The sequence below is a fragment of the Pseudomonas sp. USHLN015 genome, from assembly GCF_037153275.1.
GTDB lineage: Bacteria > Pseudomonadota > Gammaproteobacteria > Pseudomonadales > Pseudomonadaceae > Metapseudomonas > Metapseudomonas tohonis.
Map to the genome: position 1 here is coordinate 279,843 of NZ_JBBCKP010000004.1, position 56,204 is coordinate 336,046.

Sequence of the window (56,204 nt, forward strand, 5' to 3'; positions counted from 1 at the left end):
CATCGCTACTACTGGGACGCGAATTGCCGCGATGACTTCGTTGTAGCCGCCGACGGTACGTCCATCCAATTCACGGCTTGGCACAGTAGCTACCCACCTTCCTCCATCGCTGCCTTATACATCGAGGACTAACTTTGATTTCCATTGACTTCAACAACGGGGTGATCCAAGTGGCCCCCGTTGCTGGGGCGGCCGCTACTGACGCAGTAGGTCGCCTCGTGTTCGGCCTGACGTTTAACGAATGGTTCTACGTCACCGCAATCATCTACTCCCTCGTAATGACCGGCCTCGCGATCCATAAGGCCGTCAAGGGGGACAAACCCAAGGAGTAACCGTGACCCAGACCGTCCTTGAGCGCTTGCTTGAGGCCATCGACACCGAGACCGGTCGGAACATGTTGTCTGACCTCCGAGACCCGGAGCGTCGATCCCCTCAGCTCTACAACGCAATCAGCAAATACCTCGAACGACACAAGTTCGCCATCGCCAAGTTGAAGCCGGATGCCGGCCTCCTGGGCGAACTCGCCGCAGCCCTGGCAGAAGTGCCGGACCTGACGGACGAAGAAGAAACCCGCCACTAAACACCCACAAGGAATCTGAATGAAGGCCCTCATAGCGAAAGCTGTGGGGGCTTTTTTCGTTGTGGCTCTGGTCATCGGATTGACCTTCGCATGGGGCTACTCCGTGCGCGACAACGAGGCCCAACAAGAAGCCCTCACCGCTCAGAACACCTACCTGAAACAACTGGAAGAGCAGCGCAAGGCCGCTCAGGGAGAACTCGATGGAATCACCAAGGAATGGCAAGCCGCGCTGGCGGCGAACGAAAGGACTGCTGCTGGGACTGTGGCTCAGCTTCGTGCTGATGGTGTCCGGCTGCGGGTCGAACTCGCAGATGCCCGCGTGTGCGCAGTCACGGGTAACTGTGGACTCGACCCTGATGGCCGAGCCGAGCTATCAGACCGAGCTGCTGAATTTCTTGTCGGACAAGCCAAGCGCGCCGACGACCAAGTAAAGGCTCTCCAGAGCGTCATCCGGGTCCTCCAGAAGGAGGGCGCCAATGAGTGACGAGAAGAACCTCGCCCTGATGCGGGCCAATTTCGTCGCCTTCCTGTTCGTCCTCTGGATGGCCTTGGGGCTCCCGAAGCCCACCCGTTGCCAGATCGACATGGCCCGAAAGCTCAGCGCCGGGGATAACCGACGGTTCATCCTCCAGGCGTTCCGAGGGATCGGGAAGAGCTTCATCACCTGCGCCTTCGTGGTGTGGATGTTGTGGAACAACCCACAGCTCAAATTCATGATCGTGTCCGCCTCCAAGGAGCGCGCGGATGCGAACTCCGTGTTCATCAAGCGGATCATTGACCTGCTTCCGTTCCTCCATGAGCTGAAGCCACGGCCCGGCCAGCGGGACTCCACGATCAGCTTCGACGTGGGGCCTGCCAGCCCTGACCACTCGCCCTCGGTGAAGTCCGTCGGTATCACAGGCCAGCTCACCGGCAGCCGGGCGGATATCCTCATTGCGGACGACGTGGAGGTCCCGAACAACTCAGCCACACAGGCAGCCCGAGAGCGCCTGGGCGAGCTGGTGAAGGAATTCGACGCGATCCTGAAGCCGGGCGGGACGATCATCTACCTGGGCACGCCTCAGACCGAGATGACCCTTTACCGCGAGCTGGAGAACCGTGGCTACACGACCACCATCTGGCCGGCGCGCTACCCGCGTGACCAAAAGGACCTTGAGAACTATGGGCACCGCTTGGCGCCAATGCTGCTCAAGGAGCTGATGGAGGACGAAGGTCTCTTCTGGCAACCGACTGACCCAGTTCGATTCGACGACGAGGACCTGCGAGAGCGGGAGCTGTCCTACGGCAAGGGCGGTTTTGCCCTCCAGTTCATGCTCAACCCGAACCTCAGCGATGCCGAGCGCTACCCACTGAAGCTCCGCGATCTTATCGTGGCGGCCCTGGATGGCGAGAAGGCACCTCTGTCGTATCAGTGGCTCCCGAACAACGGGAACGCCCTGGAGGACCTGCCAAACGTCGGCCTGAAGGGCGACCGATACCACCGATACCAAGAAGCAGACTCAAGCTTCATGGCCTACCAGTCGCGCATCCTCGTGATCGACCCAAGTGGTCGGGGCAAGGACGAGACCGGTTATGCCGTCCTGTTCCAGCTCAACGGTTACATCTACCTGATGGAGTGGGGCGGGTTCCGGGGTGGCTACGAGGACAAGACCCTTGAGGCCCTGGCGAAGATCGGCAAGAAGTGGAAGGTCAACGAGGTGGTCATTGAGGGCAACTTCGGCGACGGTATGTACCTCAAGCTCTTCAGCCCTGTGATGACCAAGGTGCACCACTGCGCCATCACTGAGGTGAAGTCCAAGGGGCAGAAGGAACTCCGCATGGCGGACGTTCTGGAGCCTGTCCTTGGCAGCCACAAGCTGGTGGTTCAGGAAGCTGTGATCGAAGAGGAGTACCGGAAGGCTTGCAACAGTGACGGGAACTTCGACATCCGCTACTGCGGCTTCTACCAGCTGACCCGCCTGACCCGAGATCGGGGCTCCCTGGCACACGATGACCGCCTTGACGCCCTGGCGATTGGCGTTCAGTTCTTCGTGGAGAGCATGGAGAAGAACAGCGAGGAGGGCGCCTCTGAGCTGCTTCAGGAGTTCCTTGAGCACCACATGGAGAGTGAGATGACCGGCTTCGAGGATGCCCAGCGCATCGCCATGGACGGCTCTGATGTGACAATCCAGTGGGAGGACGATTGGTCCTTCCGATCAAACTACCTCGGCTGAAGCCCAGGAACCACGAGGGCTCCAAAAGCCCTCACTTTAAGGGAGGGGGCCTAAAGGTTATCTATGAGATAGCCCTTAGGTTCCCCTTTTAAAACCCTCACTTATGGCGGCTCAGACCCCGAAGCTCTCCTTCAGGGCCTCTTCGAGCTTGGACAGGGCAAGACGAGAATCACCACCGTATAGATCGAAGGTGATCGTCTGAGAGCTGTGCCCCAGGATGTCCTGCGCGATGCTCACCTGAACCCCACGGTGCTTCATTAGGGAGGCCAGGGAGTGACGGAGGGAGTGGAAGGTCAGTCCTTCGCCTGAGTCGTGGTGGCAGATGTCCCTAAGGGTCTCGTTCAGGACGCGAGTGAAGTTGTGGCTGACCCGATCAAACAGCTTGTCCTCGCACCCTTCGACGTACTCAAGGAATGCCTTCAGGTCGAAACCGTAGGCCCCATCCACCAGTGGCACAAGGCGCCGGGAATTGGAGTTCTTGAGGGTCTTGTCCCCGTCATCGTTGAAATCAATGACAGTGATCCCACCAATAGTGGAAACATCGGTCTTGGTCAGCTGAAATATCTCACCGATCCGAGCGCCCGTGATGACCCCAATGGACATCGCCCAGCGCTTCCAGTTGTCCTTCGGCAGCCGAGCCATCTCGCTCATGATCAGCCGGACCTGCTCATCGCTGAAGGCCTTCCGGCCACTCTCGGCACCCTTGGTGATCTTGAGGCCCTTGTTGAAGGCGTTGTCGAGGTAGCGGTTGTTCTGAGCCCAGGTGGTGAGAGTCGATAGCCGAGTGAGCAGCTTGTTGACCGTAAGAGGCTTCCGGCCACTGGCAAGGAGCTTCTTCTTCAGGTTCACCATGTCCTCACGGGTATGGGTCTTCATGTTCAGCTCTACGCCGTTCTCATCGGTCAAGGCTTCAGCCAGGACCTTGAACGAGCTGTTCATGTCCTTCACGGACTTCTCCGCGTAGTTCCCTTCCTGTTCGTCCATATAAAGAGCAGCGAGACGGCTGAGGGGCATGTAGTCAGCGCTGGTAGCCTCTGGAGCCACTGGCGAGACTGTCGGTTTGGGGACACCAAGCTGCGCCTCGGCCTCCCGCAGCTCCTCCACAACCTCCCTCAAGGGGTCTGGATTGCCCTTCAGTAAGCGCTCCAGGCCGCCCTGGACTATCTTGATGCTCATCCCCAGAGCCTTCACATGGTCGGCTGTCATGGGCTCAGTGGCCCTTATGAACCCAAGGTCCTCCAGCAGCTCCGAATACGCGACTGCCTGCGCCTCCCGTTCCTCCCATCGGATAGAGTCCAGCAACGTCTGCTCAGCCTTCTCTCGAAGCGGAACCACGAGGTCTTCCCAGTGGTCATCTGGACGGTCGAGATGAAACGCAGTTAAGGCCGCCTGGATTCGACGAGTGTGACGCATAGCTTTTTCCCGATGACGAGTACGGAGGGAGAGGGTGAACGCTTGTTTTGAGACCCCAGAAGGGCGAATCCTGAGGTAGTAGATAGCCTTCCTGCGATAGACCCAGGGGGCTGCGAGTGGGCATGCCACCAAGTGACATTGTTCTAACAGTATTTTAACATCGGCGCCTGATTGCTGCCGCTGATCAACAGATTCCATGCTGGCCACCTTAGTGAAATCAAGGGTTTGGACGTGTGGATGACCAACGACTGGAGATTTCACCTTGGTAGAGTACGTAGTTTCCCTCGATAAGCTCGGCGTCCACGATGTTGAGCATGTGGGGGGCAAGAACGCATCCCTGGGCGAGATGATCAGCAATCTGGCTGGCGCCGGGGTATCCGTTCCCGGTGGTTTCGCCACTACTGCGCAGGCCTATCGCGACTTCCTCGAACAGAGCGGCCTCAATGATCAGATCCACGCCGCGCTGGACGCCCTCGATGTCGATGATGTCGCTGCCCTGGCCAAGACCGGTGCACAAATCCGCCAGTGGGTGATGGACGCCGAGTTCCCCCCGCGCCTGGATGCCGAGATCCGTTCCGCCTTCGCCGCCATGGCCGGTGGCAACGACAACATGGCCGTGGCCGTGCGCTCCTCCGCCACCGCCGAGGACCTGCCTGATGCGTCCTTCGCCGGCCAGCAGGAAACCTTCCTCAACATTCGTGGCGTGGACAACGTGATCCGCGCCGCCAAGGAAGTCTTCGCCTCCCTCTTCAACGACCGTGCCATCGCCTACCGCGTGCACCAGGGCTTCGACCACAAGCTGGTCGCCCTGTCTGCCGGTGTGCAGCGCATGGTGCGTTCGGAAACCGGCACCGCCGGCGTGATGTTCACCCTGGACACCGAGTCCGGCTTCCGTGACGTGGTGTTCATCACCGGCGCCTACGGCCTCGGCGAGACCGTGGTGCAGGGCGCGGTGAACCCCGACGAGTTCTATGTGCACAAACACACCCTGGAAGCCGGCCGCCCCGCGATCCTGCGTCGCAACCTGGGCAGCAAGGCGATCAAGATGGTCTACGGCGACGAAGCCAAGGCCGGCAAGTCGGTGAAGACCGTCGACGTCGACCGCGCCGAGCGCGCCCGCTTCTGCATCACCGATGCCGAGGTCACCGAGCTGGCCAAGCAGGCCATGATCATCGAGAAGCACTACGGTCGCCCGATGGACATCGAATGGGCCAAGGACGGTGACGACGGCAAGCTGTACATCGTGCAGGCCCGTCCCGAGACCGTTAAGAGCCGCGCCAGCGCCACCGTGATGGAGCGCTACCTGCTGAAGGAAAAGGGCACCGTCCTGGTGGAAGGTCGCGCCATCGGCCAGCGCATCGGCGCCGGTCCGGTGAAGGTGATCCACGACGTTTCCGAGATGGACAAGGTCCAGCCGGGCGACGTCCTGGTCTCCGACATGACCGACCCGGACTGGGAGCCGGTGATGAAGCGCGCCAGCGCCATCGTCACCAACCGTGGCGGCCGTACCTGTCACGCCGCGATCATCGCCCGTGAACTGGGCATCCCGGCCGTCGTCGGCTGCGGCAACGCGACCCAGGTGCTGAAGGATGGCCAGGGCGTGACCGTGTCCTGCGCCGAAGGCGACACCGGCTTCATCTTCGAGGGCGAACTGGGCTTCGACATCCGCAAGAACTCCGTCGACGCCATGCCCGAGCTGCCGTTCAAGATCATGATGAACGTCGGCAACCCCGACCGCGCCTTCGACTTCGCCCAGCTGCCCAACGAGGGCGTGGGCCTGGCGCGCCTGGAATTCATCATCAACCGCATGATCGGCGTGCACCCCAAGGCGCTGCTGAACTTCGCCGGCCTGCCCAGCGAGATCAAGGACAGCGTCGAGAAGCGCATCGCCGGCTATGACGACCCGGTCGGCTTCTACGTCGAGAAACTGGTCGAGGGCATCAGCACCCTGGCCGCAGCCTTCTGGCCGAAGAAGGTCATCGTGCGCCTCTCGGACTTCAAGTCCAACGAATACGCCAACCTGATCGGCGGCAAGCTCTACGAGCCGGAAGAAGAGAACCCGATGCTCGGCTTCCGTGGCGCCTCGCGCTACATCAGCGAATCCTTCCGTGACTGCTTCGAGCTGGAATGCCGCGCGCTGAAGAAAGTGCGCAACGACATGGGCCTGACCAACGTCGAGATCATGGTGCCCTTCGTCCGTACCCTGGGCGAAGCCAGCCAGGTGGTCGAGCTGCTGGCCAGCAACGGCCTGAAGCGCGGCGACAATGGCCTCAAGGTCATCATGATGTGCGAGCTGCCGTCCAACGCGCTGCTGGCCGAGGAGTTCCTCGAGTTCTTCGATGGCTTCTCCATCGGTTCCAACGACCTGACCCAGCTGACCCTGGGCCTGGACCGTGACTCCGGCATCGTCGCCCACCTGTTCGACGAGCGTAATCCGGCGGTCAAGAAGCTGCTGGCCAATGCCATCGCCGCCTGCAACAAGGCTGGCAAGTACATCGGCATCTGCGGCCAGGGCCCGTCCGACCATCCGGACCTGGCCAAGTGGCTCATGGAGCAGGGCATCGAGAGCGTGTCGCTGAACCCCGACTCGGTCCTCGATACCTGGTTCTTCCTGGCCGAAGGCCAGGCGTGACCTTCTAACCGCAACCAGAAGAAGGGCGGGCTGCAAACCCGCCCTTTTTCGTGCAAGTAGCATTCATGCAAAGCAGCAGTGATCTATTCCCCGTCGCGCTGATCAGCGCCGAACTCCGTGGCGACATCACGGAAGACGTCTATCGCCTCAAGCCTGGAAACAGCCCCGACTCCAGTGTCGAACTGGTCATCACCCGGCTGGGGCTGCCCGGCCACGAGGAGCAGCGTGGCGTGCCCGTCGTCCTCCTGCATGGCAGCTTCTCCAATCGTCGCTTCTGGTACTCGCCCAAATGCCTGGGGCTCGGCCCGCACCTGGCCCGTGCCGGCTTCGACGTGTGGATCGCCGAGATGCGTGGCCACGGCCTGTCGCCGCGCAACCAGGACTACCGGCGCAACCGCGTCGCCGACTACGCGCGCTACGACCTGCCGGCCATCGGGGCCTTCGTCCGCGAGCAGACGGCGCAGGCGCCCCACTGGATCGGTCATTCCCTGGGCGGGATCACGCTTGCGGCGGCGCTGGGCGGTCATTACCTGGCGGGCGAGCACGTTGCGTCCGTCGCGTTGTTCGGCAGCCAGATCAGTCGCGTCTACTGGCCCCTGAAGGTCCCGCCGGTGGAGTGGAGCGGGCGCTTCCTGCTCAAGCGCCTGGCCGTGCTGTCCGGGCCTGGCCTCAAGCGCGGGCCCGAGGACGAGCCCATCGGCATCGGCCTGGAAAGCCTGCGCTGGCACGGCCTGTTCGGTCGCTTCGGCGATGCCGAGCGCGATTGGTGGAAGGGGCTCGCCGAGGTGAATGTGCCGGTATTGGCCGTCGGTGCTGCCGGCGACCAGCAGGACCCGGCCTGGGCCTGCCGCAAGTTGCTGGAGCAGTTCGGCAGCGAGACGAAGCAGTTCCTCTGCCTGTCCCGCGAGAATGGCTTCGCCGACGACTACGGTCATATCGAGATGCTGGTCAGCAAGCATGCCCAGCAGGAGGTCTGGCCGCTGGTGGAGCACTGGCTCGACCGGTTGCAGCTGCCCGGCTCGTTCGGCCAGGCGGTGCCTGCCGTCTGAAGCCCCGTTCCGGGGCTATGGCGCTGTGCTAAAGATGCTGGGGCCGTATCGATGCGAAGGGGCAGGCTCGTCGCGCTGGAGAGCCAGATCGATCAGCAGGATGGCCGTCGCGGGACTTCCCAGCCAGGGGCCGTCAATTGCTGCTGATCGTCGGTGATCGGCAGGGGATCATCCTGGAAAACCTGTGCCCGCGCCGGGGCGCGCCCTTGCACAACGGCACGCTCGAATGTAGGGTGCTGCGCTGTTCCCGCCACGGGATCGCCTTCGATCCGGACAGTGGCCGCGCCCTCGATGCGGCCTGTTCGCCGCCGCTTCGGCTGACGCTGGCTCATGACGGTGATCGTGTCGGCCTCGACCTGTAACCCCATCAAGGAGCCTTGCCATGCAATACGTCACCCCTGATCTGTGCGACGCGTACCCGGACCTGGTGCAGGTCGTCGAGCCGATGTTCAGCAACTTCGGCGGCCGCGATTCCTTCGGTGGCGAGATCGTCACCATCAAGTGCTTCGAGGACAACTCCCTGGTTAAGGAGCAGGTCGACCTGCCGGGCCAGGGCAAGGTGCTGGTGGTGGACGGCGGCGGCTCCCTGCGTCGCGCCCTGCTGGGCGACATGCTGGCCGAGAAGGCGGCGAAGAACGGCTGGGAAGGCATAGTCGTGTACGGCTGCATCCGCGACGTCGACGTCATCGCCCAGACCGACCTCGGTGTGCAGGCCCTGGCCAGCCATCCGATGAAGACCGACAAGCGCGGTATCGGCGACCTCAACGTGGCCGTCACCTTCGGCGGCATCACCTTCCGCCCGGGTGAATTCGTCTATGCCGACAACAACGGCATCATCGTCTCCCCGCAAGCCCTGAAGATGCCGGAATGACCGGACGGGGTACTCGCTGAGGATGGTCGAGGAACGCAACGTACGCTGGGGGCTGGTGCACGCCTATGTCCTGGATGGCCAGGGTGGGGCGCGCTCCATCACCAAGGACGAGCTGGATGTCATCGAGCTGCAGGAACGGGAAAGCCTCTGGCTGCACTGGGACCGCGGCCACGCCCTGGCGCGCCAGTGGCTGCGCGAGGCCAGCGGGCTGAGCGAGTTCGCCTGTGACCTGCTGCTGGAGGAAAGCACCCGCCCGCGCCTGGTGAGCCTGCCGGAGAACCAGCTGCTGCTGTTCCTGCGCGGCGTCAACCTCAACCCGGGTGCCCAGCCCGAGGACATGGTCGCGGTGCGCATCTTCGCCGATGCGCAGCGCGTCATCTCCCTGCGCCTGCGGCCGCTGCACGCCACCGACGAGCTGATCGAGCAGTGGAATGGCGGCACCGGGCCGAAGACCGCCTCCGAAGTGCTGCTCTACCTGGCCGAGCACCTGACCGACAAGGTCGATGCCCTGGTCGCCTCGCTCTCCGAGGAGGTCGACGAGCAGGAGGAGCGCCTGGATGCCAGCGAACGCTACAACCCCGATCACGACCTGATGCTGCACATCCGTCGTCGCGCCGCCGGCCTCAAGCGCTTCCTGGCGCCGCAGCGGGACATCTATGGCCAGTTGATGCGCAACCGCATGAGCTGGTTCGCCGCCGACGACACCGATTACTGGAACGAGCTGAACAACCGCCTCACCCGCTACCTGGAAGAGCTCGAGCTGATCCGCGAGCGTGTCGGGCTGGTGCTGGAGTCGGAGAACCGGCGCATGAGCGAGCGCATGACCCGCACCATGTACCTGCTGGGCATCATCACCGGCTTCTTCCTGCCGATGAGCTTCATCACCGGCCTGCTGGGCATCAACGTCGGGGGTATCCCTGGTGCCGACGCGCCCTATGGCTTCGTCGTCGCCTGCCTGCTGATTCTCGGCGTCGCCGCCTTCCAGTGGTGGCTCTTTCGTCGCCTGCGCTGGCTCTGATGTGACCTGCTGATCGCTGGCCACGTCTAGCCGACATATCCACGTGAGGTGCGCATGCACGATCCGTTCGAAGAATCCCTGCGGGACCTGCTCAAGCGTTCGTCATCCGAGCACGATGACAACGCCGCGCTGGGCCGCGTGCTCAAGACCGCCAACCGCCAGGTTGGCGTCGGCGACCTGTTCAGCCTGCTCGGCCATTGGGCCGAGGCGCTGATGATCGCCCTCAACAACGGCTCGGCCCACGTGGCGCCGGTCTCTCGTCGCACCTCATCGAAACGCTCCGCTGACAAGGCTGATTGAACATGGAATTCGACCCCTGGACCCAAGGTATCGTTAACGCCATGACCACGGTGTGGACACCGGTGGCCGGCTTCATCCCGCGCCTGTTCGGTGCCCTGGTCGTGGTCCTGCTGGGCTTCGTCGTGGCCAAGCTGCTCGACACCCTGCTGTCCAAGCTGCTGGCCAAGCTCGGCCTCGATCGCCTGATGGGCGGCACCGGCCTGACCAAGATCCTCGCCCGCGTCGGCATCCAGGTGCCGGTCTCCACGCTGATCGGCAAGATCGTCTACTGGTTCGTGCTGCTGATCTTCCTGGTCTCCGCCGCCGAGTCCCTCGGCCTCGACCGTGTCTCCGCCACCCTCGACATGCTCGCCCTCTACCTGCCCAAGGTGCTCGGTGCGGCCCTGGTGCTGCTGGCCGGCGTGCTCCTGGCGCAACTGGTCAGCGGCATTGTCCGTGGCGCCGCCGAAGGAGTGGGGCTGGACTACGCCCACGGGCTGGGGCGCATCGCCCAGGGCCTGGTGATCATCATCAGCATTTCGGTGGCCATCGGGCAGCTGGAGGTCAAGACCGACCTGCTGAACAACGTCATCGCCATCGTGCTGATCTCCATCGGCCTGGCCGCCGCGCTGGCGCTGGGCCTTGGCAGCCGCGACATCGCCGGGCAGATCATCGCCGGCATCTACGTGCGCGAGCTCTACCAGGTGGGGCAGGACGTGAAGGTGGGTGACGTCGAGGGGCAGATCGAGGAAATAGGCACGGTGAAGACCATCATCCTCACCGACGAGGGCGACCTCGTGTCGGTGTCCAACCGGACATTGCTCGACCAGCGGGTAACGAGCCGCTAACGCGGCTCCTCAACCCTTGCTAATGTATGCCGCCATAGCGGAGCGCTGCCTCGCGTTCCGGCGGCTCCTGACCTGACTGTCGGCCCGACCCGTTTTGAACAAGCCCCAATCGCTTTCCTTGCGCTACGACCCTCGCGAGCTCTCCGATGAAGAGCTGGTGGAGCGCGCCCATGTCGAGCTGTTTCATGTCACGCGCGCCTATGAAGAACTCATGCGTCGCTACCAGCGCACCCTGTTCAACGTCTGTGCCCGATATTTGGGGAACGAACGAGACGCCGACGATGTCTGTCAGGAGGTGATGCTGAAGGTGCTGTATGGATTGAAGAACTTCGAAGGGAAGTCCAAGTTCAAGACATGGCTCTATAGCATCACGTATAACGAATGCATTACCCAATATCGGAAAGAGCGTCGTAAACGTCGCTTACTTGATGCCTTGAGTCTCGATCCTCTCGAGGAGGCCTCGGAGGAAAAGGCACCCAAGCTCGAAGAGCGTGGAGGCCTTGAAAGATGGCTGGTGCATGTGAACCCGATCGATCGTGAAATCCTGGTGCTGCGCTTTGTCGCAGAACTGGAATTTCAGGAAATTGCTGACATTATGCATATGGGTCTGAGCGCGACGAAGATGCGATACAAGCGCGCGCTGGACCGCTTGAGAGAAAAATTTTCAGGTCTGACCGAAACTTAGTTGGGCAAAATTAATCTCTTAGATCAGCGAGTTCTGGTAAACTTGCCGACCAAGTTGTCTTCCGAGATTGTTCGACAACTTACTGACAACCAAGATGGGGATTTACGGATGAAACTGAAAAACACCTTAGGCGTAGCCGTTGGCTCTCTCGTTGCCGCATTTTCTCTGAACGCGCTGGCGCAAGGCCAAGGCGCTGTCGAGGTGGAGGCTTTCGGCAAGCGCTACTTCACCGACAGCTCGCGTGATCTGTCCAACGGCAACCTGTTCGGTGGTTCGGTTGGTTACTACCTCACTGACGACGTCGAACTGGCTCTGTCCTATGGCGAGTTTCACGACATTCGTTCCGAAAACGACACCGGTAACAAGAACATCAAGGGCAGCCAGACTGGCCTCGATGCCATCTACCACTTCGGCACCCCGGGTGTCGGCCTGCGCCCGTACGTTTCCGCTGGCTTCGCTCACCAGAGCATCAGCAACGTACCGGCCCGTACCGGTCGTGACCACAGCACCTTCGCCAACATCGGCACCGGCCTGAAGTACTACTTCACCGAGAACTTCTACGCCAAAGCCGGCCTGGACGGCATGTACAACATCGACGTGGGCGAGTCCGAGTGGGCCGCTGGCGTAGGTGTTGGCGTGAACTTCGGTGGTGGCTCCAAGCCCGCTGCCGAGCCGGCCCCGGCTCCGGTTGCCGAAGTCTGCTCCGACAGCGACAACGACGGCGTCTGCGACAATGTCGACAAGTGCCCGGACACCCCGGCAAACGTCACCGTTGATGCCGATGGCTGCCCGGCCGTTGCCGAAGTCGTTCGCGTCGAGCTGGACGTGAAGTTCGACTTCGACAAGTCCAAGGTCAAAGAAGAAAGCTACGGCGACATCAAGAACCTGGCTGACTTCATGAACCAGTACCCGTCGACCACCACCACCGTTGAAGGCCACACCGACTCCGTCGGCACCGACGCCTACAACCAGAAACTGTCCGAGCGTCGTGCAAACGCTGTTCGTGACGTCCTGGTCAACCAGTACGGTGTTGGTTCCGAGCGCGTCAACTCGGTTGGTTACGGTGAGTCCCGCCCGGTTGCCGACAACGCCACCGACGCTGGCCGCGCTGTCAACCGTCGCGTAGAAGCTGAAGTAGAAGCCCAAGCCAAGTAATTGGTCTGAGCTCTGGAAAAACCCGGCCTCGGCCGGGTTTTTCTTTGCCTGGAGAAAAGTGCCGAGAGCCCTGATTGGGCTCGTTGGGCCTCGCACGCTCGGCACCCACCTACAGGGAACACGTAGGTTGGGTAGAGGTACGAAACCCAACGTTGCGATGCCGAGCCGTGGAATGCCGCCCGATCAGGCGCTCAACGCCTCGGACACCGCCGCGGCCTGACCGGCCACCTCGCCGATCACCAGGATCGCCGGGCTCTTCAGCTGGAAGGTGCCGGCGTCGTCGAGCATCCGTGCCAGCGTGCTGCGGCATTCGCGCTGATGGGGCAGGGAGGCGTTCTCGATCATCGCCACCGGCATCCCCGCCGCCATGCCGCCAGCCAGCAGCCCCTCGCGGATCTCCGCGAGCTTCGCCACGCCCATGTACACCACCAGGGTGGTGCCGCTGCGTGCCAGCGCCTGCCATTCGGGCTCGCTGTCGTCCTGGGTATGGGCGGTGACGAGGGTGACGCCCCGGCTCATGCCGCGCAGGGTCAGGGGGATGCCGCACTGGGTGGCGCCCGCCAGGCCGGCGGTGATGCCGTTGACCAGTTCGCTCTCGACTCCGCGCTCGGCCAGCCACTGCGCCTCCTCGCCGCCCCGGCCGAAGATGCACGGGTCGCCGCCCTTGAGGCGTACCACGCGCTTGCCCTGGCGCGCGTAGCGCAGCATCAGGCGATGGATGAAGGCCTGGGGCGTCGAGCGACAGCCGCCGCGCTTGCCGACGCGGATCACCCGGGCGCCTGGGCAGTGCTCCAGCACCGCCGGGTTGACCAGGTCATCGATCATCACCACCTCGGCCCCCTCGAGTGCCCGTACCGCTTTCAGTGTCAGCAGCTCCGGGTCTCCGGGCCCCGCACCCACCAGCCAGACCTTGCCATTCATGGGCGTCTCCTCACGCGTTCACCGCAGCCGGCGCGGGTTGCGCCGCCAGCATTCTCTTGATTTCCGATACGCAGGAGCCGCAACGCGTGCCGCAGCCCAGCGCCTCCTTCAGCCCGGCCAGGTCCAGCCCCCTGGCGATGCCCGCCTGCACCGCCTGCAGGCCGACGTCCATGCAGTTGCACAGCGTGCGGTTGGCGGAGCAGGCGCCGGTGCCGGGCGGCGCGCTCAAAGGCGCCAGCAGCCAGCGGCGCAGATCCGCATCCACCTGTCCTTCCTGCCACAGGCTCTTGAGCCAGCCCCAGGCGGCGGTTTCGCCTGCCAGGCGCAGCGCAGTGATGCGCCCCTGCTCGATGCGCACGCGCTTGCCCACCGCTCGTTGCGTGTCGTCATAGGCCATCACCGGCCCCTGATCCAGTTGCAGCAACCTGTCGATACGCTCCAGCACGGCGACATCCGGGGCTGTCGCATGGGCCGCGCGCAGCACCAGGGCAGGGCGTTCACGCCCGACCAGCCCCAGGTTGGCGTAGGTGAAGGCCTCGCACAGCGGTCGGAGGGCTTCGAAGCGCGCCTGCACATCACCTTCCACCAGTACGAAGAGCTGCCAGGGCAGGTCCACCCGCTCCACCTCGACACCGGCGTGCTTGAGTTCCGGCTGTTTCGAGAGTGGATCGCAGGCCGGGGTGGTCAGCACGTTGACGCCCAGCCCCTTGAGGAAGCGATCGCCCCAATGCATGGGCAGGAAGGCCTGGCCGGGGCGCAGGGCCTCGTCGCCCATGACCGGCACCACCAGCTCGCCGCGACGGCTCTTCACCCGCACCAGATCGCCGTCCCCGAGCTGGCGGCGGCGCATCTCCGCCGGGTGCAGCCCCAGCTGCGCCTGCTCCACGTGGCCGAACAGCCGGGCAGCGGTGCCCGTGCGGCTCATGCCGTGCCACTGGTCGCGCAGCCGGCCGGTGTTGAGCACCAGCGGATAGCGCAGTTCGCGGCGTTCCCGGGGGGCGATGTAGGGATCGTCGATGAAGCGCGCACGGCCGCTCGGCGTGGGGAAGCGCCCGTCGCCATAGAGCCGCGCGCTGCCCTGGCTGGCGCCGGCGGGGTAGGGCCACTGCTGCGGGCCATGGGCGTCGATCAGGCCGTAGCCGATGCCGCTCAGGTCCAGGTCGCGGCCGGCGGTGAGCGGCTTGTACTCCTCGAACAGCGCTTCGGGGCCTGCGAAATCGAACAGGCTGGGCTTCCCCGGGCGCAGGTGGCGTTCCAGCCGCCGGGCGAAGTCGCAGGCGATCGCCCAGTCCGGGCGCGCCTCGCCGGGCGCAGGCACGGCGCGGCGCACATGGCTGATGCGGCGCTCGGAATTGGTCACGGTGCCTTCCTTCTCGCCCCAGCTGGCGGCGGGCAGCAGCAGGTCGGCGTGGCGGCAGGTCTCGGTGGTGAAGAAGGCCTCCTGGACGACCACTAAGGGGCAGGCGGCCAGCGCCGCGTGCACCCGCTGCTGGTCGGGGAGGGACTGGGCCGGGTTGGTGCAGGCGATCCACAGGGCCTTGATGCGCCCGTCGGCCACGGCGTCGAACAGGTCGATGGCCGACAGCCCCGGTGTCTCCGGCAAGCGCTCCACCCCCCAATGGGCCGCCACTTCGGCGCGGTGTCCGGCATCGCCCGCCTCGCGATGGCCGGGCAGCAGGTTCGACAGGCTGCCGGTCTCGCGGCCACCCATGGCGTTGGGTTGGCCGGTGAGGGAGAAGGGCCCGGCACCCGCCCGGCCGATCTGCCCGGTGGCCAGGTGCAGGTTGATCAGCGCGCTGTTCTTGGCGCTGCCGGCGCTCGACTGGTTCAGGCCCATGCACCAGAGCGAGAGGAAGCTCGGCGTGCGGCCGATCCACTCGGCGCAGCGCAGCAGGTCGGCGGCGTCGATGCCGCACAGCTCCGCCACCCGCGCCGGGCCGAAGTCGCGCACGCGCTCCTTGAGCGCATCGAAGCCTTCGGTGTGGCGCTCGATGAAGCGCCGGTCCACCCAGCCCTTCCACAGCAGGATGTGGAGGATGCCGTGGAACAGCGCCACGTCGCTGCCCGGGGTGATCGCCAGGTGCAGGTCGGCCAGCTCGCAGGTGTCGGTGCGGCGTGGGTCGACCACGATCACGCGCATGTCCGGGCGCCTGGCCCTGGCCTCTTCCAGGCGACGGAACAGCACCGGGTGGGCGAACGCCATGTTGCTGCCGGCGATCAGCACGCAGTCGCTCTGCTCGATGTCCTCGTAGGAGCAGGGCGGCGCGTCGGCGCCCAGGCTGCGCTTGTAGCCGACCACGGCGGAAGACATGCACAGCCGCGAATTGCTGTCGATGTTATGTGTGCCCACCAGGGCGCGGGCCAGCTTGTTGAAGGCGTAGTAGTCCTCGGTCAGCAACTGGCCGGAGACATAGAAGGCCACGCTGTCCGGCCCGTGCTCGGCGATGGTCTCGGCGAAGCGTGCGGCGGCGTGGTCCAGCGCGCTGTCCCAGTCCACCCGGGCACGTGCCAGCCCCTTGCCCAGGCGCAGTTCCGGGTGCAGTGCGCGGGCGTCGAGACCACCCGTCAGGTGCAGCGTGGAGCCCTTGCTGCACAGGCGTCCGAAGTTGGCCGGGTGCGTCGGGTCGCCGGCGACACCGAGGATGTGCGTGCCGTCGTGCTCGATCAGCACGCCACAGCCGACGCCGCAGTAGCAGCAGGTGGAGGCGGTGGTCTGGCTCATGGCGAAGCTCCCTTGAGAGTGGGTCAGGCGCTCTGCAGCAGGCGCACCGGAACGCGCGCAGGCCCGGCGCGATGGGGTTCGGCGGCCGGCTCGAGCGCTGGCCGGGCCACGGCCTCGCCGAACATCAGGCGATCGCGGATGCCGCTGATATCGGCCTGCTCCTGCACCTGGCGGAAGTACCAGCCACCGTCGGCGGTGTCGCCGAACAGGCAGGCCCCCACCAGCACGCTGCCCCTGATCACCAGCTTCTTGTAGATGCCGCCGATGGGGTCGGAGAGGGTGATGCTCTCGGTGCCTTCGCCGCCCATGAAGTCGCCGGCGGAGAACAGGTCGATACCGGTGACCTTGAGCCTGGTGGATACCACCGAACCCTGGTAACGGGCGAAGCCGAGCTGGGCCAGGTGGTTGGCGCACACCTGCGCCTGTTCGAACAACGGTGCCACCAGGCCGTAGGCGATGCCGCGATGGCTGGCGCATTCGCCGATGGCATAGATGCGCGGGTCGTTGGTCTGCAGGGTGTCGCTGACCAGGATGCCGCGCTCGCAGGGCAGCCCGGCGCGTTCGGCCAGGGCGATGTTTGGGCGGATGCCGGCGGCCATCACCACCAGGTCGGCGGGGATCACCTCGCCGCCGCGCACTTGCACCGCGCAGACGTGGCCGGTGCCGTGGTCCAGCAGCTCCTCGGTGTGGGTGCCGAGGCGGAAGTGGATGCCGCGCGCCTCCAGCGCCTGTTGCAGCAGGCGGCCGGCGGTGCGGTCCAGCTGGCGCTCCAGCAGCCAGTCGGAGATGTGCACCACGGTCACGTCCATGCCGCGCTGGCGCAGGCCGTTGGCCGCCTCCAGGCCGAGCAGGCCGCCGCCGATCACCACGGCGTGGCTGCCGGTACGGGCGCTGTCGATCATCTGCCGGGTATCGGCGATGTCGCGGTAGCCGATCACCCCCGGCAGGCGGTTGCCCGGCACCGGCAGGATGAAGGGCGAGGAACCGGTGGCGATCACCAGGCGGTCGTAGCCCGCCTCGGTGCCATCCTCGGCGATGACCAGGCGACGACGGCGGTCGATCTTCACCACGCTGCGGTTGAGCAGCAGGCGGATGCCGTGCCCGGCATACCACTCCAGGTCGTTGAGCACGATGTCCTCGAAGGCCTGCTCACCGGCCAGCACCGGCGACAGCAGGATGCGGTTGTAGTTGGGGTGGGGCTCGGCGCCGAACACCGTGATGTCGTAGAGATCCGGGGCGAGCCTGAGCAGCTCTTCCAGGGTACGGACCCCGGCCATGCCGTTGCCGATCATCACCAGCCTGGGTTTGTTCATGGTCACGCTCCTGCATGAATGCCGGGCAAACAAAAAAGGCGTCCCGCTGTTGCCAGCAGGACGCCTTTGTCCAAGTCCCGTTCTATCGGGAAAGTGCCATCTCTACGTTGAGATGGGCGCTTTTGTAGATTGTCACGGAGCCTTTGCAGGGCCTGTGCCAACTCCTTCGGGCCCCGCGTTCCGGGGTTCCGACGAGCCTGCATGGGGCGGGCGGGAGCCGCTGCCGCACCGCTTCGGGGCGGCGTGCCCGGCATCGGTGCGTCAGCCGTGCAGGCAGAGCACCAGCAGCGCCAGGTTGCCCAGCAGGGAGAGCAGGGCGATGCCGCGCCAGACCTTCAGCGGCTCGCGCTCCAGCAATGGGCGCGGCTCTACCGCCAGCGCCTTGCGCTCGCCCTGTTCCAGGGCCAGCAGCCATTCTTCCGCCGTCTCGTAGCGTTGCATGGGCTCGCTGGCCAGGGCACGGGCGAGGCATTCGTCGAGCCAGGCCGGCAGGTCAGGGCGGTAGCGGCTGGCGGGCGTCGGTGTGCCGAAGCGCGGGCGCTGGAAGGCCTCGATCTCGCCGAAAGGGTAATGCCCGGTCAGCGACCGGTAGAGGGTGACGCCAGCCGCGTACAGGTCCTGCCGCGCGGCGGGCGCCGCACCGTCGAAGGCCTCGGGGGCGATGTAGCTGGGCGTGCCCGGCAGGCTGTGCGCCTCGTCCTGGGACAGGCCCGGGCAATAGGCCAGGCCGAAGTCGAGCAGGCGCAGCTCGCCGTCATCGCCGCGCAGCAGGTTCTCCGGCTTGATGTCGCGGTGCAGGATGTTGCGCCGGTGCAGCATGCCCAGGGCCCTGATCAGGCGCGGGGCGAGGTCCAGCCAATCGGGCAGCGCCAGCGGCCCATCCTCGCGCAGCTGCTGGGCCAGGGTACGGCCCGGGTATTCGCGCTGCAGGTAGTACAGGTGCTGGCGCTGCGGCAGCGGATGCACCTCGGCGAAATGCCGTCCCGCCACGCGCCGCAGGAACCATTCCTCCTGCAGCAGGGCGGGTCCGGCGCCTGGTTCGTCGTGCCGGGCGGGCGGCAGGGTCTTCAGCAGCCAGGCTTGGCCGGCCTCGTCGAGCACGCGATAGAGCAGCGACTGGCGCGACTCGGCCAGCAGTCCCTGCACCCGCCAACCCTCGAACAGCTGGCCGGGGCGCAGTTGCGGCGGCAGCGGCCACGCCTCCAATTGCGCCAGGGCGTCGGCCAGGCCGCTGGGGGGCAGGGCGTCGACCCGCACCAGCAGCGCACTGGCGTTGTCCTGGCCGCCGGCCAGGTGCGCGGCGGCCACCAGGGCGCGGCTGGCCGCCCCGGGCTCGGGTTCGTCCTGGAGGATGCGCTGGATGCCGGTGTCGCCGAGCACCGCCCAGATGCCGTCGCTGACCAGGAGGAAATGCTCGTCCTCCTGCAACTCGCCCTCCAGGTAGTCCACCACCAGGTGCTGGTCCAGCCCCAGCGCGCGCTTGAGCACGTGCTGCATGCCGGGCTGTTCCCAGACGTGGTCCTCGCTGAGGCGGTCGAGCTGGCCGGCGTGCCAGCGGTAGGCACGGCAGTCGCCGACGTGGGCGAGGGTGAAGCGGCGGCCGCGCAGCACCAGCGCGGTCAGGGTGGTCAGCAGCGGCTGGCCCCCGCCGTTGGCCTGCAGCCAGCGGTTGTGGGCCAGCAGCAGGCGGTCGAGGGATTGCGCCACCGCCCAGGTTTCCGGTGTCGCGTAGTAGTCCAGCGCCAGTGCCTGCAGGGTGGCGCGGGCCGCCAGGCCGCCGTCGGCGCACTGGCTGACGCCATCGGCGAGGGCGAACAGGTAGCCCTTGCTCGCAGCCAGCGCCGGCGCGGGCGTCACCACCCGCAGGGCGTCCTGGTTTTCGCGGCGAGGGCCGATGGCGCTGGCCTCGCCGACGCTCAGTCGCAGCCCCATGGCGCTCAGACGCGCGCCGCGGTGACGGCCGCCGAGCCCCAGGTGGTGCGCCAGCGCAGCTTAACGCCGTAGAGACCGAACCAGGCCAGTACGCCGAGGCTGGCGAACAGCCACAGGCCCAACTGGTAGTCGCCGGTGTGCTGCTTGATGGCGCCCAGACCCGCGGTGAGGCAGAAGCCGCCGATGCCGCCGGCCATGCCGATGAGTCCGGTCATCACCCCCATTTCCTTGTGGAAGCGCTGTGGCACCAGCTGGAATACCGCGCCGTTGCCGGCACCGAGGCTGAGCATGGCGACCACGAACAGGGCCAGGGCGGCGGTGGCGCTGGCGATGTGGAAGCCCACCGCCGCGATGCAGATGGCGGCCAGGGTGTAGACCACCAGCAGGGTGCGGATGCCGCCGATGCGGTCGGCGAAGGCGCCGCCCAGCGGGCGCATCAGGCTGCCGGCGAAGACGCAGGCGGCGGTGTAGTAGCCGGCGGTCACCGGCTCCAGGCCGTACTGGTCGTGGAAATAGCCGGGCAGGGTGCTGGCCAGGCCGAGGAAGCCGCCGAAGGTGACGCTGTAGAAGAACATGAACCACCAGCTGTCACGGTCGCCCAGGGCCTTCATGTAGTCGGCGAGGGATTTCGGCGCGGGGCGGTTGGGGGCGTTGCGCGCAGCCAGGGTGAAGATCGCCAGGGTCAGCACCAGCGGGATCAGCGCCAGGCCGAACACGTTGTTCCAGCCGAACAGCGCGGCCAGGCCCGGGGCGAACAGCGCCGCCAGCACGGTGCCGGAGTTGCCCGCGCCGGCGATGCCCAGGGCCTTGCCCTGGTGCTGCGGCGGGTACCACTGCGAGGCCAGCGGCAGGGCCACGGCGAAGGAGGCCCCGGCGAAGCCGAGGAACAGGCCCAGCAGCAGCGCCTGCTCGTAGCTGTGCACGCCCAGCTGCCAGGCGGTGAACAGCGCGGCGATCACCACCACCTGGCCGAACAGCCCGGCGGACTTCGGCGAGGTGCGGTCGGCCAGCAGGCCCAGCAGGAAGCGCAGCACGGCACCGGCGAGGATCGGCGTGGCGACCATCATGGCGCGCTGCTGGGTGGTCAGTTGCAGGTCGGCGGCGATCTGCACGCCCAGCGGGCCGAGCACGTACCAGACCATGAAGCTCAGGTCGAAATAGAGAAATGCGGCGAACAGGGTAGGGGTGTGGCCGGCCTTCCAGAAACTCGTAGTCATCGAACACCTCATCTGCGTCATGGGGGGCGGAAGGGTGCACCGCGAGACAGCCCCGGCGGTCGCACCTCTCCCGGAACACGTCGCGCTCGTGGCGCTCCGTGCCACGGTGTTGGCCGTGGCTGGGTCGGGTGGGTCGCTTGCGGGCGCCCGGTTCCCGGAACGCCTGCCGCCCCATCGCTGGGGCCGGAACGAAAAAAGCGCCGCGCACTGGCTGCATTTCTGCGCAGTGACGCGACGCCGTTGTCGTTCAGTCGGGCAACCGCCGTTGGCTACCTGTGCAGGCGATGGAGCAAGAGATGGGCCAAGCAGGATGCGCGGGTGACTCCCCTCGGGGTGAGCAGGGGCAAGTGCCTGATTCGACAGGCCCTTGCCGGGGTTGGCGTGGCTCTGGCGTGGCGCGCGTCATCCCCGCCCAGGCCGTTCATGACGCCGGGGGGCGATGCAAAAGGGGGCGCGCCGCGGTGGGCATGCACCGGGTCGGGGCCGGGTGTCCCGGCGCTCAGTCCAGCCAGTTGACCTTGGGGAAGGTGCTGCGGAACTTCTCCGGCATCTCCACCACCTTCGACTGGCGGTAGTCGAAGAACACGAAGCCGGACTTGGCCATGGCCACCAGCTTGCCGTCGGCGGGGCGGGTGATGCGGAAGGTGATGTCGCCGCCGTAGCGGTTGAAGTCCATCACCCCGACTTCGAACAGCAACTGATCGCGCGCATGGGCCTCTGCGCGGTAGGTGGTGGCCAGGTCGGTGACGATGATGCCGGTGCCGTCGCCCTCGGTCTCGGTGATGCCGAAGTCGAAGAGAAAGCGCGCGCGGGCCTCGGAGATCATCGAGATCATCGAGTCGTTGCCCAGGTGGTTGGCGCCGTTGATGTCGGTGACCCGCACGGTCAGGTGGGTGGAATAGCAGAACTGGTCTTCGGGGAAGTTCAGGGTCAGGCGGGCCATCGGGGTGCGAACCTCGTACGTCGGTAGGGGAAGGGCCGTGGCAACGGCGGGCGGATTCTACCCGTGCCGCCGCCACTATGTGGCCATTCGCCGACTGAATGAGGCTCAGCGATGCAGGCTATTGAGCCAGTAGAAGGTCACCCGGCCGCCTTCGTTGCCCGGGCCGCTGTTGTCCTGGATATAGGCGCCGGCCTTGAAGTACAGCTGCTGGTTGCCCCAGTACCCGCTGAGCTGGCGGAACAGGCCGCCGTCGTCGCCCTTGCTGGTGACGGTGATGCCCAGGCGCCCGCTGGGGGTGAGGCGCAGGTCGTAGCCGAAGCGCTCGCCGATATCGACGTTTTCCGCCAGCAGGATGTTCTCCACCTCCTTGTCGCCGGGGCGCTTGCGCAAAAGGGCTTCGACGCGCCCGGTGCCGTCCTTGTAGTGGTATTGCAGCTTGAGCAGCGGGTCGTTCTGGCTGCCGGCCTCATCCTTGCTGTGGATCTGCCCGATGACGATCTTGTTCTTGCTCGGCACCTGCTGCACCGAGAGCACGGCGCTCAGGTAGTTGTCGGCGCTCTGGTAGTTCCAGTAGCTCAGGGTGCCGTCGGCCTGGGTCTCGCGCAGTTCGCTGCGGGGGTAGCGGGCGTCCTCGCTGGTGCTGCCGGTGACGGGGACCCAGAAGGTCACCGAGCCGTCGTCGTTGCGGCGGAAATACTGGCTTTCGTAACCGTTGTTGAGGCGTTGCGTGGTGATGAGCGTGGCGGATTCGTGGGTGGGGATGTCGAGTTTCCAGGTGCTGAGATCTATCACGGGCGGTCCTTGGTGCCGGGTGGAATAAGCCCTTGTTCGGACCGGCCTGATCCTGGAAGTTCAGCGAGGTTCCAGTTGGACGACGAAGTGCATGTTCGCGAGCGGGAAAAGAAGCACGGTGCCACCCGCCGGGCGGTGCTGGACCGCCCGCCTCGTGGCCGCCCGGCCAAGGGCAGGCGGCCGGCAACCCCTTACAGCGTCAGGCGGTAGACCCGCAGGCGGTGGCCGTCGGGGTCGATGCCGCTAAAGGTGTAGCCGAAGTCCATGGCCTCCGGGGCCTGGACGATCTCCACGCCCTGTTCCCGCCAGAGCCGATGCAGGCGATGCACGTCGTCGTCGCTGTCGACGTGGAAGCACAGCTCGCCGCCACCGCCCGGCACCGTGGTGGCCGGCTTCACGCCGCCACGTGCCCAGAGGCCGAGCTTGAAGCCGTTGTCGAAGACGAACAGGGCGAAGCCCGGGCTGTGCTCGACGGTCTCGCGCGCCAGCAGGCGCCGATAGAAATCGGCACTGCGCACGGGGTCGTCGACGTACAGGTTGAGCAGGTTGGGGGCGATCATTGGATGGGTCTCCGATGCGGAGCGACGGGCGTCGTCACTCGATGCGCGCAGGCTAGGCCCTCCCCCTGTCAGTTTCTGGCAGCAGCCTCACTGCTCGGCGATGCCGTGCAGCTCGCGCCACGCTCGCAGCAGCACCTGGCGCCGCCGTGGGTAGCGTTGGCCCAGGTCGCGCAGGTCGTCCACCCGGTCCAGGCGGAAGTGGCGCATGCCCTGGCGCAGCTCGCACCAGGCGGCCAGCACCCGGGTCTGCTCGAAGTAGCCCAGGGCGAACGGCCAGACCACCCGCTGCGACGCCTGGCCCTCGGCGTCGCGGTAATCGAGCTGCACGCGGTGCTCGAGGCGGATGACCTCGCGTACCTGTTCCAGCAGCGCATCGGGGATATCGCTGGCCGGTGCCGGGCCGATCAGCAGGGTGCTGGTCTCCAGTTCCTCGCGCAGGGCCGGGGGCAGTACCGCGCCGACCTTGGCCAGCACATCACGCGCTGCATCCATCAGCTGGCGGTCGCCCCGGCGGCTGACCCAGCGCATGCCGAGCACCAGGGCCTCGATCTCACCCAGGGAGAACATCAGCGGCGGCAGTTCGAAGCCCGGCCGCAGCACATAGCCGAGCCCGGCGCCCCCTTCGATGTTGGCGCCCTGTTGCTGGAGCGTGGCGATATCGCGGTAGAGGGTGCGCAGGCTGATGCCCAGCTCGGCGGCCAGGGCATGCCCGGCGACGGGGTAGCGGTGGCGGCGGAGGATCTGCAGCAAGTCGAGCAGGCGCTGGCTACGGGACATGGCGTGACATGGCTCAGAGACGCAGCAGCCCGACGCTGCGCAGGAAGCGCTCGACGTCGGCGGTGTAGCCGTTGTCCTGGCCGAGTTCGTGGTTGATCTGCCGGTGCGACATGTCCACGCCCATGACCTCGACGCGCTTGCCCAGCTCGCGCCCCTTGGCGGCGAAGCCACGGGCCTGGGGACAGGCATCGTCGCGACGGGTGGAGCACACCGCCAGCAGCGGCGCGCCGGCCTGCTCCAGGCGCAGGGTGGGGGAGGCGGCACGCCAGGTGGCGGGATCGTCGCCGAAGGCGCGGTCATAGAGCTTCAGGTGCGGGCCGCGCATCACCGTCTCGACGTTGAAGGCGGCGCTGTCCAGCGCCACGGTGCCGATCCACGGGCGCGCGCCCTGTTGCGCGGCGATCTCCGGGGCGGCGTCGAGCAGCGCCACCAGGTGGGCACCGGCGGAGTGGCCCATCAGCACGAAGCGCGCCGGGTCGGCCTGCCAGCCGCTGGCCAGTTGCTGGGCCTGGGCCAGGGCCCGGGCCACGTCATCGGCCTGGGCCAGCGGCGGGGTGTCGGGGAGCATGCGGTAGTTGGTGGAGACCAGCACCACGCCCTGGGGCACCCAGCGCAGGGCCTTGTTCAGGGCGACGCTGCCGTTGTCCTTGTCGCCATTGGCCCAGCCACCGCCGTGGACCATGAAGATCACCGGGGCAGGCACGCGCGGCGCCACCTTGGGCAGGTAGACGTCGAAGCGCTGGCGCTCGTCGTTGCCATAGGCGACATCGCGCTGCACGCGGATGCCGGCCTCGTCGAGCTGGCGGGCTTCGCGGCGCTCCTGGAGCAGGCCGGCACTGGCGGTCTGCAGGGTGAGGGCGCCGAGCAGGGCGGCGCAGAGGAACAGCAGGCGGCTGGGCTTCATCGTTGGGTCCTTCGCTGATGGGCCGGGACGGCGCCCGGTACAGCCTTGATACGCCGCCTGGGCACCAACCCCTGCGCGGAAATGAAAACGGCGCCCCTTGGGGCGCCGCTGCCTGTCACTCGGCCTTGCGAGGCTTGCCCGGCTGGATCAGCCCATCGGCCCTGAACATCGCCTTGATGCCACGGATGGCCTGGCGGATGCGGTCCTGGTTCTCGATCAGGGCGAAGCGCACGTGGTCGTCGCCGTATTCGCCGAAGCCGATGCCGGGGGAGACGCAGACCTTGGCCTCGGCCAGCAGCTTCTTGGCGAACTCCAGGGAACCGAGGTGGGCGTAGGGCTCGGGGATCTTCGCCCAGATGTACATCGAGGCCTTGGGGTTCACGACCATCCAGCCGGCCTCGTGCAGGCCCTTGACCAGCATGTTGCGGCGCTGGCGGTACTGCTCGGCGATGTCGCGCACGCACTGCTGGTCGCCTTCCAGCGCGGCGATGGCGGCCACCTGCAGCGGGGTGAAGGTGCCGTAGTCGTGGTAGCTCTTGATCCGCGCCAGGGCGCTGACCAGCTCCGGGTTGCCGACCATGAAGCCGATGCGCCAGCCCGCCATGTTGTAGCTCTTGGACAGGGTGAAGAACTCCACCGCGATGTCCTTGGCGCCGGGCACCTGCATGATCGAGGGGGCCTTCCAGCCGTCGTAGACGATGTCGGCGTAGGCCAGGTCGTGGATCACCAGCACGTCGTACTGCTTGGCCAGGGCCACCACACGTTCGAAGAAGTCCAGCTCCACGCACTGCGCGGTGGGGTTGGAGGGGAAGCCGATGATCATCATCTTCGGCTTGGGGATGGATTCGCGGATGGCGCGCTCCATCTCGGCGAAGAAGTCCACGCCGGGCACCAGCGGCACCGAGCGCACCTGGGCGCCGGCGATCACCGCGCCATAGATGTGGATCGGGTAGCTGGGGTTGGGCACCAGCACCGTGTCGCCGTGGTCCAGGGTGGCCAGCATCAGGTGCGCGAGGCCTTCCTTGGAGCCGATGGTGACGATGGCTTCGCTTTCGGGGTCGATCTCCACGTCGTAGCGGTCCTTGTACCAGCGCGAGATGGCGCGGCGCAGGCGGGGAATACCGCGGGAGGTGGAGTATCCGTGGGTGTCTTCGCGCTGGGCGACCTGCACCAGCTTCTCGACGATGTGCGGCGGGGTGGCCCCATCGGGGTTGCCCATGGACAGGTCGATGATGTCCTCGCCACGACGGCGCGCGGCCATCTTGAGTTCGGCGGTGATGTTGAAGACGTAGGGGGGGAGACGATCGATGCGCGCGAAACGGCGCGGAGAACGCGTGTCAGCCATGCTTTCCTCGGATACGTAAGCGCCCGGAACCGTCCGAGCGACGTCGGCCACATGGGTGGCCTGGCGGCGAAGATAAGCGCAGCGGTGGGGCGTTGTCGAGAAAAATCCGAGGCCTTGTGGGGCGTTTTCTTTCAGGGCGAATGGGCGTGCCACAGGGGGGGCGCATCGCGGATGAATCCGCTCCCACGGGGCGTCAGGTGCCGGCCCGGACGCCGGTGCGGTGGACCGGTGAAGCGTGGTCCACCTACGAGTGCCCGGTGTGCGGGGTTATTGCGGGATGAGGATGGAGAACTTCTTGTGGTGGGTGCTGCCGTTGACGTCACGCACCTGGGCCACGAACCAGTGGGCGGTGGCGGAGGCGGTGCCGGCTTCCGGGGTGCCGCTGACCAGGCCGTCGGCGGCCAGCGCCAGGCCGGCCGGCGGGTGGCCGCTGACCAGCTTCCAGGTGGCGCCGCCGAGGCCGCCGGTGGCGTACAGCTGGGCCTGGTAGGGCTGGCCGACGCGGGCCTCGGGCAGGGCGGCGGGGCTGTTGACGAAGAGGCCGTCGTTGGGGTGGCTGGCGGCCAGGCGGTAGAACTTCACCCGCGCGCCTTCGGTGGCGCTGTCGCCGTGCATGTGCAGGTAGGCGCCGGCCTTGAAGTAGAAGGTCTCGCTGTTCCAGGCCGGGTCCATCGCCATGGTCGCCACCGGGCCGCCGTTGGCCGAGGCCATGGCGACGTTGTTGCTGACCTTCATCTGGTAGCTGAAGGTCTCGCCCAGGTCGATGTCCGTGGCCAGCACGTGGTTGGTATAGGGCAGGCCCTGTTCCGGCAGGCCCTGCAGCTTGGCGATGACGCGGCCGGTCTTCCTGGCGAAGTCGTAGCGGTAGTAGAGGAGGATCAGCGGCGCGCTGCCGTAGCCGTGCACCTGGCCGACGATGACGAGGCCGTCGCTGGGCACCTGCATGACCTTGAGCAGGGCGTCCTGCACCGATTCGCCGGCGCCGCTCCAGGTCAGCCCCAGGTTGCTCGGGTCGAGCATCTCGCGCAGCTCCGAGCGCGGGCTGCTGGAGCCGCCGGCGGTGGCGCCGTTGACCGGCGTCCAGAAGCTCATGGAGCCGTCGGCCGCGTCGGTGCGGAACCAGCGCGACTGGTAGCCGTCGGGGCCGCTGAGCTGGTCGGGGCGCACGGTGATGGCCTTGCCCTCGCTGCCGCCCTCGGCGTCCTGGGGCACGGTGATGTTCCAGTTCTCCAGGGCGAAGTTGCCGCCCGGGGCTATGCCCTTGTACAGCTCGGCCTGGGCTTCGCCGAGCAGCAGGCAGCCCAGCAGGCCGAGCCAGTGGGCGTTGCGGTGGCGGTGGGGAACGGGGTGGAGCGATTGGAGCCTGTGCATGCCTTGCATCCTCGTTGTCGGGCCGCACTCCGCTCGAGACCGCCTTCCTTCGACGCGTATGTGCCTTCCCTGCGCTTGTATAGGGCCTGCTTCATCGCAGGCCTTTCACAGACTCGTCGCCTTCAGGGAAGGTTCTGCCGCTGCGTTGCGGCGGCGACCGGTGGCGCACTGGCGCCGGTGCGTCGGGCGTGCCGGGTCAGGTCGTTTGCCGGGCCTTGAGCGCGATGAGCAGTTCGGCGAGGCGCTCGATATGGGCGTCCGTGGTGCGCCACGAGGAAACGCTGAGGCGGAACGCCGGGCGCCCCTGCCACAGCGTGGGGCCGAACCAGACCTCGCCCGTGGCCTGGGCGGCGAGGCGGATGGCCAGGGTCTGCTCGTCGCTGTCGGCGCGCACCAGCACCTGGTTGAGCACCACGCGGTTGAGCACCTGGTAGCCGGCGCCGCGCAGGCGTTCGGCGAGGTACGTGGCCTGGCGCAGGTGGCGGTCGATCAGCGCGCGCAGGCCGTCGCGGCCGAGGCTGGCCAGGGCTGCCCAGATGGGCACGCCGCGGGCGCGACGGGAGAATTCCAGGTTGAGGTTCTTCTGCGCATCGCGGGAGGCGCTGGCGTAGGCTGCGTCGCTGTTCATCGCGGTGGCCAGGGCCTCGGCATCCCGGCAGATGGCCATGGCGCCGTCGTAGGGGGTGTTCAGCCACTTGTGGCCGTCGGTGGTCCAGCTGTCGGCCTGCTCGACGCCTGCGGCCAGCGCGGCGGCGGAGCTGGCCCGGGCCCAGAGGCCGAAGGCACCGTCGACATGCACCCAGGCGCCAGCGGCGCGGGCGCGGGGGATGAGCGCGGCGAAGGGGTCGAATTCGCCGCTGTTGACCTCGCCGGCCTGCAGGCAGAGGACGGTCATGTCGTCCAGCGGCGGCAGTTGCGCCGGGTCGATCCGGCCCAGCTCGTCGACGGGCGCCACCCGCAGGCGGTTGATGCCGAAGCCGAGGATGCGCAGGGCTTTCTTCACGGTGATGTGCACGCTGGCGGAGACCACCACGCGCACTTCGGGCGCGCCCATCAGGCCGTCGCCGTCGAAGTCCCAGCCCTTGCGTGCGAGCAGGGCGCGCCGGGCGGCACTGAGGCAGGCGAGGGTGCAGGCGGTGGCGCTGGTGCCGAAGCCCACGGCGCTCTCGGCCGGCAGGCCGAGGCTCTCCAGCACCCAGCGCGCGGCGGCTTTCTCGATGCGGTCGGCGGCGGGGGAATTGTCGAAGGAGGAGGCGCACTGGTCCCAGGCCAGCACCAGGCGCTCGGCAGCGGCGGCGGCCGGCAGGGTGGCGCCGATGACGAAGCCGAAGTAGCGACCGCCATTGGAGGCCGTGGTGGCGGGGGAGCCGAGTTCGTCCAGCAGTTGCAGGGCCTGCCGGGCGGGCAGGCCCTGCTCGGGCAGCGGGCCGTCGAAGCCGGCCAGGGCGGCGATGGCCTCGGGCGTGGGGAAGACGCGACGGCCGGGGATGCCATCGAAGTAGGCGAGGGCGCGACGGTCGGCGTCTTCCAGGAGCTGGCGTTCGGTGTCCATGAGGGTTGTCCGGCGGTGATGGCGATGGGCCTACCTTAGCCGCCGCCGTGCCGGGCCAGCAGATACACGCTGCGCCCGCGACGGCGGTACAGTCGCCAGCGCCCGCTCACCTCCAGCGGAACAGTTACAACTCACACCCGTACAGTTGCCCTTCAGTGCCCGAGCATTTCGTGCATGGCGATGATCTGTTCGGCCACTTGGATGAGCTTCTGCTGGCGACTCATGGCCTGGCGGCGCATCAGGGTATAGGCCTCTTCCTCGTTGCAGCTCTTCATCTTCATCAGCAGCCCCTTGGCCAGTTCCACGCGCTTGCGCTCGGCGAGCTGCTGCTCGCGGGCGTTGAGCTGGGCGCGCAGGGCCTGGTCGCTCTCGAAGCGGGCGATGGCGACGTCGAGGATCGGTTGCAGGCGCTGGGCGTGGATGCCTTCGACTATGTAGGCGCTGACGCCGGCCTGGATGGCCTGGCGCATGACGCCGGGGTCGTGCTCGTCGGTGAACATGACGATGGGGCGGGGCTGGTCGCGGCTGACCAGCACCACCTGTTCCATGACGTCGCGGCCCGGGGATTCGGTGTCGATGAGCACGACATCGGGGCGCACGGCCTCGACCCGTGCGGGCAGGTCGATGGTCAGCCCGGATTCGTCGATGACCTCGAAGCCGGCTTCGACCAGGGCGGTACGAAGGCGACCGACTTTCTTGGCGGTGTCGTTGATCAGCAGGATGCGCAGCATAGGGGCGTCCCTCCGTTACAGGGCGAGGGCGGAGGGTGTGCCGGCGAGGGCGTGCAGGCGGAAACCGCGTGCGTAGCCGGCCGGGTCGCTGCCATCCCAGGTGACGCCGTCCATCAGCGTGGCGCTGCGCATCGGCCCGGGGACTTCGATGCCAAGGGCCTCGGCGGCCTGCCGATAGAGGTCGAGGCGCTGCACCTCGCGGGCGACGCCGAGGTAGTCCGGGTCATCGCGCAACAGGCCCCAGCGGCGGAACTGGGTCATGAACCAGATGCCATCGGAGAGGTAGGGCATGTTGACCCGGCCATCGTCGAAGAAGCGCAGCGGGTGGGCGTCTTCCCAGGCATTGCCCAGGCCGTCGCGGTAGTGGCCGAGGAAGCGCGGCTCGATGGCCGAGAGTGGTGCGTCGACGTACTCGGCACCGCTGATGAGTTGTGCCGTGCTGCGGCGGTTTTCCTCGCTCTGCTCGATGAAGCGGCTGGCTTCGAGCACGGCCATGGTCAGGGCGCGGGCGGTGTTCGGGTAGGCCTCGGCGAAGGCGGCGGTGACGCCGAGGACCTTCTCCGGGTGGTCGGGCCAGATCATCTGGCTGGTGGCCAGGGTGAAGCCCTGGCCCTGGTCCACCGCCAGGGCGCCCCAGGGGCCGCCGGCGCAGAAGCCGTCGATGCGCGCGGCCTGGAGGTGGGCGACCATCTGCGAGGGCGGCACCACCACGCTGTTGACGTCGTGCAGCGGGTGGATGCCATGGGCGGCCAGCCAGTAGGCGAGCCACATGGCGTGGGTGCCGGTGGGGAAGGTCTGGGCGAAGGTGAGTCGTGCACCACCCTGGCGCACGTGGGTTGCCAGTGCCTCGGCAGTGGTCACGCCAGCGCGCCGCAGGGGTTCGGAGAGGTTGATGGCCTGGCCGTTCTGGCACAGGCCCATGAGGATGGCCATGTCGGTGGCGGTGCCGCCGATGCCCAGGTGGATGCCGTAGACCTGGCCATAGAGCGCCTGGGCGGCGTCCAGCTCGCCGGCCAGCAGCTTGTCGCGCAGCGTGGCCCAGGAGGCCTGGCGCTTGAGGTTGAGGGTCAGGCCGTAGGGTTGGGCGAAGCCCTGGGTGGCGGCGACGACCAGCGAAGCAGAGTCGGTGAGGGCCATGAAGCCGAGGTCCAGCGTGCTCTTTTCCGGTGCATCGCTGCCGGTGACCCAGGCCAGGTTGTCATTGCGTGTGTGCAGTCGGTCGTCGCTCATGCTGTCGCCATCCCATCAACGAAAAGGCGCCGCCCCGGCCTATCGCGGGGTGCGATGACCGATGACGACGCCATTGTCCGGCGGCCCGCCCCGCCGTTGGGGAGGGCCTGATGCGAGTGACGAAGCAAGCGATGTGCCAGGGGCAAGAAGACAGACCCCCACCGTAGTGGGGGCCTGGATGGAGCGGGGCGTATCAGCGCTCGATGATCTGCTTCACCTGGGTCTGCGGAATCTGCTGCTTGCGGCCTTCGCTGTCCTCGAATTCGAGCATGCCGGTGTCTTCGTCCAGCTCGGGCTTGCCGTCGCTGGTGAGGATCTGGCCGTCGGTGGTGTTGATCAGGTATTCGCTGGAGCAGCCGGAGAGGCCGACCAGGCAGAGGGCGATGAGGATCCAGTGCTTCATGGTGTTACTCCTTGGAATGAGCGGTTGGGCGCTTCTCCTTGGAACATAGCCGCTGGCGTTGGGCTGGCAAGGCGGGGGAGGGCGAATTCGTGGGGGGCGGCACGGTTTCGGGCCGGGCTTTTCAGTGGGCCCCCGCGCACGCGGGGGCCCACTGAAAAGCCGGGGCGCACGTCCTGGCCCGGATCGCGCCCATGAAAAAGCCCCGCACGGGGCGGGGCTTCTTCATTGCCGGTGAGGCTTAGGCTTGAACGACCGGGATCTTGGCGTTCGCAGCGGCTTCGCGGTACTCGGCGATCTGGTCGAAGGACAGGTAGCGGTAGACGTCGGCAGCCATGCTGTCGATGTTCTTCGCGTATTCCATGTACTCCTCGACGGTCGGCAGCTTGCCCAGGATGGACGCGACTGCCGCCAGTTCGGCGGAGGCCAGGTACACGTTGGCACCATCGCCCAGACGGTTCGGGAAGTTGCGGGTGGAGGTCGAAACCACGGTGGAGTTCGACGCCACGCGTGCCTGGTTACCCATGCACAGCGAGCAGCCCGGCATTTCCATGCGCGCGCCGGCCTTGCCGTAGATGCCGTAGTAGCCTTCCTCGGTCAGCTGGTGCTGGTCCATCTTGGTCGGCGGCGACAGCCACAGGCGGGTCGGAATCGAGCCCTTGACCTTGTCCAGCAGCTTACCGGCAGCGCGGAAGTGGCCGATGTTGGTCATGCAGGAACCGATGAACACTTCGTCGATCTTGTCGCCGGCGACGGTGGAGAGCAGGCGGGCATCGTCCGGGTCGTTCGGAGCGCAGAGAACCGGCTCCTTCACGTCGGCCAGGTCGATCTCGATGATCTCGGCGTACTCGGCGTCCTTGTCGGCTTCCATCAGTTGCGGGTTGGCGAGCCAGGCTTCCATCGCCTGGGCGCGACGCTCCATGGTGCGGGCATCGCCGTAGCCTTCGCCGATCATCCAGCGCAGCAGGGTGATGTTGGACTGCAGGTACTCGGCGATGGCCTTTTCCGGCAGCTTGATGGTGCAGCCCGCAGCGGAACGCTCGGCGGAGGCGTCGGACAGCTCGAACGCCTGCTCGACGGTCAGTTCGTCCAGGCCTTCGATCTCGAGGATGCGGCCGGAGAAGATGTTCTTCTTGCCCTTCTTCTCGACGGTCAGCAGGCCCTTCTGGATGGCGTAGTAGGGGATGGCATGGACCAGGTCACGCAGGGTGATACCGGGCTGCATCTTGCCTTTGAAACGCACCAGGACGGACTCGGGCATGTCCAGCGGCATGACGCCGGTAGCGGCGGCGAAGGCCACCAGGCCGGAACCGGCCGGGAAGGAGATGCCGATCGGGAAGCGGGTGTGGGAGTCACCACCGGTGCCGACGGTGTCCGGCAGCAGCATGCGGTTCAGCCAGCTGTGGATGATGCCGTCGCCAGGACGCAGGGACACGCCGCCACGGGTGCGGATGAAATCCGGCAGGGTGTGGTGGGTGGTGACGTCGATGGGCTTCGGATAGGCAGCGGTGTGGCAGAAGGACTGCATGACCAGGTCGGCGGAGAAGCCCAGGCAGGCCAGGTCCTTCAGCTCGTCGCGGGTCATCGGGCCAGTGGTGTCCTGGGAGCCGACGGTGGTCATCTTCGGCTCGCAGTAGGTGCCCGGGCGGACGCCGGCTACGCCGCACGCCTTGCCGACCATCTTCTGCGCCAGGGTGAAGCCCTTGCCGCTGTCGGCGGGCTGTTCCGGCTTCTTGAACAGGTCGGAGGAGCCCAGGCCCAGTTCGGCACGGGCCTTTTCGGTCAGGCCACGGCCGACGATCAGCGGGATACGGCCGCCAGCGCGGACTTCGTCGAGCAGCACCGGGGTCTTCAGTTCGAAGGTGGTGATGACTTCGTCGGTACCGTGCTTGCACACCTTGCCGGCGTGCGGGTAGACGTCGATCACGTCGCCCATGTTGATGTTCGATACGTCGAACTCGATCGGCAGGGCGCCGGCGTCTTCCATGGTGTTGTAGAAGATCGGGGCGATCTTGGAACCGAAGCAGAAGCCGCCTGCGCGCTTGTTCGGCACATAGGGGATGTCGTCGCCGAAGAACCACAGCACCGAGTTGGTGGCGGATTTGCGCGAGGAGCCGGTGCCGACCACGTCACCGACGTAGGCGACCGGGAAGCCCTTGGCCTTGATCTCTTCGATCTGCTTCAGCGGGCCGATGGCGCCTTGCTGCTCGGGGACGATGCCGTCGCGGGCCATCTTCAGCATGGCCAGGGCGTGCAGCGGGATGTCCGGGCGGGACCAGGCGTCCGGAGCCGGGGACAGGTCGTCGGTGTTGGTTTCGCCGGTGACCTTGAACACGGCCAGGCTGTACTTGTCGGCGATGGCGGGCTTGGCGGTGAACCACTCGCCGGCGGCCCAGGATTCCAGGACGGCCTTGGCGTGGGCGTTGCCGGCCTTGGCTTTCTCGGCGACGTCGTGGAAGGCGTCGAACATCAGCAGGGTGTGCTTGAGCTGTTCGGCAGCGGTGGCCGCCAGCTCGGCGTCATCCAGCAGCTCGACCAGGGTGGCGATGTTGTAGCCGCCCTGCATGGTGCCGAGGAGCTCGGTGGCGCGTTGCTTGGAGATCAGCGGGGACTTGGCTTCACCCTTGGCGACGGCGGAGAGGAAACCGGCCTTGACGTAGGCGGCTTCGTCCACGCCCGGCGGAACGCGGTTGGTGATCAGGTCTACGAGGAATTCTTCTTCGCCGGCCGGCGGGTTCTTCAGCAGCTCTACCAGGCCTGCGGTCTGTTCGGCGTTCAGCGGCTGGGGCACGATACCCTGGGCGGCACGCTCTTGTACGTGTTTGCGATAGGCTTCAAGCACAGTTTTACCCTCATCAGTGGTCCCAAGGAGTTGTCCGGGACGCTCATCCAGGAATCCAGCGAACCCGTGCGCCGCGCAGCTTTGTGAGCTGCCTGGCCAGGGTTTCGATGGTTCCATCCAGAAGCTGTTTTCAAAGTTTTACGCCGGAAGGAAGGCCTGATGAGGGCTGGCGTTGGACACTCGCCGGGGAGTGCCCAGCGCCAAGATTTCCTGCCGGGTGGACTGTGCTCGTGACGCTTTGAAAACAGCTTCCAACGGACATTGGCGCCTAAAATGGCGGGCCGATTCTAAAGGAAAGCTGAGCCGAAGTTAAGACAAAAGCCCCGGGTTTCTTGGGGTGACCCTGCTTAGACAAAGGGCTAAGATGCCGCCCTGTTCCTGCTTTTCCAGACCTTCCCGCCATGTCCAATCAGCGCATCAAGACGCCTTGCGTCGGCCTCTGCTCCACCGTTTACGGGGATCTCGTATGCCGTGGCTGCAAGCGCTTCCACCATGAAGTGGTGAACTGGAACCTCTACAACGAGGAGGAAAAGCGGGCGGTCTGGCGACGCCTGGAAATCCTCCTGGTGCAGGTGATGACCGCCAAGCTCGAGGTTTTCGACGAAGATCGCCTGCGAATGCAGCTCGAGCAGCGCCAGGTCCGCTTCGTTCCCGAGCAGTCGCCCTATTGCTGGGCCTACCAGTTGATCGCCCGCGGCTCGCGCATGATCAACCGCCTCGATGCCTATGGCGTGGCGCTGTTGCCGGAGTTCCGCGGCTGGGCCTTGCCGGAGCTGCGCGAGGCCATCGATCGGGAGTTCTTCCTTCTGTCGGAAGCCCATTACGAGCGCTATATCGCGCCGCGTTTCCTGCTGGAGGGGATGGAGATCCGCGTCTAGCGCATCCCATAGTCGGCGGTACGCCAGGCATGGAAAAGCCGCCCATCGGGGCGGCTTTTTCGTTCGGGCGTCAGCGTTGGGCGACCAGTTCCTCCAGGTGGGCGATGATTTCGTCCGGCTTGAGCACCAGCACATCGCTTTCCAAGGAGTCCAGCACCACCTCGGCGGTGTTGCCGATCAGGGCACCGGAGATGCCGGTACGGGCGACCGTGCCGATCACCGTAACCGCCGCCTTGAGCTTCTGGGCGACATGGGGGATGAGTACGTCGGCCGGCCCTTCCTCCACATGCAGGCGCTCGTCGCTGATGTCGAACTCCTCCTGGAAGGCTCGGCATTCGGCGCGGTAGCGCGCCTCGATGCTTTCCTTGAGCTGGAAGGTCGGGTCCGCCGCGGACAGCATCGGCGAGGGGTGGGCGCTGATCACGTGCAGGGTGCCCTTGGCCAGCCCGGCGATGTCGTAGCCGTGGCTGATGATGCTGGCGTGCAGGGTGCGGTGCTCGCCATCGCTGTTGCCGACGTCCACCGCCGCCAGGATGACGCCGTTGGTCCAGGGGGTGTCGGTCTTGACCATCAGCACCGGGCCGGGGCAGTAGCGCAGCAGTTTCCAGTCGTCCGGGGTGAGCAGGAAGCGCTTGAGCGGGTTGTCCGGCACATGCTGCTTGATCACCAGGCCACAGCCCTCGGCCTGCTGCACGGCGATGACGGTCTGGTGCAGGTTCTCGTTCCAGGCCTGCTGGGTGGTGACGCTGTAGCCTTCGCTGGCGAGCGAGCCGGACAGGTCGGCAAGGTAGGCGGCGTGGTCCGCCTTGCGGTCGCAGACCAGCAGGTGCAGGTGCGATTGAGTCACCCCGGCGATGAGCTTGGCGCGCTTGAGCGCCAGGCCTTCGGGGTGGTTCGGATCAACTACCACGAGGATGCTGCGGATGGCTTGCATGGTCGTGCTCTCCCTGGAAGACATATAGCTGGATCCACTGTAGCTGCCCTGGGCGCCCGGTGTTCTTGACATATATCAGTGCATCACGCTGGCTGCGCCCTGCAGCCCCCGTATAATGCTCCGCCAACGCCCGCCCGACCAGATCGCCATGCCCGCATCCGCCATTCCCGCCGTTCCGTTTTCCCCCGTCATCGCCCGCCAGGGAGTGCCACGTCCATGAACCTCCCGGAAATCCATGACTTCCTCGGCTGCCGCACGCCCTCGGCCTGGGTGGATGCCGCGCTGGCGGACCAGGAAACCCTGCTGATCGATCACAAGAACAACGAGTTCAAGGCTGCCGCGACGGCCATGGCGTTGATGGCCAAGTACAGCCTGCACCTGGACCTGATCAATTTCATGTCGCGCCTGGCCCGTGAGGAGCTGGTCCACCACGAACAGGTCCTGCGCATCATGAAGAAGCGTCGCGTGCCGCTGCGCGCGGTATCCGCCGCGCGCTACGCCTCCGGCCTGCGCAAGGTGGTGCGCAACCACGAGCCGGCCAAGCTGGTGGACACCCTGGTGGTGGGGGCTTTCATCGAGGCGCGCTCCTGCGAGCGTTTCGAAGCGCTGGTGCCGCATCTGGACGAAGAGCTGGGCAAGTTCTACTTCGGCCTGCTGAAAAGCGAGGCGCGCCACTACCAGGGCTACCTGAAGCTGGCCTACCAGTACGGCGAGGCGGCGGACGTGGATGCGGTGATCGAGAAGGTGAGGGCGGTGGAGCGTGAGCTGATCGAGAGCCCGGACGAGGCGTTCCGCTTCCACAGCGGTGTGCCGGCCTGAGTCCGGCCGGAACTGAAAAGCGCCCCGAGGGGCGCTTTTTTTGTAGCCGGGGAGGGCTCAGTCCTTCACTTTCAGGTCCAGTGCCAGGTCGCGGGCGGCCTTGGTGGCGAGCACGCCCATCAACTGGCCGATCTCGTCCTGGCGACTGCTGGCGCCGTTCTGCCCGGCACCCATCATCACGCTGGGGACCGGCGCCTGGGCGGCGGCCTCGGCCCAGACCTTGTTGATGGCGATCAGCGCGTCGAGCTTGGGCTGCAGCGCGCCGTCCGCCTTGATCACCGCTTCGCGGGCATAGGCCTCGGCGTCGGCGGTGATCTTGGTGGCCTGGGCGGTGATGCTGGCCTTGTCACGTAGCAGCTCGGCGGTCTGCTTCTCGATCTCGGCGCGACCCTTCTCGCGTTCGGCGTTGATGCGCGCCAATTGCTTCTCGGTCTCGGCCTGGGTGGTGCGCTCGATCTGGTCGCGCAGGGTTTCCTGGCGGCGGGCTTCCACTTCCTTCTCGCCGCGGGCGGTGACCAGCAGCTTCTCTTCCTCTTCCTTCAGGCGGTTCTGCCGGGCCACGGCCAGCTCGGCCAGGGCCTGCTGCACCTTGACCATGCGCTGCTTGTACTGCGGGTTGGGGTCGACGTTGGTGATGCGGGCCTCGACCACTTCGACGCCGTACTTGCGGAACTGCTGCTGCTTGCGCACCGGCATGCCCTTGGCGTCGATCACCTTCTCGGTGACGAACTGGCTGGCGTTGTTGTCGCCGAAGGTGCCCTGCTCGGTACCGGCCTGGAGGATGGCGGTCTGCTGCGGTACATGGCCGCGCGGGCCGCGCACTTCCTTGCGCTTGATCAGGTAGAGGCCGTCGTTGAGCTGGTTCTCGAACTCGGCGGCGAATTCGCTGCGGGCGCCGGCGTAGAAGTCGTCGGCGGTCATCAGCGAGGCGGTGGCCTGCAGTGTTTCCTTGATCGCCGGCACCAGCGCGGTCCGGATGAAGTTCTCCGGGTTGCGGTATTCCTGGGCGATCTTGAGGAACTGCTCGCCGCTGGGCAGGCGGAAGCGTGCGGAGGACTCGACCTTGGCGTCGACGTTGCCGAGGAAGACGATGGGGAAGGCTTCGATGGTGGCGCCGAGGGAGTCGTTGTCGCTGTTGTCGTCGATCTGGTTGAGCGCTTCGGTGAGCACCGATTGCACGCTCAGGGCCTTCTTCCAGGGGGTGGCGCGACCGAACCACTTGGTGGCGTAGCCGACGTCGTCCACCACCTTCTCTTCGCCGAAGATGGTGCGCACGTGGGTGGCGAAACCGGCTTCGTTGTAGAAGAAGATGCCGTTGAACAGCACGAAGGCGGCGGCCGTGCCGACGACGGCGCCGACCAGGTACTTGATATAGGGGGAATCGCTGAACGGCATGGTCGCTCCTTGACGGGACTCAGGGTGCGCCGATGCTGCTGGCCGCGTGCCATCCAGTCAAGGAGAGCCGGCGCGGCCTGCGGAGGAGTTCGCGTTGCGCGGCTCAGTCGAGGGCGAACGGTGCCTGGCGGAAGCCCTGTTCGTCGACTTCCAGGGCCCAGCCCTGGCGATCCCAGTCGCCCAGGACGATGCGCTGGGCGGGCAGGCCGCCGACCTGCAGCTCGTGCACGGCGGGGCGGTGGGTATGGCCGTGGATCAGGGTCGGTACGCCCTGTTCGGCCAGCAGGCGCGGGATTTCTTCCGCGGTGACGTCGGTGATCTCCGCCGCCTTCTGCCGGGTCTGCATGCGGCTCTCGCTGCGCAGCTTGCGCGCCAGCTTGTGGCGGGTGGCGAGCGGCAGGTGGCGCAGTATCCAGAGCACGACGGGGTTGCGCAGGATGCGCCGCATGCGCATGTAGGCCTCGTCGCGTGTGCACAGGCTGTCGCCGTGCATCAGCACCACGGGGTGGCCGGCGAGCACGACGCGGCTCGGGTCCGCCAGCAGGGTGCAACCTGCCTCGCGACAGAAGCGCGTGCCGATCATGAAGTCGCGGTTGCCGTGCATCAGGAAGATGCGCGTGCCGCCATCGGCCACCTGGCGCAGGGCCTGGGCGATGGTGCGCTGGTAGGGGGTCATGGCGTCGTCGCCGATCCAGGCCTCGAAGAAGTCGCCGAGGATGTAGAGCGCTTCGGCCTGGCTGGCGCGGGTCTGCAGGAAACGAAGAAACGCCCGGGTGATGTCCGGGCGTTCTTCTTCCAGATGCAGATCGGAGATCAGCAGGATCACTCGACGATCTCGGCCTTCTCGATGATCACGTCCTCGACCGGTACGTCCTGGTGGCCGGACTTCATGGTGGTGGCCACGCCCTTGATCTTGTTGACCACGTCCATGCCTTCGGTCACTTCGCCGAACACGGCGTAGCCCCAGCCCTGCACGGTCGGCGCGCTGTGGTTGAGGAAGCTGTTGTCGGCGACGTTGATGAAGAACTGCGCGGAGGCGGAGTGCGGCTCCATGGTGCGGGCCATGGCGACGGTGCCGACCTTGTTCGACAGGCCGTTGTTGGCCTCGTTCTTGATGGGGGCGCGGGTGGTCTTCTGCTTCATGCCCGGTTCGAAGCCGCCGCCCTGGATCATGAAGTTGGAGATCACGCGGTGGAAGACGGTGCCGTCGTAGTGGCCGGCCTTCACGTACTCCTTGAAGTTGGCCACGGTTTCCGGGGCTTTGTCTTCGAAGAGTTCCAGGGTGATGACGCCATGGTTGGTGTGCAGCTTGATCATTTCGGTATCCGCTCGGTCGAGAATTCGAAGGCCTGTCAGGGGGTTGACAGCTTCGGCTATGATAAGCGCTTTGATTTGACCGGCCTACCCTGTGCCGCGCACCCGTAGACCTAAGGATCCCATGAGCAAGCCAGAGACTCCCGCCGCCGCGAACTTCCTCCGCCCGATCGTCCAGGGTGACCTGGATGCCGGCAAGCACGCCAAGATCGTCACCCGCTTCCCGCCGGAGCCCAATGGCTACCTGCACATCGGCCACGCCAAGTCGATCTGCCTGAACTTCGGCCTGGCCCAGGAATTCGGCGGCGACTGCCACCTGCGCTTCGACGACACCAACCCGGCCAAGGAAGACCAGGAGTACATCGACGCCATCGAGAGCGACGTGAAATGGCTGGGCTTCCAGTGGTCCGGCGAGGTGCGCTACGCCTCCAACTATTTCGACCAGCTGCACGCCTGGGCCATCGAGCTGATCAAGGCCGGCAAGGCCTTCGTCTGCGACCTCACCCCCGAGGAAATGCGCGAGTACCGCGGTAGTCTGCACGAGCCGGGCAGGAACAGCCCGTTCCGCGAGCGCTCCGTCGAGGAGAACCTGGACCTGTTCGCCCGCATGAAGGCCGGCGAGTTCCCGGACGGCGCCCGCTCCCTGCGCGCCAAGATCGACATGGCCTCGCCGAACATCAACCTGCGCGACCCGATCCTCTACCGCATCCGCCACGCCCATCACCACCAGACCGGCGACAAGTGGTGCATCTACCCCAGCTACGACTTCACCCATGGCCAGTCGGACGCCATCGAGGGCATCACCCACTCCATCTGCACCCTGGAGTTCGAGGACCATCGCCCGCTCTACGAATGGTTCCTGGCCAACCTGCCGGTGCCGGCGCAGCCCCGCCAGTACGAGTTCTCGCGCCTGAACCTGAACTACACCATCACCAGCAAGCGCAAGCTCAAGCAACTGGTGGACGAAGGGCACGTCAGCGGCTGGGACGACCCGCGCATGTCGACGCTCTCCGGCTACCGTCGTCGCGGCTACACCCCGGAATCGATCCGCAACTTCTGCGAAATGGTCGGCGTCAACCGTGCCAGCGGCGTGGTGGACATCGGCATGCTGGAGTTCAGCATCCGTGACCACCTGGACGCCACCGCATCCCGCGCCATGTGCGTGCTCAAGCCGCTCAAGGTGGTCATCACCAACTACCCGGAAGGCCAGGTCGAGAACCTCGAACTGCCGCGCCACCCTAAGGAAGACCTCGGTGTACGCGCGCTGCCCTTCGCCCGCGAGATCTACATCGATGCCAGCGACTTCGAGGAAGTCCCGCCTGCCGGCTTCAAGCGCCTGGTCCCGGGTGGTGAAGTACGCCTGCGCGGCAGCTACGTGATCCGCGCCGACGAAGCCATCAAGGACGCCGACGGCAAGGTCGTCGAGCTGCGCTGCTCCTATGACGAGAACACCCTTGGCAAGAATCCCGAAGGCCGCAAGGTCAAGGGCGTGATCCACTGGGTGCCGGCCGAGGCCAGCGTCGAGTGCGAAGTGCGCCTGTACGATCGCCTGTTCCGTTCGCCGAACCCGGAGAAATCGGAGGAGGGCGGCAGCTTCCTCGACAACATCAACCCCGAGTCGCTGGTGGTGCTCACCGGCTGCCGCGCCGAGCCGTCCCTGGCCAATGCGCAGCCCGAGGAGCGTTTCCAGTTCGAGCGCGAAGGCTACTTCGTCGCCGACATCAAGGACTCGCAGCCCGGCAAGCCGGTGTTCAACCGCACCGTCACCCTGCGTGATTCCTGGGGGCAATGATGGCGCTGTCGATCTACAACACCCTCACCAAGGTCAAGGAAGCCTTCCAGCCGCTGGAAGGCAACAGCGTGCGCATGTACGTGTGCGGCATGACCGTGTACGACTTCTGCCACATCGGCCACGCCCGCGTGATGGTCGCCTTCGACGTGGTCACCCGCTGGCTGCGCGAGCGCGGCTATGACGTGACCTACGTGCGCAACATCACCGACATCGACGACAAGATCATCCGTCGCGCCCAGGAGAACGGCGAGCCGTTCGAAGCCCTGGTCGAGCGCATGATCGCCGCCATGCACGAGGACGAGGCGCGCCTCGCCGTGCTGCGCCCGGACATCGAGCCCCGCGCCACCGGCCACATCGCCGGCATGCACCAGATGATCCAGACCCTGATCGACAAGGGCTTCGCCTACGCCCCCGGCAACGGCGACGTCTACTACCGTGTCGGCAGGTTCGAGGGCTACGGCAAGCTGTCCCGTCGCCGCATCGACGAGCTGAAGATCGGCGCGCGCATCGAGGTCGACGAATCCAAGGAAGACCCGCTGGACTTCGTGCTGTGGAAGGGCGCCAAGCCCGGCGAGCCGAGCTGGGAATCCCCCTGGGGCCCCGGTCGCCCCGGCTGGCATATCGAGTGCTCGGTGATGTCCACCTGCTGCCTGGGCGAGACCTTCGACATCCACGGCGGCGGCCCGGACCTGGTGTTCCCCCACCACGAGAACGAGATCGCCCAGAGCGAGGCGGCCACCGGCAAGCTCTACGCCAAGGCCTGGATGCATGCCGGCGCGGTGCGCGTGGATGGCGAGAAGATGTCCAAGTCCCTGGGCAACTTCTTCACCATCCGCGAGGTGCTGGAGAAGTACCACCCCGAGGTGGTGCGCTACCTGCTGGTCTCCAGCCACTACCGCAGCCCGATCAACTATTCCGAAGACAACCTCAAGGAAGCCAAGGGCGCCCTGGAGCGCTTCTACACCGCCTTGCGCTGCCTGCCCAAGGCGCCCGCCGCCGAGGGCGAAGCCTTCGTCGAGCGCTTCAATGCCTCCATGGATGACGACTTCAACACCCCCGAAGCCGTCGCCGTGCTGTTCGACATGGCTCGCGAGGTCAACCGCCTGCGCGACACCGACATGGCTGCCGCTGCGGCCCTGGCAGCCCGTCTCAAGGCGCTGGGCGGCCTGCTCGGCCTGCTCCAGCTGGACCCGGACGCCTTCCTCCAGGCCGGCGCCACCGGCAAGGTCGACGCCGCCGAGGTCGAAGCCCTGATCCAGGCCCGCCTGCAGGCGCGCGCCGAGAAGAACTGGGCCGAGTCCGACCGCATCCGCGACCAGATCACCGCCCTGGGCGTGGTGCTGGAAGACGGCAAGGGCGGCACCACCTGGCGCCTCGCCGAGTAGTCATGCGCGTCATGAACGAGGTCGCTTCCGAGCGGCCTTTTTCTTGGGCGCCGGAACCTTCATCGAAACTCCACGGCAACTCCATCTACGGTCCACGCAGCCAGCACGGCGCACGTGCATAAAGGCGTCCCGCCCCGAGGAAAAGGACGTCGCCGTGGACATCACCCTGATCAACCCGCCCCACACCGCCATCGGCAGTCGCATGCCCCGGGAGCACCTGCCGCCCCTGGGCCTGCTCACCGTCGGCGGGCCGCTGCTGGATGCGGGCTTCCACGTCTCGCTGCTGGACGCTGACCGCGAGGCGCTGAGCGTCACGCAGATCGTGGCGCGCATCCAGGCGACGGCGCCGGATGTGGTGATGCTCGGGCACTCCGGTTCCAGTTCGGCGCACCCGACGGTGGTGGACATCTGCCGCGCCCTCAAGGTCGTGCTGCCCGGGCTGGTCATCGTCTACGGCGGCGTGCACCCCAGCTACCACTGGGACGAGATCCTCCAGGAGGTGGCGGAAGTCGACTTCATCGTGCGCGGGGAGGGCGAGCGGACCGCCCTCTCGCTGGTGCAGGCGCTGGCGCAAGGGCGCTCGCCGCTGGACGTCCACGGCATCGCCCTGCGCTACCTGGGCGAGCCCTACGCCACGCCCGCTGCCGCCATGCTGCGCAACCTCGACGACCACCGTGTGGGCTGGGAGCTGATCGACCACGCCGACTACGCCTACTGGGGCGGCAAGCGGGCAGTGGTGGTGCAGTTCTCCCGGGGGTGTCCCTACCTGTGCAGCTACTGCGGTCAGCGTGGGTTCTGGACCCGCTGGCGGCACCGCGACCCGGTGCGCCTGGCCCGGGAGCTGGCACGTCTGCACCGGGAGCAGGGCGTGGAGTTGATCAACTTCGCCGACGAATTGCCCACCGGCTCGCGCAAGATGTGGAAGGCCTTCCTCGAAGCCCTGATCGCCGAAGATGTGCCGCTGCTGCTGGTGGGCTCCACCCGTGCCGGGGATATCGTCCGCGATGCCGATATCCTCCACCTTTACCGCAAGGCCGGGGTTATCCGCTTCCTGCTGGGCATCGAGAGCTATGACGAAGGCACCCTGGAGGCGATTCGCAAGGGCGGTACGACTCGCGAGGACCAGGAGGCGATCCGCCTGTTGCGCCAGCACGGCATCGTCTCCATGGCCACCTACGTGATCGGCTTCCAGGAAGAAATCGATGCCGACTACTGGCGCTCCCTGCGCCACTTGCTGCGCTACGACCCGGACCAGATCCAGCTGCTCTACGTCACCCCGCACCGCTGGACGCCCTTCTACGAAACGGTTGAACAGCGCCGGGTGATCCAGCCCGACACCCGCCGCTGGGACTACAAGCACCAGGTGCTGGCGGTGCAGCGCGTGCCGGCCTGGCGGGTGTTCCTCTGGTTCAAGGCCATCGAACTCTGCATGCAGGCCCGCCCCCGGGCGCTTGCCCGGCTGTTGTTCCATCCCGATGCCGACTTCCGTCATGCCATGCGCTGGTACACCCGCATCGGCCGGCGGGTTTGGTTCCACGAGGTGGCGGAGTTCCTCTTCGCCACCCGGCTGTTGAAGAGGGGACCGACGCTCCGGGAATTCCTCGGCGCCTCCCTGGCGGGGCGCGAGTACCTGCTGGACAAGCGCAAGGGCAGGCCAGCCGTGGAGGTGATCGCGCGGGGGTGAGGTTAATCGCCACTGCGATACAGGCCCTGCTCCCGCAGGCGCTTGTACAGGGTGTTGCGGCTGAGGTTGAGGCGCCGGGCGAGGTCGGAGATGTTGCCGCCGCAGGCCTGGAGCTGGGCGGCGAGGCTTTCGTCCGTTGGTTGCGCTGGCGTGGCGCCGGGGTTGGGCGGCGGGGCGTCTGGCAGATCGGCGAAGAAGTCATCCGGCAGGTGCTCGCGGCGGATGGGGTGTTCCTCTGCCATGGCCAGGGCGATCTGGATCACGCTGCCGGCCTGGCGCAGGTTGCCGGGCCAGGGGTGGGCCATGAACAGTTCCAGCACGTCGCTGCTGAAGCCGGCCCACTGGCGCGGCTCGCGGTGCTGTTCCCAGAGGCGGCGGAACAGTTCGCCACGGTCGCTGCGTTCGCGCAGGGGCGGCAGTTCGAGGTTGAGGCCGCTGACGCGGTAGTAGAGGTCCCGGCGGAACAGCCCGGCGTCCACGTCCTGGCGCAGTGGGCGGTTGGTGGCCGACACCAGGCGGATGTCCACCGGGTAGGGCTCGCCGCCACCGAGCGGCTGCACGCTGCGTTCCTGCAGCACCCGCAGCAGGCGCGCCTGCACGTTGAGGGGCATGTCGCCGATCTCGTCGAGGAATAGGGTGCCCTTGTCGGCCTTGCGGATCAGGCCGACGCTGCCCTTCTGGTTGGCTCCGGTGAAGGCGCCCTTTTCGTAACCGAACAGCTCCGACTCCACCAGTTCGGCCGGGATGGCCGCGCAGTTCACCGCCACCAGTGGCTTGCCGGCGCGGGAGCTGGCCTGGTGCAGGGCCTTGACGAACACCTCCTTGCCGACGCCCGTTTCGCCCTGGATGAGGATGGGAATGTCCTTTTCCAGCAGCCGGCGTGCCTGCTGCACCACACGGTCGACGCGGGCGTCGCCGAGGCTGAGGATGCCGAGGGTCAGTTCGCCACGTGGCGCTTCGCCCGGCGCGGCCGGAGCGGGGCGGAAATCGCGGGGTTCGATGCGCGGCTTGCGCGGGCGCAACAGGCGGCCATGGAAACGGTAGCGGCCGGCGGCGCGTAGCGGGAAGGGCAGGTTGTCCGGTTGCGCCAGCAGCTGCGGCAGGCTGAGGTCGAACAGGCTCTCGATGTTCATCCACGACAGGCCGATGCCCAGCAGCGAGTCGGCGCGCCGGTTGGCCGAGACCACCTGGCCGGCCTCGTCGAACACCAGCAGGCCGGCCCACTGGCTGTCGAGGTTGTCCAGGCTGGTGTTGAAGCTGAGCTGGAAGTAGTCGTCCTTGAAGCGCCCCAGGATCAGCCGGTTCTCCACCGACTGGCTCATCATCTTGACCATGCCCAGGGTGTGCGAGGGCGGCAGGTAGCTGTCGCTGGAGACGTCGAGCACGCCGATCATCTGCCGCGTGGCGTCGAAGATCGGCGAGGCGGAACCGGTCATGAAGCGGTTGGCCTTGAGGAAGTGCTCGTCGCGCTGGATGTGCACGGCCTGGCCGCAGGCCAGCGCGGTGCCGATGGCGTTGGTGCCGGTGGTGCGCTCCTGCCAGAGGGCGCCGGCGACGAAGCCGGCGGCCTGGGACGGTTCGACGAAGCGGCGGTCGCCCCAGGATTGCAACAACTGGCCGCGGCTGTCGGCGAGCATGATCAGGCAGTTGGAGTTGGCGAGGATGTTCTCGTAGTAGGGCAGGACCTCCTGGTGGGTGGTCTGCACCAGGAAGTGCTGGCTTTCCAGCAACGCCGAGACGTCGCCCGCAGCGGCTTCGCCGAAGCTCGGCCGGCTCTGGTGGGTAAGGCCGAAGTCGCGGCAGCGGTTCCACGAGTCGCGGACGATCGCATCGTGGTTCGGCGCCGGGGTGGGCGCCTGGGCAGGAGTGGCCATGTGAGCCTCGCAGCGTTCTTGTTGTTATGGGGCATTCGCTCTGCGGCGATCCGAGCAGTGTTGTTCATGACTGTTCAAAGTCAACGCCCGAGATGTTCAGTTGTTCACATTCGAATGTTCAATTCTGTTCAAGTGAACATTCCTTCGAAGCACTTTTTCCTCTTCAAGTTCTTATGAATCAACGGGTTGAAGTGGATTATCGTGTCCTGGCACGGATGTCGCCTTGTGGTAGCGCGGCCCATGGCCGCCAATGGCTGAGAACAACCACAAGGACACGCCATGTCGTTAACGCTGGAGCATGTCTGCCGCGTCGTCGACCACCAGGTCTACATCGACGACGCCTGCCTGAGCTTCGAGCCGGGCTCCTTCAACGTGCTGGTCGGCCGCACCCTGGCCGGCAAGACGTCGCTGATGCGCCTGATGGCCGGGCTGGACAAGCCCAGCAGCGGGCGCATCCTGCTCAACGGCGTCGACGTGACCGGTGTGCCGGTGCGCCGCCGCAACGTGTCGATGGTCTACCAGCAGTTCATCAACTACCCCAACCTCACGGTGTTCGAGAACATCGCCTCGCCGTTGCGGCAGAACGGCGTGGGCCGCGAGGAGATCGAGCGCAAGGTGCGCGAGACGGCGCAGATGCTGCGCATCGACAAGTTCCTGCAGCGCCATCCGCTGGAGCTTTCCGGCGGCCAGCAGCAGCGCACGGCCATGGCCCGGGCGCTGGTCAAGGATGCCGACCTGGTGCTGTTCGACGAGCCCCTGGTGAACCTCGACTACAAGCTGCGCGAGGAGCTGCGCCAGGAGATGCGCGAGCTGTTCCGCACCCGCCGCAGCATCGCCGTGTACGCCACCACCGAGCCCAACGAGGCCTTGGCCCTGGGCGGCACCGCGACCATCCTCCACGAGGGGCGGGTGATCCAGAGCGGGCCGACCACCGAGGTCTACCAGCGGCCGCAGCAGGTGCTGGCCGCCGAGCTGTTCTCCGAGCCGCCGATCAACCTGGTGGACGGGCGCATCAGCGAGGGCGAGGTGAGCTTCCGCGACTTCGTGCACTTCCCCCTGACCACCGAGCTGCGCGAGCTGGGCGAGGGCGCCTACCGCTTCGGCGTGCGCCCCGGCCACATCGGTCTGGTGCCGTCCAACGACGACGACCTGGAACTGGCGGTGAAGGTGGAGCTGGCCGAGATCAGCGGCTCCGAGACCTTCCTCCATGTGCGCAGCGAGCATTTCGCCCTGGTCCTGCACCTGCAGGGCGTGCACGAGTACGACGTGGATGCGCCGATCCGCATCTATATCCCCACCCACAAACTCTTCGTCTTCGACGCCCAGGACCGCCTGGTTCTGGCGCCGAGCCGTCGTACCTGAGGAGCCGCCCATGGCCGAGATACGCCTGCAGAGCCTCGCCCACAGTTACGCCAGCCAGCCGAAGGGGCCGGAGGACTACGCCATCCTGGCGATGGACCACGTCTGGGAGCAGGGCGGCGCCTATGCGCTGCTGGGGCCTTCGGGCTGCGGCAAGTCGACCCTGCTGAACATCATCTCCGGGCTGCTCAGCCCCTCCGAAGGGCAGGTGCTGTTCGACACCCGCGAGGTCAACCTGCTGCCGCCGGAGGCGCGCAACATCGCCCAGGTTTTCCAGTTCCCGGTGGTCTACGACACCATGACGGTGTTCGACAACCTGGCCTTCCCGCTGCGCAACCAGGGCCTGCCCGAGTCGCGGGTGCTGAGCAAGGTCAGCGAGATCGCCGAGGTGCTCGACCTGCACCACCTGCTCAAGCGCAAGGCGCGCAACCTGACGGCGGACGAGAAGCAGAAGGTCTCGATGGGGCGGGGGCTGGTGCGCGACGACGTGTCGGCGATCCTCTTCGACGAGCCGCTGACGGTGATCGACCCGCACCTGAAGTGGAAGCTGCGGCGCAAGCTCAAGCAGATCCACGAGCAGTTCAACATCACCATGATCTACGTGACCCACGACCAGCTGGAGGCCTCGACCTTCGCCGACAAGATCGCGGTCATGTACGAGGGGCGCATCGTCCAGTTCGGCACCCCGCGCGAGCTGTTCGAGCGGCCGCTGCACACCTTCGTCGGCTTCTTCATCGGCAGCCCGGGGATGAACCTGATCGAGGTGCGCCCGGAGGGTGAGGCGCTGGTCTTCGGCGCCACCCGCGTGCCCCTGGCCCCGGCCATGGCGGCGTACCTGGCCAAGGGGGGCTGGAGCAGCCTGAAGCTGGGCATCCGCCCGGAGTTCGTGCACGTCAGCGACGAGCCCTTCGTCGATGCCCTGGCAGGCGAGGTGACGCACGTGGAGGACCTGGGCACCTACAAGATCCTCACCCTGAACCTGGATGGGCAGCGGCTCAAGGCGCGCATGCAGGAGGACCAGGCCGTGCCGCGCGGGACGGCGTGGATCGGCTTCCCCTCGCAGTGGCTGATGCTCTACGCCGATGACTTGCTGGTGGAGGTGGCGCCATGACCGACAAGGTGATCAACAACAAGGCCTGGTGGCTGGTGCTGCCGGTGTTCCTGCTGGTGGCCTTCAGCGCCATCCTGCCGATGATGACGGTGGTGAACTATTCGGTGCAGGACATCTTCGATGCCTCCACCCGCACCTTCGTCGGCACCGAGTGGTACAAGCAGGTGCTGCAGGACCCGCGCCTGCACGACTCGCTGCTGCGCCAGTTCATCTTCTCCGCCTGCGTGCTGCTGATCGAGATCCCGCTGGGCATCGGCATCGCCCTGTGCATGCCGACCCGGGGGCGCTGGGCCTCGGCCAGCCTGATCGTGATGGCCATCCCGCTGCTGATCCCGTGGAACGTGATCGGCACCATCTGGCAGATATTCGGCCGCGCCGACATCGGCCTGCTGGGCTGGACCCTGAGCAAGCTGGGCATCAGCTACAACTACGCCTCCAACACCATGGACGCCTGGGTGACGGTGCTGGTGATGGACGTGTGGCACTGGACCTCGCTGGTGGCGCTGCTGTGCTATTCGGGCCTGCGCGCGATCCCCAACGCCTACTACCAGGCGGCGCGCATCGACCGCGCCTCGGGCTGGGCGGTGTTCCGCCACATCCAGCTGCCGAAGATGAAGAGCGTGCTGCTGATCGCCGTGATGCTGCGCTTCATGGACAGCTTCATGATCTACACCGAGCCCTTCGTGCTCACCGGCGGCGGGCCGGGCAACGCCACCACCTTCCTCAGCCAGACGCTGACCAAGATGGCGGTGGGGCAGTTCGACCTGGGGCCGGCGGCGGCGTTCTCGCTGGTGTATTTCCTCATCATCCTGCTGGTGTCCTGGCTGTTCTACACGGCCATGACCCACGACGACTCGAAGAGCTGAGGCCGCCCATGACGCCACGCAAAGCCCTGGTGCTGCTCGCCTACATCCTGTTCCTGCTGGTGCCGATCTACTGGCTGCTGAACATGTCGTTCAAGAGCAACACCGAGATACTCGGCGGCCTGACGCTCTGGCCCCACGAGTTCACCCTGCGCAACTACCAGGTGATCTTCACCGACCCGAGCTGGTACGAGGGCTACCTCAACTCGCTCTACTACGTGTGCCTGAACACGGTGATCTCCCTGGCGGTGGCGCTGCCGGCGGCCTACGCCTTCTCGCGCTACCGCTTCCTGGGGGACAAGCACCTGTTCTTCTGGCTGCTGACCAACCGCATGGCGCCGCCGGCGGTGTTCCTGCTGCCGTTCTTCCAGCTGTATTCGTCCATCGGCCTGTTCGACACCCATATCGCCGTGGCCCTGGCCCACTGCCTGTTCAACGTGCCGCTGGCGGTGTGGATCCTCGAGGGCTTCATGTCGGGGGTGCCGAAGGAGATCGACGAGACGGCCTACATCGACGGCTACAGCTTCCCGCGCTTCTTCGCCAAGATCTTCATTCCGCTGATCGGCTCGGGCATCGGCGTGACGGCGTTCTTCTGCTTCATGTTCTCCTGGGTCGAGCTGCTGCTGGCACGCACCCTGACTTCGGTGAACGCCAAGCCGATCGTGGCGGTGATGACCCGCACCGTGTCCGCATCGGGGATCGACTGGGGCGTGCTGGCGGCGGCGGGGGTGCTGACCATCCTGCCGGGCGTGCTGGTGATCTGGTTCGTGCGCAACCACGTGGCCAAGGGCTTCGCCCTCGGCCGGGTATGAGGTGATTTTATGGAATGGATGGCCTGGACCCTGCCCACCGCGACCTTCTTCGGCTGCATCGCGCTGGTGCTGTTGCTGATGGGTATCTGGGAGCTGCGTTCGCCCTGCGTCGAGCGCAAGGGCTTCCTGCCGATCGTCACGACCCGTGGCGACCGGCTGTTCATCGGGCTGCTCGGGAGCGCCTACCTGCACCTGTTGGTGATAGGCGCGACCAGCTGGAACCTGTGGGTAGCGTCTGCGCTATCCGTCGTGTGGTTGTTGGTCGTGATGCGCTTCGGCTAGTTGCGACCGTTCTGAATCCCAAAGGAGGTGTCTATGTTCGAAAACAATTACAAGACCCGACATAGCATGGCGATGGCGGCCCTGCTGGCGTTGTCCGGATTGAGTGGCGCGGCCTGGGCCGATGCCTATGAGGATGCGGCGAAGAAGTGGATCGACTCGGAGTTTCAGCCCTCGACCCTGAGCAAGGAGCAGCAGCTGGCGGAGCTGAAGTGGTTCATCAAGGCCGCCGAGCCGTTCCGCGGCATGGAGATCAACGTCGCCTCGGAGACCATCGCCACCCATGAGTACGAGTCCAAGGTGCTGGCCAAGGCCTTCAGCGAGATCACCGGCATCAAGCTCAAGCACGACCTGATGCAGGAAGGCGACGTGGTGGAGAAGCTGCAGACGCAGATGCAGTCGGGCAAGAACATCTATGACGGCTGGGTCAACGACTCGGACCTGATCGGCACCCACTTCCGCTACGGCAAGGCGGTCTCGATCACCGACATGATGGCCAACGAAGGCAAGGACGTGACCTCGCCGACCCTGGACCTCAACGACTTCATCGGCATCTCCTTCACCACCGGGCCGGACAAGAAGATCTACCAGCTGCCCGACCAGCAGTTCGCCAACCTCTACTGGTTCCGCGCCGACTGGTTCGAGAAGCCGGAGCTGAAGGCCAAGTTCAAGGAAATCTACGGCTACGAGCTGGGCGTGCCGGTGAACTGGTCCGCCTACGAGGACATCGCCGAGTTCTTCAGCAAGCACGTGAAGGAGATCGACGGCAAGCGCGTGTACGGCCACATGGACTACGGCAAGAAGGACCCGTCCCTCGGCTGGCGCTTCACCGATGCCTGGTTCTCCATGGCAGGCGGTGGCGACAAGGGCCTGCCCAACGGCCTGCCGGTGGACGAGTGGGGCATCCGCGTCGAGGGCTGCCGCCCGGTGGGCTCCAGCGTCACCCGTGGTGGCGACACCAACGGCCCGGCGGCGGTCTACGCGACCCAGAAGTACGTCGACTGGCTGCACCAGTACGCGCCGCCGGAAGCCCAGGGCATGACCTTCTCCGAGGCCGGCCCGGTGCCTGCGCAGGGCAACATCGCCCAGCAGATCTTCTGGTACACCGCCTTCACCGCCGACATGACCAAGCCCGGCCTGCCGGTGGTCAACGCCGATGGCACGCCGAAGTGGCGCATGGCGCCGTCGCCGAAGGGCCCGTACTGGGAGGAGGGTATGAAGCTGGGCTACCAGGACACCGGCTCCTGGACCTTCCTCAAGTCCACTCCCGAGAAGCAGCGCCTGGCGGCCTGGCTGTATGCGCAGTTCGTCACCGCCAAGACCGTTTCGCTGAAGAAGACCCTGGTGGGGCTGACGCCGATCCGCGAATCGGACATCAACTCCCAGGCGATGACCGACGCGGCACCGAAGCTCGGCGGGCTGGTGGAGTTCTACCGCAGCCCGGCGCGCCTGCAGTGGTCGCCAACCGGCACCAACGTCCCGGACTACCCGCGCCTGGCGCAGCTGTGGTGGCAGTTCATCGCCGAGGCCGCCAGCGGCGACAAGACCCCGCAGGAAGCCCTGGATGGCCTGGCCGCTGCGCAGGACACCATGATGGCGCGCATCGAGCGCTCCGGGGTGCAGGGCGAGTGCGGGCCGAAGCTCAACGAGGAGCGTGACGCCCAGTACTGGTTCGACCAGCCCGGCGCGCCGAAGCCGAAGCTGGCCAACGAGAAGCCGAAGGGCGAGACCGTGAGCTACGACGAGCTGGTCAAATCCTGGCAGAAGAAATAAGGCTGGAAGGCAGGCCCCGGATGCCCGGGGCTGTTCGCTGAAACGAAAAACGGCACCCTCGGGTGCCGTTTTTCATGGTGCTGCCGCTGCTCAGTCGTGTAGGGTTTCCGCCGCGTGGAGGGTGTTCTCCAGCAGGCAGGCGCGGGTCATGGGGCCGACGCCGCCCGGGACCGGGGTGATCCAGCTGGCGCGTTGCAGGGCCGGCTCGTATTCCACGTCGCCCACCAGCTTGCCGTCTTCCTGGCGGTTGATGCCGACGTCGATGACGATGGCGCCTTCCTTGATCCACTCACCCTTGACCAGGCCCGGCTTGCCGGCGGCGACCACCACCAGGTCGGCGCGGCCCACGTGGCCGGCCAGGTCCTTGGTGAAGCGGTGGGTGACGGTGACGGTGCAGCCGGCCAGCAGCAGCTCGAGGGCCATGGGGCGGCCGACGATGTTGGAGGCGCCGACGACGACCGCGTCCATGCCGTAGAGATCGGCCCCGGTGCTTTCCAGCAGGGTCATGATCCCCTTCGGCGTGCAGGGGCGCAGCAGCGGCATGCGCTGGGCCAGGCGGCCGATGTTGTAGGGGTGGAAGCCGTCGACGTCTTTGTCCGGGCTGATGCGTTCGAGCAGCAGGGACGCGTCCAGGTGCGCCGGCAGCGGCAGTTGCACGAGGATGCCGTCGATGGTCGGGTCGACGTTGAGGCGGTCGATCAGCGCCAGCAGGTCTTCCTGGCGGGTGTTGGCCGGGAGGTCATGGGCCTCGGAGATGAAGCCGACTTCCTCGCAGTCCTTGCGCTTGTGCGCGACATAGACCTGAGAGGCCGGATCGCTGCCAACCAGGATGACGGCCAGGCCGGGAATGCGCAGGCCTTGCTGGCGGCGCTCGTCAACGCGCTGGGCTATCTGTTGGCGGAGGCGGGCGGCGATCGTTTTGCCGTCGATCAGTTGTGCGGTCATGTCGCGTGATTAACCATCGGAAGGGGCTAAAAAGGGCGCATATTCTCGCATGGCGTGGCTTTTGGGCAAAGGCGGCTGGTCAGCATTTTCCCGTAACCCCTTTATCTTTCTAAATTTTTTTAAATTTCCTGTTGACGAGGTAGGGGCCCCTCTATAACATGCGCCCCGCTTGTCGAGCACAGCAACTAGCTGGGTAAGACGGCAAACGTAGAAGTCTACAGGCTTCTGCTGAAGCCGAAGCTTTTAGTAATCTGTTCCACAGATGAATAAGCGCCCGTAGCTCAGCTGGATAGAGCATCCGCCTTCTAAGCGGATGGTCGCAGGTTCGAGTCCTGCCGGGCGTGCCAGTTTGGCAAGTTTGGCTCAAGCAAGACGTAATATGGTGGGCGTAGCTCAGTTGGTAGAGCACAGGATTGTGGCTCCTGGTGTCGTGGGTTCGATTCCCATCGTCCACCCCATATTCGAGAAAGCGCCAGGCCTAGTGCCTGGCGTTTTCGTTTCAAGCGTTGCATGCGGACGTGGTGGAATTGGTAGACACACCAGATTTAGGTTCTGGCGCCGCAAGGTGTGAGAGTTCGAGTCTCTCCGTCCGCACCATGTAAGCAGTCGTAGTCCGGGCTGGGCGAGGCGAGCCTCCAGAGATCCCGGATACGCAATCAGAGAAAGGCAGCCCCCTTGGGCTGCCTTTTTTCGTTTTCGGGCACGGCTCGTGCGCCAACCGGCCGCAGTGCCGTTCCCTGGGGGCTGTGCTCTACTCGAATCTCGCCGCCCGCCCGGCCGCAAGGCATCGGGCAGGGATGCTGGTCGGGTGGGGCGGTCTGTTCATTTCACGTTCTCATAGCCGTTCCTGGGTGCATCCGCCTGGGCGGTTTTCCCGTGTGCGAATTTGCAGGCAGGCTGGGTGGTCAGGGGTTGGCGTCACTGCGCACGAAGCGGTAGCCCAGGCCTTCGAAGCCGTCCGGGCGCAGGGTGAGGGTGTCGCCGAGGCTGCGGCCGCTCCCGGCGAGGATGGCGTGGGCATTGTCCTGGGGCAGCAGGAGGTAGTCGCCGATGGGGTTGCCGTCCGAGCGACCGCTGGCCAGGAGCATGCCGTCCTCCAGGCGCAGCCTGAGGCTCAGGGCGCTGTCGTCGCTCGCCTCACCGGCAATGCGATAGTCGCCGGCCAGCTCTGCCCATTCGGGAGGGATGGGGGTGGCGTCTACGCGTTCACCGATGAAGAGCGTCTGCCCGTGTCGGCGGCCGACCAGCACCTGGCGCCCTTGCAGCTCCACCACATCCAGCTGCAGTTGGCCCAGCTCGCCCAGGTCCTGGGGCCAGAGGCCGAGGAGTTTCTTGCGGGCCCTCAGCCAGCCGGCTTCGTCCCGCAGCAGTTCGACGCGAAGGCCCGGGAGCTCCGCGTACAGGCGTTCGCCCCTGGGGTGGATATGGATCAGGCCGGCGCCTGTGGCGTAGCGCCCGCTCAGGCGCCGGCGATCCTGTGGGCTTGGGCGTTGCAGGCCGGCAATGCCGGAAGGCTTCGCCGGGGTGCTTTCGGGGTGGGCCGCCTTGCCATCGCGCGCCTGCAGCATCAGTCGCATCGACAGGTTGGCGAGCTGCGTGGTGACGGCTGCGGCGCTGTCCGAGTTGGCAAGGACGACGACGCCGAGGCGCTGCTCCGGCAGCAGGATCATCTGGGCATTGAAGTCGCCGGTCGAGCCGCTGTGTTCGACGATGCGCAAGCCCTGGATGGCCAATTCGCCGCCGCAATCACCGAGGAACCAGCCGAGGCCTACCGAGCAGTCCAGGTCCAGTGCGTTGCCGGCGTTCTGTGGATGCAGCATCTCGCGGATCGAGGTTGGCTGCAGTACCTGCCGGCCCTGGTAGCGACCGTCGGCGAAGATCATCTGCATGAAGTGGCTGAGGTCGACCGGGCTGGCCCAGAGGCTACCGGCGGAGAGGTCCCTTATGTTGAGGTCTGCCGAGGGCTTGCCTCCTTTATAGCCGCGTGCGCGATAGGGCTGCTGGTCGCTGTTGCCGAGGAAGCCTGCGTGGCGCATGCCCAGCGGTTGCAACAGTGTTGCCTGGGCGCACTGCTCGAAGTCGCAACCACTGGCGCGTTCGATCGCGGCACCGGCCAGGGCGTAGCCGAGGTTGGAATAGACCGTCTGCGTACCGGGCATATGGCTCAGCCAGGTGCCGCTGGCAAGGGCGGGCAGTTCGCCGAGGGGGAGCGGGTGCTCGGCGACCTGGCCTTCGAGGCGGTCGGTCGGCAGGCCCGACTGGTGGCTGAGCAGGCGGCGCAGGGTGATGGCGCGGTCGGCTGCCGCCTGGTCTGTATGGAAGCGCGAGCGCACGTAGAACTCGCGCAGGCTGGATTGCAATGGGGCGTCCAGGTCCAGGGCTCCCCGTTCGCGCAGTTGCATGACGAGGCTGGCGGTGATCGGCTTTGACAGCGAGCCGACGCGGAAGGCGGTGTACTCGTCGGCAAAGAGGCGTCGCTCGCGGTCCGCGTAACCGAAGCCCCGGGCCCAGATCACCCGCTGGTCGTCCACCAGCGCCAGGGCCAGGCCGGGTATTTCGTGGGCCTGCATCTGCTGGCGGATGTGCTTCTGCAGGAAGACGATCAGTTCGCTGTAGTCGCCCTGGCGGATATCCGGTGTCGGTGTGCTCGGCAGGCCCTGGCAGCCAGCGCTGCCCAGCAGGCAGCCGAGCA

49 protein-coding genes, 3 tRNA genes and 1 pseudogene (2 of these 53 cut by a window edge) are annotated in these 56,204 nt (G+C 66.2%); 28 read left to right on the forward strand and 25 right to left on the reverse strand.

Going from position 1 to position 56,204, the window contains the following annotated elements; genetic code table 11:
- The 5 genes in view from WFQ67_RS10255 to terL are tightly spaced (at most 19 nt apart) and all read left to right on the forward strand, a layout consistent with a single transcriptional unit that may run on beyond the window.
- Positions 1 to 132: the 3' portion of a phage tail fiber domain-containing protein gene (locus WFQ67_RS10255; protein ID WP_337056773.1), read on the forward strand. Its footprint begins 1,422 nt before the window's first position; 132 of the gene's 1,554 nt are visible here — the last part of the coding sequence; its start codon lies beyond the left edge, outside the window; it ends in the stop codon at positions 130 to 132.
- 2 nt (positions 133 to 134) lie between these two features.
- Positions 135 to 332, forward strand: coding sequence for a type II holin (locus WFQ67_RS10260; RefSeq protein ID WP_337056774.1), 198 nt, complete (start codon positions 135 to 137; stop codon positions 330 to 332).
- 2 nt (positions 333 to 334) lie between these two features.
- Positions 335 to 580 (forward strand): hypothetical protein, encoded by a 246-nt coding sequence (locus WFQ67_RS10265; protein WP_337056775.1) that lies wholly within the window; start codon positions 335 to 337, stop codon positions 578 to 580.
- Between the two features lie 19 nt (positions 581 to 599).
- A complete protein-coding gene (locus WFQ67_RS10270; protein ID WP_337056776.1) occupies positions 600 to 1,064 on the forward strand; it encodes a lysis system i-spanin subunit Rz in 465 nt (154 codons plus the stop codon).
- Positions 1,057 to 2,793: a phage terminase large subunit gene (terL, locus tag WFQ67_RS10275; protein WP_337056777.1), complete on the forward strand. Its 1,737-nt coding sequence runs from the start codon at positions 1,057 to 1,059 to the stop codon at positions 2,791 to 2,793. The genes WFQ67_RS10270 and terL overlap by 8 nt, the downstream gene beginning before the upstream one ends.
- A gap of 111 nt (positions 2,794 to 2,904) precedes the next feature.
- On the opposite strand, the gene WFQ67_RS10280 is transcribed toward terL, so the two are convergent.
- Entirely contained in the window at positions 2,905 to 4,206 is a 1,302-nt protein-coding gene (locus tag WFQ67_RS10280; protein WP_337056778.1) for a site-specific integrase, read from the reverse strand.
- Between the two features lie 262 nt (positions 4,207 to 4,468).
- Between WFQ67_RS10280 and ppsA the strand changes: the two genes are divergently transcribed.
- The 9 genes from ppsA to WFQ67_RS10325 all read left to right on the forward strand — a co-directional run bounded on the left by ppsA (position 4,469) and on the right by WFQ67_RS10325 (position 12,743).
- Entirely contained in the window at positions 4,469 to 6,838 is a 2,370-nt protein-coding gene (gene ppsA / locus WFQ67_RS10285) for a phosphoenolpyruvate synthase (protein WP_173174007.1), read from the forward strand.
- A gap of 65 nt (positions 6,839 to 6,903) precedes the next feature.
- On the forward strand, positions 6,904 to 7,887 hold the full coding sequence (locus WFQ67_RS10290) for an alpha/beta fold hydrolase (protein WP_337056780.1): 984 nt from the start codon (positions 6,904 to 6,906) through the stop codon (positions 7,885 to 7,887).
- 137 nt (positions 7,888 to 8,024) lie between these two features.
- The gene (locus WFQ67_RS10295) at positions 8,025 to 8,249 is read left to right on the forward strand and encodes a Rieske (2Fe-2S) protein (protein WP_337056782.1); all 225 of its coding nucleotides are present in this window, start codon (positions 8,025 to 8,027) and stop codon (positions 8,247 to 8,249) included.
- A gap of 20 nt (positions 8,250 to 8,269) precedes the next feature.
- Positions 8,270 to 8,758 carry a ribonuclease E activity regulator RraA gene (gene rraA, locus WFQ67_RS10300; protein ID WP_021220316.1) on the forward strand — a complete coding sequence of 163 codons (489 nt, stop codon included), beginning with the start codon at positions 8,270 to 8,272 and terminating at the stop codon, positions 8,756 to 8,758.
- Positions 8,759 to 8,780: 22 nt separating this feature from the next.
- Positions 8,781 to 9,776 carry a zinc transporter ZntB gene (locus WFQ67_RS10305; RefSeq protein WP_173174012.1) on the forward strand — a complete coding sequence of 332 codons (996 nt, stop codon included), beginning with the start codon at positions 8,781 to 8,783 and terminating at the stop codon, positions 9,774 to 9,776.
- Positions 9,777 to 9,830: 54 nt separating this feature from the next.
- The gene (locus tag WFQ67_RS10310) at positions 9,831 to 10,076 is read left to right on the forward strand and encodes a CrfX protein (protein ID WP_111261449.1); all 246 of its coding nucleotides are present in this window, start codon (positions 9,831 to 9,833) and stop codon (positions 10,074 to 10,076) included.
- Positions 10,077 to 10,078: 2 nt separating this feature from the next.
- Complete coding sequence (locus WFQ67_RS10315; protein ID WP_111261450.1) at positions 10,079 to 10,903, forward strand: mechanosensitive ion channel family protein; 825 nt, start codon at positions 10,079 to 10,081, stop codon at positions 10,901 to 10,903.
- Between the two features lie 94 nt (positions 10,904 to 10,997).
- Complete coding sequence (sigX, locus tag WFQ67_RS10320) at positions 10,998 to 11,588, forward strand: RNA polymerase sigma factor SigX (RefSeq protein WP_021220312.1); 591 nt, start codon at positions 10,998 to 11,000, stop codon at positions 11,586 to 11,588.
- A 108-nt stretch (positions 11,589 to 11,696) separates the two neighbouring features.
- Positions 11,697 to 12,743, forward strand: coding sequence for an OmpA family protein (locus tag WFQ67_RS10325; protein WP_173174013.1), 1,047 nt, complete (start codon positions 11,697 to 11,699; stop codon positions 12,741 to 12,743).
- Positions 12,744 to 12,926: 183 nt separating this feature from the next.
- Here WFQ67_RS10325 and cobA read toward each other — a convergent pair whose 3' ends face one another.
- From cobA to acnB, 17 genes and pseudogenes are all read right to left on the reverse strand, one after another.
- The gene (gene cobA / locus WFQ67_RS10330; protein ID WP_337056785.1) at positions 12,927 to 13,664 is read right to left on the reverse strand and encodes a uroporphyrinogen-III C-methyltransferase; all 738 of its coding nucleotides are present in this window, start codon (positions 13,662 to 13,664) and stop codon (positions 12,927 to 12,929) included.
- 10 nt (positions 13,665 to 13,674) lie between these two features.
- Complete coding sequence (locus WFQ67_RS10335) at positions 13,675 to 16,386, reverse strand: nitrate reductase (protein ID WP_337056787.1); 2,712 nt, start codon at positions 16,384 to 16,386, stop codon at positions 13,675 to 13,677.
- Between the two features lie 113 nt (positions 16,387 to 16,499).
- Positions 16,500 to 17,699, reverse strand: a pseudogene (locus WFQ67_RS10340) (NAD(P)/FAD-dependent oxidoreductase); the annotation flags it as partial.
- Between the two features lie 261 nt (positions 17,700 to 17,960).
- The gene (locus WFQ67_RS10345) at positions 17,961 to 19,631 is read right to left on the reverse strand and encodes a bifunctional protein-serine/threonine kinase/phosphatase (protein ID WP_337056788.1); all 1,671 of its coding nucleotides are present in this window, start codon (positions 19,629 to 19,631) and stop codon (positions 17,961 to 17,963) included.
- 5 nt (positions 19,632 to 19,636) lie between these two features.
- Positions 19,637 to 20,848 carry an MFS transporter gene (locus tag WFQ67_RS10350; RefSeq protein ID WP_173174023.1) on the reverse strand — a complete coding sequence of 404 codons (1,212 nt, stop codon included), beginning with the start codon at positions 20,846 to 20,848 and terminating at the stop codon, positions 19,637 to 19,639.
- Positions 20,849 to 21,347: 499 nt separating this feature from the next.
- On the reverse strand, positions 21,348 to 21,791 hold the full coding sequence (locus tag WFQ67_RS10355) for a thioesterase family protein (RefSeq protein WP_111261294.1): 444 nt from the start codon (positions 21,789 to 21,791) through the stop codon (positions 21,348 to 21,350).
- 105 nt (positions 21,792 to 21,896) lie between these two features.
- Complete coding sequence (locus WFQ67_RS10360) at positions 21,897 to 22,583, reverse strand: polysaccharide lyase family 7 protein (RefSeq protein WP_173174025.1); 687 nt, start codon at positions 22,581 to 22,583, stop codon at positions 21,897 to 21,899.
- Between the two features lie 191 nt (positions 22,584 to 22,774).
- Positions 22,775 to 23,143: a VOC family protein gene (locus tag WFQ67_RS10365; RefSeq protein WP_173174027.1), complete on the reverse strand. Its 369-nt coding sequence runs from the start codon at positions 23,141 to 23,143 to the stop codon at positions 22,775 to 22,777.
- Positions 23,144 to 23,230: 87 nt separating this feature from the next.
- Positions 23,231 to 23,920, reverse strand: a complete 690-nt coding sequence (locus WFQ67_RS10370; RefSeq protein ID WP_337056789.1) for a helix-turn-helix transcriptional regulator — start codon at positions 23,918 to 23,920, stop codon at positions 23,231 to 23,233.
- Positions 23,921 to 23,933: 13 nt separating this feature from the next.
- Positions 23,934 to 24,824, reverse strand: a complete 891-nt coding sequence (locus WFQ67_RS10375; RefSeq protein ID WP_213629025.1) for an alpha/beta hydrolase — start codon at positions 24,822 to 24,824, stop codon at positions 23,934 to 23,936.
- A 115-nt stretch (positions 24,825 to 24,939) separates the two neighbouring features.
- Complete coding sequence (alaC, locus tag WFQ67_RS10380; RefSeq protein ID WP_337056791.1) at positions 24,940 to 26,169, reverse strand: alanine transaminase; 1,230 nt, start codon at positions 26,167 to 26,169, stop codon at positions 24,940 to 24,942.
- A gap of 267 nt (positions 26,170 to 26,436) precedes the next feature.
- Positions 26,437 to 27,540, reverse strand: a complete 1,104-nt coding sequence (locus WFQ67_RS10385) for a polysaccharide lyase family 7 protein (RefSeq protein ID WP_213629027.1) — start codon at positions 27,538 to 27,540, stop codon at positions 26,437 to 26,439.
- A 196-nt stretch (positions 27,541 to 27,736) separates the two neighbouring features.
- Positions 27,737 to 29,092 carry a pyridoxal phosphate-dependent decarboxylase family protein gene (locus WFQ67_RS10390; protein WP_213629028.1) on the reverse strand — a complete coding sequence of 452 codons (1,356 nt, stop codon included), beginning with the start codon at positions 29,090 to 29,092 and terminating at the stop codon, positions 27,737 to 27,739.
- A 152-nt stretch (positions 29,093 to 29,244) separates the two neighbouring features.
- Positions 29,245 to 29,823: an ANTAR domain-containing response regulator gene (locus WFQ67_RS10395; protein WP_021220297.1), complete on the reverse strand. Its 579-nt coding sequence runs from the start codon at positions 29,821 to 29,823 to the stop codon at positions 29,245 to 29,247.
- A 15-nt stretch (positions 29,824 to 29,838) separates the two neighbouring features.
- Complete coding sequence (locus WFQ67_RS10400) at positions 29,839 to 31,053, reverse strand: CmpA/NrtA family ABC transporter substrate-binding protein (protein WP_337056793.1); 1,215 nt, start codon at positions 31,051 to 31,053, stop codon at positions 29,839 to 29,841.
- A gap of 193 nt (positions 31,054 to 31,246) precedes the next feature.
- Positions 31,247 to 31,456 carry a YgdI/YgdR family lipoprotein gene (locus tag WFQ67_RS10405; protein WP_173174038.1) on the reverse strand — a complete coding sequence of 70 codons (210 nt, stop codon included), beginning with the start codon at positions 31,454 to 31,456 and terminating at the stop codon, positions 31,247 to 31,249.
- Positions 31,457 to 31,694: 238 nt separating this feature from the next.
- Positions 31,695 to 34,295, reverse strand: coding sequence for a bifunctional aconitate hydratase 2/2-methylisocitrate dehydratase (gene acnB, locus WFQ67_RS10410; RefSeq protein WP_213629031.1), 2,601 nt, complete (start codon positions 34,293 to 34,295; stop codon positions 31,695 to 31,697).
- A gap of 401 nt (positions 34,296 to 34,696) precedes the next feature.
- On the opposite strand from acnB, the gene WFQ67_RS10415 reads away from it, so the two are divergent.
- Positions 34,697 to 35,173: a DUF1289 domain-containing protein gene (locus WFQ67_RS10415; protein WP_021220293.1), complete on the forward strand. Its 477-nt coding sequence runs from the start codon at positions 34,697 to 34,699 to the stop codon at positions 35,171 to 35,173.
- 70 nt (positions 35,174 to 35,243) lie between these two features.
- Here the strand turns inward: WFQ67_RS10415 and WFQ67_RS10420 are convergent, their stop codons facing one another.
- Positions 35,244 to 36,107, reverse strand: coding sequence for a universal stress protein (locus WFQ67_RS10420; protein ID WP_337056795.1), 864 nt, complete (start codon positions 36,105 to 36,107; stop codon positions 35,244 to 35,246).
- A gap of 216 nt (positions 36,108 to 36,323) precedes the next feature.
- On the opposite strand from WFQ67_RS10420, the gene WFQ67_RS10425 reads away from it, so the two are divergent.
- The gene (locus WFQ67_RS10425) at positions 36,324 to 36,926 is read left to right on the forward strand and encodes a tRNA-(ms[2]io[6]A)-hydroxylase (protein ID WP_173178826.1); all 603 of its coding nucleotides are present in this window, start codon (positions 36,324 to 36,326) and stop codon (positions 36,924 to 36,926) included.
- Positions 36,927 to 36,983: 57 nt separating this feature from the next.
- On the opposite strand, the gene WFQ67_RS10430 is transcribed toward WFQ67_RS10425, so the two are convergent.
- The 3 genes from WFQ67_RS10430 to WFQ67_RS10440 form a co-directional block, all read right to left on the reverse strand.
- Positions 36,984 to 38,321: an SPFH domain-containing protein gene (locus WFQ67_RS10430; protein ID WP_337056797.1), complete on the reverse strand. Its 1,338-nt coding sequence runs from the start codon at positions 38,319 to 38,321 to the stop codon at positions 36,984 to 36,986.
- Positions 38,322 to 38,424: 103 nt separating this feature from the next.
- Positions 38,425 to 39,147, reverse strand: coding sequence for a UDP-2,3-diacylglucosamine diphosphatase (lpxH, locus tag WFQ67_RS10435; RefSeq protein WP_337056799.1), 723 nt, complete (start codon positions 39,145 to 39,147; stop codon positions 38,425 to 38,427).
- Positions 39,144 to 39,638 (reverse strand): peptidylprolyl isomerase, encoded by a 495-nt coding sequence (locus WFQ67_RS10440; RefSeq protein WP_021220288.1) that lies wholly within the window; start codon positions 39,636 to 39,638, stop codon positions 39,144 to 39,146. The genes lpxH and WFQ67_RS10440 overlap by 4 nt, the downstream gene beginning before the upstream one ends.
- A 121-nt stretch (positions 39,639 to 39,759) precedes the next feature.
- On the opposite strand from WFQ67_RS10440, the gene WFQ67_RS10445 reads away from it, so the two are divergent.
- The 3 genes from WFQ67_RS10445 (at position 39,760) to bchE (ending at position 44,496) form a co-directional block, all read left to right on the forward strand.
- The gene (locus WFQ67_RS10445; RefSeq protein ID WP_337056800.1) at positions 39,760 to 41,427 is read left to right on the forward strand and encodes a glutamine--tRNA ligase/YqeY domain fusion protein; all 1,668 of its coding nucleotides are present in this window, start codon (positions 39,760 to 39,762) and stop codon (positions 41,425 to 41,427) included.
- Positions 41,427 to 42,812, forward strand: coding sequence for a cysteine--tRNA ligase (gene cysS / locus WFQ67_RS10450; protein WP_337056801.1), 1,386 nt, complete (start codon positions 41,427 to 41,429; stop codon positions 42,810 to 42,812). Before WFQ67_RS10445 ends, cysS begins: the two co-directional genes overlap by 1 nt.
- A 154-nt stretch (positions 42,813 to 42,966) precedes the next feature.
- Positions 42,967 to 44,496 carry a magnesium-protoporphyrin IX monomethyl ester anaerobic oxidative cyclase gene (gene bchE, locus WFQ67_RS10455; RefSeq protein ID WP_337056803.1) on the forward strand — a complete coding sequence of 510 codons (1,530 nt, stop codon included), beginning with the start codon at positions 42,967 to 42,969 and terminating at the stop codon, positions 44,494 to 44,496.
- Positions 44,497 to 44,498: 2 nt separating this feature from the next.
- Here the strand turns inward: bchE and WFQ67_RS10460 are convergent, their stop codons facing one another.
- Positions 44,499 to 46,370 (reverse strand): sigma-54-dependent Fis family transcriptional regulator, encoded by a 1,872-nt coding sequence (locus WFQ67_RS10460; RefSeq protein ID WP_337056804.1) that lies wholly within the window; start codon positions 46,368 to 46,370, stop codon positions 44,499 to 44,501.
- A 279-nt stretch (positions 46,371 to 46,649) separates the two neighbouring features.
- Between WFQ67_RS10460 and WFQ67_RS10465 the strand changes: the two genes are divergently transcribed.
- Genes WFQ67_RS10465 through WFQ67_RS10490 form a run of 6 tightly spaced genes read left to right on the forward strand, consistent with a single transcriptional unit; the run spans position 46,650 to position 52,567 of the window.
- Positions 46,650 to 47,732 (forward strand): ABC transporter ATP-binding protein, encoded by a 1,083-nt coding sequence (locus WFQ67_RS10465; protein ID WP_337056805.1) that lies wholly within the window; start codon positions 46,650 to 46,652, stop codon positions 47,730 to 47,732.
- Positions 47,733 to 47,742: 10 nt separating this feature from the next.
- The gene (locus tag WFQ67_RS10470) at positions 47,743 to 48,840 is read left to right on the forward strand and encodes an ABC transporter ATP-binding protein (protein WP_337056806.1); all 1,098 of its coding nucleotides are present in this window, start codon (positions 47,743 to 47,745) and stop codon (positions 48,838 to 48,840) included.
- Positions 48,837 to 49,706, forward strand: a complete 870-nt coding sequence (locus tag WFQ67_RS10475; protein WP_111261315.1) for a carbohydrate ABC transporter permease — start codon at positions 48,837 to 48,839, stop codon at positions 49,704 to 49,706. Before WFQ67_RS10470 ends, WFQ67_RS10475 begins: the two co-directional genes overlap by 4 nt.
- An 8-nt stretch (positions 49,707 to 49,714) precedes the next feature.
- The gene (locus WFQ67_RS10480) at positions 49,715 to 50,515 is read left to right on the forward strand and encodes a carbohydrate ABC transporter permease (RefSeq protein ID WP_173178818.1); all 801 of its coding nucleotides are present in this window, start codon (positions 49,715 to 49,717) and stop codon (positions 50,513 to 50,515) included.
- 9 nt (positions 50,516 to 50,524) lie between these two features.
- On the forward strand, positions 50,525 to 50,797 hold the full coding sequence (locus WFQ67_RS10485) for a DUF2160 domain-containing protein (RefSeq protein WP_337056807.1): 273 nt from the start codon (positions 50,525 to 50,527) through the stop codon (positions 50,795 to 50,797).
- A 33-nt stretch (positions 50,798 to 50,830) separates the two neighbouring features.
- Positions 50,831 to 52,567 carry an ABC transporter substrate-binding protein gene (locus WFQ67_RS10490; RefSeq protein ID WP_173178817.1) on the forward strand — a complete coding sequence of 579 codons (1,737 nt, stop codon included), beginning with the start codon at positions 50,831 to 50,833 and terminating at the stop codon, positions 52,565 to 52,567.
- A 90-nt stretch (positions 52,568 to 52,657) separates the two neighbouring features.
- Here the strand turns inward: WFQ67_RS10490 and folD are convergent, their stop codons facing one another.
- Complete coding sequence (folD, locus tag WFQ67_RS10495; protein ID WP_213629039.1) at positions 52,658 to 53,512, reverse strand: bifunctional methylenetetrahydrofolate dehydrogenase/methenyltetrahydrofolate cyclohydrolase FolD; 855 nt, start codon at positions 53,510 to 53,512, stop codon at positions 52,658 to 52,660.
- Positions 53,513 to 53,782: 270 nt separating this feature from the next.
- Between folD and WFQ67_RS10500 the strand changes: the two genes are divergently transcribed.
- From WFQ67_RS10500 to WFQ67_RS10510, 3 genes are all read left to right on the forward strand, one after another.
- Positions 53,783 to 53,859, forward strand: a tRNA-Arg gene (locus tag WFQ67_RS10500).
- 35 nt (positions 53,860 to 53,894) lie between these two features.
- Positions 53,895 to 53,970: transfer RNA gene (locus tag WFQ67_RS10505), tRNA-His, on the forward strand.
- Positions 53,971 to 54,024: 54 nt separating this feature from the next.
- Positions 54,025 to 54,109: transfer RNA gene (locus WFQ67_RS10510), tRNA-Leu, on the forward strand.
- A gap of 308 nt (positions 54,110 to 54,417) precedes the next feature.
- Here WFQ67_RS10510 and WFQ67_RS10515 read toward each other — a convergent pair.
- Positions 54,418 to 56,204 carry the 3' portion of a serine hydrolase domain-containing protein gene (locus tag WFQ67_RS10515; RefSeq protein ID WP_337056808.1) on the reverse strand. It continues 25 nt past the right edge of the window, so 1,787 of the gene's 1,812 nt are visible here — the last part of the coding sequence; the start codon falls outside the window, past its right edge — the gene reads right to left on this strand; the stop codon is at positions 54,418 to 54,420.

Bases quoted from the DNA above. Each gene is read 5' to 3' on its own strand.
- WFQ67_RS10270 (WP_337056776.1), top strand. From the start codon at position 600: ATGAAGGCCCTCATAGCGAAAGCTGTGGGGGCTTTTTTCGTTGTGGCT.
- terL (WP_337056777.1), top strand. From the start codon at position 1,057: ATGAGTGACGAGAAGAACCTCGCCCTGATGCGGGCCAATTTCGTCGCC.
- WFQ67_RS10280 (WP_337056778.1), bottom strand. From the start codon at position 4,206: ATGCGTCACACTCGTCGAATCCAGGCGGCCTTAACTGCGTTTCATCTC.
- WFQ67_RS10290 (WP_337056780.1), top strand. From the start codon at position 6,904: ATGCAAAGCAGCAGTGATCTATTCCCCGTCGCGCTGATCAGCGCCGAA.
- rraA (WP_021220316.1), top strand. From the start codon at position 8,270: ATGCAATACGTCACCCCTGATCTGTGCGACGCGTACCCGGACCTGGTG.
- WFQ67_RS10305 (WP_173174012.1), top strand. From the start codon at position 8,781: ATGGTCGAGGAACGCAACGTACGCTGGGGGCTGGTGCACGCCTATGTC.
- WFQ67_RS10310 (WP_111261449.1), top strand. From the start codon at position 9,831: ATGCACGATCCGTTCGAAGAATCCCTGCGGGACCTGCTCAAGCGTTCG.
- WFQ67_RS10315 (WP_111261450.1), top strand. From the start codon at position 10,079: ATGGAATTCGACCCCTGGACCCAAGGTATCGTTAACGCCATGACCACG.
- WFQ67_RS10325 (WP_173174013.1), top strand. From the start codon at position 11,697: ATGAAACTGAAAAACACCTTAGGCGTAGCCGTTGGCTCTCTCGTTGCC.
- cobA (WP_337056785.1), bottom strand. From the start codon at position 13,664: ATGAATGGCAAGGTCTGGCTGGTGGGTGCGGGGCCCGGAGACCCGGAG.
- WFQ67_RS10335 (WP_337056787.1), bottom strand. From the start codon at position 16,386: ATGAGCCAGACCACCGCCTCCACCTGCTGCTACTGCGGCGTCGGCTGT.
- WFQ67_RS10345 (WP_337056788.1), bottom strand. From the start codon at position 19,631: ATGGGGCTGCGACTGAGCGTCGGCGAGGCCAGCGCCATCGGCCCTCGC.
- WFQ67_RS10350 (WP_173174023.1), bottom strand. From the start codon at position 20,848: ATGACTACGAGTTTCTGGAAGGCCGGCCACACCCCTACCCTGTTCGCC.
- WFQ67_RS10355 (WP_111261294.1), bottom strand. From the start codon at position 21,791: ATGGCCCGCCTGACCCTGAACTTCCCCGAAGACCAGTTCTGCTATTCC.
- WFQ67_RS10365 (WP_173174027.1), bottom strand. From the start codon at position 23,143: ATGATCGCCCCCAACCTGCTCAACCTGTACGTCGACGACCCCGTGCGC.
- WFQ67_RS10370 (WP_337056789.1), bottom strand. From the start codon at position 23,920: ATGTCCCGTAGCCAGCGCCTGCTCGACTTGCTGCAGATCCTCCGCCGC.
- WFQ67_RS10375 (WP_213629025.1), bottom strand. From the start codon at position 24,824: ATGAAGCCCAGCCGCCTGCTGTTCCTCTGCGCCGCCCTGCTCGGCGCC.
- alaC (WP_337056791.1), bottom strand. From the start codon at position 26,169: ATGGCTGACACGCGTTCTCCGCGCCGTTTCGCGCGCATCGATCGTCTC.
- WFQ67_RS10385 (WP_213629027.1), bottom strand. From the start codon at position 27,540: ATGCACAGGCTCCAATCGCTCCACCCCGTTCCCCACCGCCACCGCAAC.
- WFQ67_RS10390 (WP_213629028.1), bottom strand. From the start codon at position 29,092: ATGGACACCGAACGCCAGCTCCTGGAAGACGCCGACCGTCGCGCCCTC.
- WFQ67_RS10395 (WP_021220297.1), bottom strand. From the start codon at position 29,823: ATGCTGCGCATCCTGCTGATCAACGACACCGCCAAGAAAGTCGGTCGC.
- WFQ67_RS10400 (WP_337056793.1), bottom strand. From the start codon at position 31,053: ATGAGCGACGACCGACTGCACACACGCAATGACAACCTGGCCTGGGTC.
- WFQ67_RS10405 (WP_173174038.1), bottom strand. From the start codon at position 31,456: ATGAAGCACTGGATCCTCATCGCCCTCTGCCTGGTCGGCCTCTCCGGC.
- WFQ67_RS10415 (WP_021220293.1), top strand. From the start codon at position 34,697: ATGTCCAATCAGCGCATCAAGACGCCTTGCGTCGGCCTCTGCTCCACC.
- WFQ67_RS10420 (WP_337056795.1), bottom strand. From the start codon at position 36,107: ATGCAAGCCATCCGCAGCATCCTCGTGGTAGTTGATCCGAACCACCCC.
- WFQ67_RS10425 (WP_173178826.1), top strand. From the start codon at position 36,324: ATGAACCTCCCGGAAATCCATGACTTCCTCGGCTGCCGCACGCCCTCG.
- WFQ67_RS10430 (WP_337056797.1), bottom strand. From the start codon at position 38,321: ATGCCGTTCAGCGATTCCCCCTATATCAAGTACCTGGTCGGCGCCGTC.
- WFQ67_RS10440 (WP_021220288.1), bottom strand. From the start codon at position 39,638: ATGATCAAGCTGCACACCAACCATGGCGTCATCACCCTGGAACTCTTC.
- WFQ67_RS10445 (WP_337056800.1), top strand. From the start codon at position 39,760: ATGAGCAAGCCAGAGACTCCCGCCGCCGCGAACTTCCTCCGCCCGATC.
- cysS (WP_337056801.1), top strand. From the start codon at position 41,427: ATGGCGCTGTCGATCTACAACACCCTCACCAAGGTCAAGGAAGCCTTC.
- WFQ67_RS10460 (WP_337056804.1), bottom strand. From the start codon at position 46,370: ATGGCCACTCCTGCCCAGGCGCCCACCCCGGCGCCGAACCACGATGCG.
- WFQ67_RS10465 (WP_337056805.1), top strand. From the start codon at position 46,650: ATGTCGTTAACGCTGGAGCATGTCTGCCGCGTCGTCGACCACCAGGTC.
- WFQ67_RS10470 (WP_337056806.1), top strand. From the start codon at position 47,743: ATGGCCGAGATACGCCTGCAGAGCCTCGCCCACAGTTACGCCAGCCAG.
- WFQ67_RS10475 (WP_111261315.1), top strand. From the start codon at position 48,837: ATGACCGACAAGGTGATCAACAACAAGGCCTGGTGGCTGGTGCTGCCG.
- WFQ67_RS10480 (WP_173178818.1), top strand. From the start codon at position 49,715: ATGACGCCACGCAAAGCCCTGGTGCTGCTCGCCTACATCCTGTTCCTG.
- WFQ67_RS10485 (WP_337056807.1), top strand. From the start codon at position 50,525: ATGGAATGGATGGCCTGGACCCTGCCCACCGCGACCTTCTTCGGCTGC.
- WFQ67_RS10490 (WP_173178817.1), top strand. From the start codon at position 50,831: ATGTTCGAAAACAATTACAAGACCCGACATAGCATGGCGATGGCGGCC.
- folD (WP_213629039.1), bottom strand. From the start codon at position 53,512: ATGACCGCACAACTGATCGACGGCAAAACGATCGCCGCCCGCCTCCGC.